Annotated in this window: 46 protein-coding genes and 3 pseudogenes (1 of these 49 running past the window's edge); 27 read left to right on the top strand and 22 right to left on the bottom strand. The window is 71.3% G+C overall.

Translation table 11 applies throughout. The features are described from left to right. Positions 1 to 70, bottom strand: the beginning of a protein-coding gene (locus ACZ4XX_RS23865; RefSeq protein WP_468509890.1) for a gas vesicle protein GvpO. 293 nt of this gene lie to the left of the window's left edge; 70 of the gene's 363 nt are visible here — the first part of the coding sequence; the start codon lies at positions 68 to 70; the stop codon falls past the left edge of the window. A 206-nt stretch (positions 71 to 276) separates the two neighbouring features. Between ACZ4XX_RS23865 and ACZ4XX_RS23860 the strand changes: the two genes are divergently transcribed. Together ACZ4XX_RS23860 and ACZ4XX_RS23855 are read left to right on the top strand one after the other, a co-directional pair. Continuing rightward, the gene (locus tag ACZ4XX_RS23860) at positions 277 to 1,581 is read left to right on the top strand and encodes a histone protein (protein WP_468509889.1); all 1,305 of its coding nucleotides are present in this window, start codon (positions 277 to 279) and stop codon (positions 1,579 to 1,581) included. A 3-nt stretch (positions 1,582 to 1,584) separates the two neighbouring features. After that, positions 1,585 to 2,721, top strand: coding sequence for an SRPBCC family protein (locus ACZ4XX_RS23855; RefSeq protein WP_468509888.1), 1,137 nt, complete (start codon positions 1,585 to 1,587; stop codon positions 2,719 to 2,721). 164 nt (positions 2,722 to 2,885) lie between these two features. On the opposite strand, the gene ACZ4XX_RS23850 is transcribed toward ACZ4XX_RS23855, so the two are convergent. Both ACZ4XX_RS23850 and ACZ4XX_RS23845 read right to left on the bottom strand, forming a co-directional pair. After that, on the bottom strand, positions 2,886 to 3,059 hold the full coding sequence (locus ACZ4XX_RS23850) for a CsbD family protein (protein WP_468509887.1): 174 nt from the start codon (positions 3,057 to 3,059) through the stop codon (positions 2,886 to 2,888). A gap of 115 nt (positions 3,060 to 3,174) precedes the next feature. Continuing rightward, the gene (locus ACZ4XX_RS23845; RefSeq protein WP_468509886.1) at positions 3,175 to 3,348 is read right to left on the bottom strand and encodes a hypothetical protein; all 174 of its coding nucleotides are present in this window, start codon (positions 3,346 to 3,348) and stop codon (positions 3,175 to 3,177) included. A 133-nt stretch (positions 3,349 to 3,481) separates the two neighbouring features. Here ACZ4XX_RS23845 and ACZ4XX_RS23840 point away from each other — a divergent pair, with 133 nt between their 5' ends. Then, complete coding sequence (locus ACZ4XX_RS23840; RefSeq protein WP_468509885.1) at positions 3,482 to 4,450, top strand: TIGR03557 family F420-dependent LLM class oxidoreductase; 969 nt, start codon at positions 3,482 to 3,484, stop codon at positions 4,448 to 4,450. On the opposite strand, the gene ACZ4XX_RS23835 is transcribed toward ACZ4XX_RS23840, so the two are convergent. Continuing rightward, positions 4,435 to 5,220: a VOC family protein gene (locus ACZ4XX_RS23835; protein ID WP_468509884.1), complete on the bottom strand. Its 786-nt coding sequence runs from the start codon at positions 5,218 to 5,220 to the stop codon at positions 4,435 to 4,437. The genes ACZ4XX_RS23840 and ACZ4XX_RS23835 overlap by 16 nt on opposite strands. Before the next feature lie 127 nt (positions 5,221 to 5,347). Between ACZ4XX_RS23835 and ACZ4XX_RS23830 the strand changes: the two genes are divergently transcribed. Together ACZ4XX_RS23830 and ACZ4XX_RS23825 are read left to right on the top strand one after the other, a co-directional pair. Further along, positions 5,348 to 5,524: a CsbD family protein gene (locus ACZ4XX_RS23830; protein WP_468509883.1), complete on the top strand. Its 177-nt coding sequence runs from the start codon at positions 5,348 to 5,350 to the stop codon at positions 5,522 to 5,524. Positions 5,525 to 5,746: 222 nt separating this feature from the next. Next, entirely contained in the window at positions 5,747 to 7,207 is a 1,461-nt protein-coding gene (locus ACZ4XX_RS23825; protein WP_468509882.1) for a catalase, read from the top strand. Positions 7,208 to 7,224: 17 nt separating this feature from the next. Here ACZ4XX_RS23825 and ACZ4XX_RS23820 read toward each other — a convergent pair whose 3' ends face one another. Genes ACZ4XX_RS23820 through ACZ4XX_RS23810 form a run of 3 tightly spaced genes read right to left on the bottom strand, consistent with a single transcriptional unit; the run spans position 7,225 to position 10,747 of the window. Continuing rightward, positions 7,225 to 8,265, bottom strand: a complete 1,041-nt coding sequence (locus tag ACZ4XX_RS23820) for an MBL fold metallo-hydrolase (protein WP_468509881.1) — start codon at positions 8,263 to 8,265, stop codon at positions 7,225 to 7,227. Next, positions 8,265 to 9,572, bottom strand: a complete 1,308-nt coding sequence (locus tag ACZ4XX_RS23815; RefSeq protein WP_468509880.1) for a hypothetical protein — start codon at positions 9,570 to 9,572, stop codon at positions 8,265 to 8,267. Before ACZ4XX_RS23815 ends, ACZ4XX_RS23820 begins: the two co-directional genes overlap by 1 nt. Next, the gene (locus ACZ4XX_RS23810) at positions 9,569 to 10,747 is read right to left on the bottom strand and encodes a caspase family protein (RefSeq protein WP_468509879.1); all 1,179 of its coding nucleotides are present in this window, start codon (positions 10,745 to 10,747) and stop codon (positions 9,569 to 9,571) included. The genes ACZ4XX_RS23815 and ACZ4XX_RS23810 overlap by 4 nt, the downstream gene beginning before the upstream one ends. Positions 10,748 to 10,836: 89 nt before the next feature. Here ACZ4XX_RS23810 and ACZ4XX_RS23805 point away from each other — a divergent pair, with 89 nt between their 5' ends. After that, positions 10,837 to 11,949, top strand: coding sequence for a DUF2235 domain-containing protein (locus tag ACZ4XX_RS23805; protein WP_468509878.1), 1,113 nt, complete (start codon positions 10,837 to 10,839; stop codon positions 11,947 to 11,949). Between the two features lie 18 nt (positions 11,950 to 11,967). On the opposite strand, the gene ACZ4XX_RS23800 is transcribed toward ACZ4XX_RS23805, so the two are convergent. The 3 genes from ACZ4XX_RS23800 to ACZ4XX_RS23790 all read right to left on the bottom strand — a co-directional run bounded on the left by ACZ4XX_RS23800 (position 11,968) and on the right by ACZ4XX_RS23790 (position 14,559). Beyond that, positions 11,968 to 12,429: a carboxypeptidase regulatory-like domain-containing protein gene (locus ACZ4XX_RS23800; RefSeq protein ID WP_468509877.1), complete on the bottom strand. Its 462-nt coding sequence runs from the start codon at positions 12,427 to 12,429 to the stop codon at positions 11,968 to 11,970. Positions 12,430 to 12,607: 178 nt separating this feature from the next. Further along, positions 12,608 to 13,360, bottom strand: a complete 753-nt coding sequence (locus ACZ4XX_RS23795; protein ID WP_468509876.1) for a hypothetical protein — start codon at positions 13,358 to 13,360, stop codon at positions 12,608 to 12,610. A gap of 149 nt (positions 13,361 to 13,509) precedes the next feature. Then, entirely contained in the window at positions 13,510 to 14,559 is a 1,050-nt protein-coding gene (locus ACZ4XX_RS23790) for a PucR family transcriptional regulator (protein WP_468509919.1), read from the bottom strand. Positions 14,560 to 14,801: 242 nt separating this feature from the next. Between ACZ4XX_RS23790 and ACZ4XX_RS23785 the strand changes: the two genes are divergently transcribed. From ACZ4XX_RS23785 to ACZ4XX_RS23775, 3 genes are all read left to right on the top strand, one after another. Then, positions 14,802 to 15,104, top strand: a complete 303-nt coding sequence (locus ACZ4XX_RS23785) for a hypothetical protein (protein WP_468509875.1) — start codon at positions 14,802 to 14,804, stop codon at positions 15,102 to 15,104. A gap of 271 nt (positions 15,105 to 15,375) precedes the next feature. Beyond that, positions 15,376 to 17,400 carry a flotillin family protein gene (locus tag ACZ4XX_RS23780; RefSeq protein ID WP_468509874.1) on the top strand — a complete coding sequence of 675 codons (2,025 nt, stop codon included), beginning with the start codon at positions 15,376 to 15,378 and terminating at the stop codon, positions 17,398 to 17,400. 97 nt (positions 17,401 to 17,497) lie between these two features. Next, a complete protein-coding gene (locus ACZ4XX_RS23775; protein ID WP_468509873.1) occupies positions 17,498 to 22,369 on the top strand; it encodes a DNA repair ATPase in 4,872 nt (1,623 codons plus the stop codon). A gap of 37 nt (positions 22,370 to 22,406) precedes the next feature. On the opposite strand, the gene ACZ4XX_RS23770 is transcribed toward ACZ4XX_RS23775, so the two are convergent. After that, positions 22,407 to 23,012 (bottom strand): HPP family protein, encoded by a 606-nt coding sequence (locus ACZ4XX_RS23770; protein ID WP_468509872.1) that lies wholly within the window; start codon positions 23,010 to 23,012, stop codon positions 22,407 to 22,409. 205 nt (positions 23,013 to 23,217) lie between these two features. Here ACZ4XX_RS23770 and ACZ4XX_RS23765 point away from each other — a divergent pair, with 205 nt between their 5' ends. Continuing rightward, entirely contained in the window at positions 23,218 to 23,490 is a 273-nt protein-coding gene (locus ACZ4XX_RS23765) for a DUF6296 family protein (protein ID WP_468509871.1), read from the top strand. Between the two features lie 193 nt (positions 23,491 to 23,683). Here the strand turns inward: ACZ4XX_RS23765 and ACZ4XX_RS23760 are convergent, their stop codons facing one another. Further along, complete coding sequence (locus ACZ4XX_RS23760) at positions 23,684 to 25,048, bottom strand: glutamate decarboxylase (protein ID WP_468509870.1); 1,365 nt, start codon at positions 25,046 to 25,048, stop codon at positions 23,684 to 23,686. A 247-nt stretch (positions 25,049 to 25,295) separates the two neighbouring features. Between ACZ4XX_RS23760 and ACZ4XX_RS23755 the strand changes: the two genes are divergently transcribed. Further along, positions 25,296 to 27,188 carry an N-acetylmuramoyl-L-alanine amidase gene (locus ACZ4XX_RS23755; RefSeq protein WP_468509869.1) on the top strand — a complete coding sequence of 631 codons (1,893 nt, stop codon included), beginning with the start codon at positions 25,296 to 25,298 and terminating at the stop codon, positions 27,186 to 27,188. 100 nt (positions 27,189 to 27,288) lie between these two features. Here ACZ4XX_RS23755 and ACZ4XX_RS23750 read toward each other — a convergent pair whose 3' ends face one another. Further along, positions 27,289 to 27,522: a hypothetical protein gene (locus tag ACZ4XX_RS23750; RefSeq protein WP_468509868.1), complete on the bottom strand. Its 234-nt coding sequence runs from the start codon at positions 27,520 to 27,522 to the stop codon at positions 27,289 to 27,291. 395 nt (positions 27,523 to 27,917) lie between these two features. Between ACZ4XX_RS23750 and ACZ4XX_RS23745 the strand changes: the two genes are divergently transcribed. After that, positions 27,918 to 28,736 (top strand): SDR family NAD(P)-dependent oxidoreductase, encoded by an 819-nt coding sequence (locus ACZ4XX_RS23745; RefSeq protein ID WP_468509867.1) that lies wholly within the window; start codon positions 27,918 to 27,920, stop codon positions 28,734 to 28,736. A gap of 28 nt (positions 28,737 to 28,764) precedes the next feature. Here the strand turns inward: ACZ4XX_RS23745 and ACZ4XX_RS23740 are convergent, their stop codons facing one another. Further along, a complete protein-coding gene (locus ACZ4XX_RS23740; protein WP_468509866.1) occupies positions 28,765 to 29,412 on the bottom strand; it encodes a TetR/AcrR family transcriptional regulator in 648 nt (215 codons plus the stop codon). A gap of 186 nt (positions 29,413 to 29,598) precedes the next feature. Between ACZ4XX_RS23740 and ACZ4XX_RS23735 the strand changes: the two genes are divergently transcribed. From ACZ4XX_RS23735 to ACZ4XX_RS23720, 4 genes are all read left to right on the top strand, one after another. After that, complete coding sequence (locus ACZ4XX_RS23735) at positions 29,599 to 31,053, top strand: lipase family protein (RefSeq protein WP_468509865.1); 1,455 nt, start codon at positions 29,599 to 29,601, stop codon at positions 31,051 to 31,053. 247 nt (positions 31,054 to 31,300) lie between these two features. Further along, complete coding sequence (gene rhaI, locus ACZ4XX_RS23730) at positions 31,301 to 32,470, top strand: L-rhamnose isomerase (protein ID WP_468509864.1); 1,170 nt, start codon at positions 31,301 to 31,303, stop codon at positions 32,468 to 32,470. A 106-nt stretch (positions 32,471 to 32,576) separates the two neighbouring features. Then, positions 32,577 to 34,616 carry a bifunctional aldolase/short-chain dehydrogenase gene (locus ACZ4XX_RS23725; RefSeq protein ID WP_468509863.1) on the top strand — a complete coding sequence of 680 codons (2,040 nt, stop codon included), beginning with the start codon at positions 32,577 to 32,579 and terminating at the stop codon, positions 34,614 to 34,616. Positions 34,617 to 34,802: 186 nt separating this feature from the next. Further along, positions 34,803 to 36,302: a rhamnulokinase gene (locus tag ACZ4XX_RS23720; protein WP_468509862.1), complete on the top strand. Its 1,500-nt coding sequence runs from the start codon at positions 34,803 to 34,805 to the stop codon at positions 36,300 to 36,302. A gap of 48 nt (positions 36,303 to 36,350) precedes the next feature. On the opposite strand, the pseudogene ACZ4XX_RS23715 reads toward ACZ4XX_RS23720, so the two are convergent. Continuing rightward, positions 36,351 to 36,572: pseudogene (locus ACZ4XX_RS23715) on the bottom strand (LysR family transcriptional regulator); the annotation flags it as partial. Between the two features lie 2 nt (positions 36,573 to 36,574). Between ACZ4XX_RS23715 and ACZ4XX_RS23710 the strand changes: the two are divergent. Then, positions 36,575 to 36,937, top strand: a pseudogene (locus ACZ4XX_RS23710) (SDR family NAD(P)-dependent oxidoreductase); the annotation flags it as partial. Positions 36,938 to 37,053: 116 nt separating this feature from the next. Here ACZ4XX_RS23710 and ACZ4XX_RS23705 read toward each other — a convergent pair. Beyond that, a complete protein-coding gene (locus ACZ4XX_RS23705) occupies positions 37,054 to 37,668 on the bottom strand; it encodes a TIGR03086 family metal-binding protein (RefSeq protein WP_468509861.1) in 615 nt (204 codons plus the stop codon). 62 nt (positions 37,669 to 37,730) lie between these two features. On the opposite strand from ACZ4XX_RS23705, the gene ACZ4XX_RS23700 reads away from it, so the two are divergent. Beyond that, positions 37,731 to 38,690, top strand: a complete 960-nt coding sequence (locus tag ACZ4XX_RS23700; RefSeq protein ID WP_468509860.1) for a helix-turn-helix transcriptional regulator — start codon at positions 37,731 to 37,733, stop codon at positions 38,688 to 38,690. Between the two features lie 83 nt (positions 38,691 to 38,773). Here ACZ4XX_RS23700 and ACZ4XX_RS23695 read toward each other — a convergent pair whose 3' ends face one another. From ACZ4XX_RS23695 to ACZ4XX_RS23685, 3 genes are all read right to left on the bottom strand, one after another. Further along, positions 38,774 to 39,109, bottom strand: coding sequence for a hypothetical protein (locus ACZ4XX_RS23695; protein ID WP_468509859.1), 336 nt, complete (start codon positions 39,107 to 39,109; stop codon positions 38,774 to 38,776). A 62-nt stretch (positions 39,110 to 39,171) separates the two neighbouring features. Continuing rightward, entirely contained in the window at positions 39,172 to 40,362 is a 1,191-nt protein-coding gene (locus ACZ4XX_RS23690; RefSeq protein WP_468509858.1) for a serine hydrolase domain-containing protein, read from the bottom strand. A 186-nt stretch (positions 40,363 to 40,548) separates the two neighbouring features. Then, positions 40,549 to 41,490, bottom strand: coding sequence for a lysostaphin resistance A-like protein (locus tag ACZ4XX_RS23685; RefSeq protein ID WP_468509857.1), 942 nt, complete (start codon positions 41,488 to 41,490; stop codon positions 40,549 to 40,551). Between the two features lie 647 nt (positions 41,491 to 42,137). On the opposite strand from ACZ4XX_RS23685, the gene ACZ4XX_RS23680 reads away from it, so the two are divergent. Next, on the top strand, positions 42,138 to 42,719 hold the full coding sequence (locus ACZ4XX_RS23680) for a TetR/AcrR family transcriptional regulator (RefSeq protein ID WP_468509856.1): 582 nt from the start codon (positions 42,138 to 42,140) through the stop codon (positions 42,717 to 42,719). 95 nt (positions 42,720 to 42,814) lie between these two features. Here the strand turns inward: ACZ4XX_RS23680 and ACZ4XX_RS23675 are convergent, their stop codons facing one another. Further along, positions 42,815 to 43,099: an AMP-binding enzyme gene (locus ACZ4XX_RS23675; RefSeq protein WP_468509855.1), complete on the bottom strand. Its 285-nt coding sequence runs from the start codon at positions 43,097 to 43,099 to the stop codon at positions 42,815 to 42,817. Between the two features lie 438 nt (positions 43,100 to 43,537). On the opposite strand from ACZ4XX_RS23675, the gene ACZ4XX_RS23670 reads away from it, so the two are divergent. The 3 genes from ACZ4XX_RS23670 to ACZ4XX_RS23660 all read left to right on the top strand — a co-directional run bounded on the left by ACZ4XX_RS23670 (position 43,538) and on the right by ACZ4XX_RS23660 (position 46,994). Then, on the top strand, positions 43,538 to 45,064 hold the full coding sequence (locus ACZ4XX_RS23670; RefSeq protein ID WP_468509854.1) for a Re/Si-specific NAD(P)(+) transhydrogenase subunit alpha: 1,527 nt from the start codon (positions 43,538 to 43,540) through the stop codon (positions 45,062 to 45,064). A gap of 1 nt (position 45,065) precedes the next feature. Further along, positions 45,066 to 46,484, top strand: a complete 1,419-nt coding sequence (gene pntB / locus ACZ4XX_RS23665; protein WP_468509853.1) for a Re/Si-specific NAD(P)(+) transhydrogenase subunit beta — start codon at positions 45,066 to 45,068, stop codon at positions 46,482 to 46,484. A gap of 117 nt (positions 46,485 to 46,601) precedes the next feature. Then, positions 46,602 to 46,994 carry a hypothetical protein gene (locus tag ACZ4XX_RS23660; protein ID WP_468509852.1) on the top strand — a complete coding sequence of 131 codons (393 nt, stop codon included), beginning with the start codon at positions 46,602 to 46,604 and terminating at the stop codon, positions 46,992 to 46,994. Positions 46,995 to 47,134: 140 nt separating this feature from the next. Here ACZ4XX_RS23660 and ACZ4XX_RS23655 read toward each other — a convergent pair whose 3' ends face one another. Together ACZ4XX_RS23655 and ACZ4XX_RS23650 are read right to left on the bottom strand one after the other, a co-directional pair. Next, complete coding sequence (locus tag ACZ4XX_RS23655) at positions 47,135 to 48,400, bottom strand: PucR family transcriptional regulator (protein WP_468509851.1); 1,266 nt, start codon at positions 48,398 to 48,400, stop codon at positions 47,135 to 47,137. Between the two features lie 8 nt (positions 48,401 to 48,408). Continuing rightward, positions 48,409 to 48,591, bottom strand: coding sequence for a hypothetical protein (locus tag ACZ4XX_RS23650; RefSeq protein WP_468509850.1), 183 nt, complete (start codon positions 48,589 to 48,591; stop codon positions 48,409 to 48,411). A 237-nt stretch (positions 48,592 to 48,828) separates the two neighbouring features. Between ACZ4XX_RS23650 and pgfA the strand changes: the two genes are divergently transcribed. The 5 genes and pseudogenes from pgfA to ACZ4XX_RS23625 all read left to right on the top strand — a co-directional run. Continuing rightward, positions 48,829 to 49,788: a cell envelope lipid trafficking protein PgfA gene (pgfA, locus tag ACZ4XX_RS23645; protein WP_468509849.1), complete on the top strand. Its 960-nt coding sequence runs from the start codon at positions 48,829 to 48,831 to the stop codon at positions 49,786 to 49,788. 311 nt (positions 49,789 to 50,099) lie between these two features. Beyond that, entirely contained in the window at positions 50,100 to 51,326 is a 1,227-nt protein-coding gene (locus ACZ4XX_RS23640) for a glycosyltransferase family 4 protein (RefSeq protein WP_468509848.1), read from the top strand. Beyond that, positions 51,319 to 52,140: a class I SAM-dependent methyltransferase gene (locus ACZ4XX_RS23635; RefSeq protein WP_468509847.1), complete on the top strand. Its 822-nt coding sequence runs from the start codon at positions 51,319 to 51,321 to the stop codon at positions 52,138 to 52,140. The genes ACZ4XX_RS23640 and ACZ4XX_RS23635 overlap by 8 nt, the downstream gene beginning before the upstream one ends. 22 nt (positions 52,141 to 52,162) lie before the next feature. Beyond that, the gene (locus ACZ4XX_RS23630; protein ID WP_468509846.1) at positions 52,163 to 56,464 is read left to right on the top strand and encodes an alpha-(1->3)-arabinofuranosyltransferase domain-containing protein; all 4,302 of its coding nucleotides are present in this window, start codon (positions 52,163 to 52,165) and stop codon (positions 56,462 to 56,464) included. Positions 56,465 to 56,556: 92 nt separating this feature from the next. Beyond that, a pseudogene (locus tag ACZ4XX_RS23625) lies at positions 56,557 to 56,820 on the top strand (condensation protein); the annotation flags it as partial. Between the last annotated feature and the right edge of the window lie 116 nt (positions 56,821 to 56,936).

Here is a 56,936-nt window from a genome sequence, read left to right as displayed (position 1 = left end):
CAGACGGCCGCTTCCCGCCCGCGGTGTGCGACGTACCGCGTCGGGGGCGATCGGGATCCTCTGTGGCCATAGATCACTTCCACAAGACGTCCAGCAACTTAAGGCTAGAATTTCATGATATCGGGACATATGCCATGTCCGGGAGAGCAGGCTCGTTCCCACCGCCCCCGACGGGGCGTCGTCACACGCTCTCCAGCAGACGCGCGGGACCTGACCAAGGACACTCCACGGCGCGACGGAACGGGCCCGCAGTCACCCGGTGAAGGGACAGGGGTCATGGAGGACACGACCAAGGTCGCCCTGGCAGCCGCCGTGGCAGGCGGCTACCTTCTGGGACGGACGAAAAAGGCTCGCCTCGCGTTCACCGTGGCCACCTATCTCGCGGGCCGCCGCTTCGGACTCGAGCCGGGACAGCTCGTGACGCAGGGGCTCACCAAGCTCAAGGACGTGCCCCAGATCGCCGAGATGGGCGAGCAGTTGAGGGGGGAGGCACTGGACGCCGGCCGGCAGGCGTTCACCGCGGCGGCCAACCGCAAGCTCGCCGACCTGGCCGACTCCCTCCACGAGCGGACACTGTCCATCAGCAGCGGCAAGGATCAGGAGGAGGCCGAGGAGGCGGAGGAGACCGACGAGGCCGAGGAGGCGGAGGAGACCGACGAGGCCGACGAGGCCGAGGAGACGGCGGAAGACGACGAGGCGGACGGGCCGTACGACGAGGACGAGGAGTGGGAGGAGGAAGAGGAACCCGAGGGCGAGTACGACGAGGACGAGGATGAAGAGGAGCCGCGAGAGGAGGAAGAGGAACCTGAGGAAGAGGAACCCGCGAAGGAGGAACCCGAGGAAGAGGAACCCGAGGAGGGGGAAGAAGAACCTGAGGAGGAGCCCGAAGCCGAGCCGAAGCCACGGGCACGCCGGTCCGCCGGTACGCAGTCCCGTTCACGGTCGGGCGGAGGCACCGCATCGCGCTCCCGGCAGGGAACCACCGGATCCCGCTCCCGCAAGGCGTCCGAAGGACGCGCCGCGTCCACGCCCGCCAAGAAGACCGCCCCAGCCAAGAAGACCGCGCCTGCCAAGAAGACCGCCCCCGCCAAAAAGTCGGCACCCCCCAAGAAGTCAGCGCCCGCCAAGAAGACCGCCCCTACCAAGAAATCGGCGCCCGCCAAGAAGACGGCCCCCGCCAAGAAGACCGCGCCCGCCAAGAAGACCGCGCCCGCCAAGAAGTCGGCGTCGTCGAGAACGACGAAGACCGAGGCCGCGCCCACGAAGCGGTCGGCGTCGAGCCGCAGCGCGGCGAAGAAGACCGCGCCCGCGAAGAAGACCGCGCCCGCGAAGAAGGCGGCTCCCGCAAAGAAGGCGGCTCCCGCGAAGAAGACCACGGCAGCGAAGAAGACGTCAGCCGGGCCCGCGAAGAAGACGACGGCCAAGAAGACGGCCGCGAAGAAGACGGCCGCGAAGAAGACGGCCGCGAAGAAGACGGCCGCGAAGAAGACCACGGCCCGCAAGCCGCCCGCGAAGAAGGCGCCGGCGCGCAAGCCGGCGGCCAAGAAGACGACATCGCGCAAGCCGGCGACGCGGAGGTAGGTCATGGCACGCGAAGACCGAGACCGCGACCAGGAACGCTCCGAGAAGCCCGAATCCGGGCTTGACCGACTGCTCGGCGAACTGGGTGACTTCCTCAGCGCGCAGACCGGACAACTGGCCGAGAAGGCCACGGACAAACTCGAGGACGTCACCGACCAGCTGTACGACGTGGCCGACAACGGCGGCAAGATCACCGACATCGGCGGTCGATTGCTGAAGGGGGATTCCCCCGTCAAGGCCACGCTGGGCCATGCACTGGGGGGGCTCAAGGACAAGGTCACCGACACCGCGTCGAACCTGTTCGGCTCCGGCAAGGGAAAGCGCAAGAGCGGTACTCAGAAGGTCACCAACATCGTCGAGACGATCGACGTGGGTGCTCCACTCCGCAGGGTCTACAACCACTGGACCCAGTACGAGGATTTCAGCGACTTCACCAAGGGTGTCCGTAACGTCTCCCAGGGCGACGAGACGACCAGCGACTGGAAGGTCAAAGTCGGTCCGTCCACCCGCAGTTGGAAAGCGACGGTCCAGGAACAGGTCCCGGACGACTGCATCGTCTGGACCTCCGAGGGCGCCAAGGGGTCCGTCCGGGGCTGCGTCAGCTTCCACGAACTGGGCCCTACGCTCACCCGGATCCTGCTCACCGTCGAGTACTACCCCTCCGGCCTCTTCGAGAAGACCGGCAACCTCTGGAGGGCTCAAGGCCGCCGTCTCCGGTTGGACCTGAAGCACTTCCGCCGCCACGTCACCCTCACCGACGACGAGCCGGATGGCTGGCGCGGCGAGATCCGTGACGGCGAGGTCGTCCGCTCGCACGAGGAGGCACTCGAGGAAGAGGAGGCCGAACTCGACGAGGACGAGGACGAGGACGAGGCAGGCGAAGGAGGAGAAGAGGCCGAACAGCCCGAAGAGGAAGAGGAGGAGGACGAGGAAGAGGGAAGCAGCCCCGACGAGGAGTACGACGAGGGCGAACCGGACGAGGAGTACGAGCCGGAGGAAGAGGAAGAGCAGTACGACGAGGACGAGATCGACGAGGAGGGCCCCGCCGACACCGTGGACGAGGAGGCGCAGGAGGACGAGGAGGATGAGGAGGACGCTTACGAGACAGCGGGGCGCGGGCGGCGCCGACGCGGGCGCTGAGCGCCACGCCCCCCGCCCGGGCGACGGGGCGGAGCCGACCCGCACATGCGGAGGGGGGGGGGGGGGGGGGGGGGGGGGGGGGGGCCGCCCCCCCCCCCCCCCCCCCCCCCCCCCCCCCCCCCCCCATGCCCGGCGGCCGCGGCCCGTGAATCCGGCCGGCGGGGTCAGTGCCTGAACGTGTCCTTGACCTTCTCCGCCGCCTGCTTGGCGTCGCCTTCGACCTGCTCGGCACGGCCCTTCATCTCTAGGCTCTCGTTGCCGACGGCCTTGCCCGTCGTCTCCTTCACCCTGCCCTTGGCGGTCTTTGCGACGTTCTTGGCTTTCTTGCCTCCGGCCATGACATTCACCTTCCCGCACGTCTCATTCACACGTCTGGTAACGCGTCGTGTCTCTGCCACTGCCCGCGATGTCGGCATGCATGCACGGCCCACGGCGACCGATCCCGGAAAAGGGTCAACCCTTGAAGGAGTCTTTTCCCTTCTCCTTGCGCTCCCGGGCCTTTCCGCGAAGCCCCAGAGCAGCCCCCTTGGCCTCTGTGCTCTTCTTCCCCAGCACGTGTGCCGATTTCTGAACCGCCTTGCCGACAATCTGCTCGGCCTTGGCCTTGGCCTTCTCCTTGGCGCTCATGACAGACCTTCCTCCCGCACTCATGAGGAGCGCCTACCCGCGGCCGTGCGCAGGAACCGGCGAGTCCTGCGGGCATTCGGGGGGCCTGGCGGGGTAGCCGGACCCAGGGGGGCCGATACGAAAGGGAACACGCATGACGTCCTTCGGCTACTTCCTGTCCTGTGAGGAGTTCACCCCCGACCAGCTCCTGCGCCAGGCACGCCTGGCCGCGGACGCGGGATTCACCCGCCTGGCCATCTCCGACCACTTCCACCCGTGGACCAACGCGCAGGGGAGCAGCCCCTTCGTGTGGTCGATGATCGGCGCCCTGTCCCAGACGGTGGAACTGCCGGTCACCACGCTCGTCACCTGCCCCACGGTGCGGATGCACCCGGCGGTGACCGCCCAGGCGGCGGCGACCTCCAGCGTGCTCCTGGGTGGTCGGTTCACTCTGGGCGTGGGGACCGGTGAGGCGCTCAACGAGCACGTCCTCGGTGACCGGTGGCCCGCGTTCGACGAGCGGGCGGACATGCTGGAAGAGGCGGTGGAGGTGATGCGGAAGCTGTTCACCGGCCGCGAGACCAGCCACCGGGGCCGGCACTACACGGTCGACAACGCCCGCCTCTACACCGTTCCGGAGGCACCGCCCGGAATCCTGGTCTCCGGCTTCGGCCCGAAGGCCGCCGCACTCGCGGGGCGCATCGGGGACGGCTTCGTCACCATGGGCCCCGACGAGGAGGCCATCGCGTCGTTCCGCGAGGCGGGTGGGGCCGGCAAGCCCGTCGTCGGCGGCCTGAAGGTCTGCTGGGACCAGGACCGGGAGGCGGCCGTCGACACGGCACACCGCATGTGGCCGACCGAGCAGCTGCCCGGAGAACTGAACCAGATCCTCCCCACACCGGCGCACTTCGAGCAGGCCACCGAGCTCGTCACCCGGCAGCAGACGGCCGACTCCGTACCGTGCGGGTCGGACGTCGAGGAGCACGTGGCCGCAGTCCGCGCGTATGTGGACGCCGGGTTCGACGAGGTGTACGTCGGCCAGATCGGACAGGAGCAGGAGAACTTCTTCACGGCCTACCGCGAGAAGGTTCTCCCCGCTCTCGCTTCTCAGAAGGCGTCCTGAGCTGCGACCACCGTGAAGCGCGCCCCGTCGGGGTCGGTCAGGCCGACCCAGCGGCTCGTCCGGGACGTCCCCACGGGGCCGGCGGTCGCGCCTCCCATCCTGCGCGTGGCCTCGATCGCCTTCTCCAGGTCCGGTACGGGGAAGCTGACGTGCCAGCGCGGGCGGATCCCCGGGTCCGGTGCCTCGCCGACCACACCGCCGCTGATGCGTGCGACGGTGTCGTGGCCCTGCCGCAGGACGACATGATCATGTTCGTACGACGCCACGCAGCAGGCCGACCCTCCCCCGGCCCAGTCCAGAACCGCTCCGTAGAACGTCGCGGCTTCGACGGCGTCGCGCGTGTGCAGCTCCAGCCGGGCCGGGGCGCTGCCACGCCCCGTCGACCAGTCCGGTACGACCGTCCCTTCCCAGAACCCGAAGACCGCCCCGGCGGGATCGGCGGCCAGGCCGGCCCGTCCGGTGACGAAGGCGAGGGGGCCCACGGCCATCGTCGCCCCGCGTTCACGGATCCGCCCGGCCGTGAGGTCGGCGTCCGCGACGGCGAAGTACGGCGTCCAGGCCACCGGCATGTCGGGACGCTCGGCCGGCGCACCGATCCCCGCGACGGGCAGTCCCTCGTGGAGCGCGACCGAGAAACCTTCACCGAGGCCACTGGACCGGAACTCCCATCCGAGGACACCGGCGTAGAAGTGCTGCGCGGCAGCCAGGTCCCGGGCCAGCAGACTGACCCAGCACGGGGCACCCGCGATCTCTCGGCTCGACGTCGACACGGTGGTCACCCTCGGATCGGTCCTGCGGGACGAGACAATTCCACCCTAAACCGCTCGACAGGCGGAATGACTCTGTTCGTCCTAGTTTGTCAACGTCACTGTTTTCCCCACCCGAGAAGGACTGGTCATGGCTGACAAGGGCCGCACGGACAAGATCAAGGGCAAGGCGAAGGAAGCGGTCGGCAAGGTGACCGGCGACGAGCGCATGAAGACCGAGGGCCGGATGGACCAGGCGGAAGGCAAGGCGAAGGAAGCCATGTCCGACGCCAAGGACGCCCTCCGCGACAAGCGCGACAAGCGCTGAACCTCGGCCGGGAGAAGGGTCCACCCTCGAGGGGTGGACCCTTTCTCGCGCTCACTCCCCGTGCACGACCCCCACGCGCTCACTCCCCGTGCACGACCCCCACACGCTCCCTCCCGGTACACGTGCCTCGTGACGGCGGTCGCCTCGCGGCGGACCCCCGGTGGCGGCTTTCACCGAGGCGGACGAGGGTAGGCGTGCGAGACGACGAAAGGCAGCAGAGTCATGACCGAGAGCCGACCCGCGACGACGACCGACTCCGGAGCCCCGGTGGAGAGCGACGAGCACTCGCTCACCGTGGGTCCAGGAGGGCCGGTCCTCCTGCAGGACGCCTACCTGATCGAGCAGATGGCGCAGTTCAACCGTGAGCGCATCCCGGAGCGCCAGCCGCACGCCAAGGGCAGCGGCGCGTTCGGCCGCTTCGAGGTCACCCACGACGTCAGCCGCTACACCAAGGCCGCGCTGTTCCAGCCGGGGACCCGCACCGACCTGGTCGCCCGCTTCTCCACGGTGGCCGGCGAGCGCGGCAGCCCGGACACCTGGCGCGACCCGCGCGGCTTCGCGGTGAAGTTCTACACCTCCCAGGGCAACTACGACATGGTCGGCAACAACACTCCGGTGTTCTTCGTGAAGGACCCGATGAAGTTCCAGCACTTCATCCGGTCCCAGAAGCGCCGCGCCGACAGCAACCTGCGTGACCATGACATGCAGTGGGACTTCTGGACCCTCTCCCCCGAGTCCGCGCACCAGGTCACCTGGCTGATGGGCGACCGTGGCATCCCGCGCACCTGGCGCCATATGAACGGGTACACCTCCCACACCTACATGTGGATCAACGCGTCCGGTGAGCGCTTCTGGGTGAAGTACCACTTCAAGACCGACCAGGGCATCGACTTCCTCACCCAGGCCGACGCCGACCGGCTGGCGGGCGTCGACCCGGACTTCCACATGCGGGACCTCTTCGAGCACATCAGGGACGGGGACCTCCCCTCGTGGACGCTGCACGTCCAGGTGATGCCGTACGAGGACGCGGCCGGGTACCGGTTCAACCCGTTCGACCTCACCAAGGTCTGGCCGCACGGCGACTACCCGCTCCTCCCCGTCGGCCGGATGACCCTGGACCGCAACCCCACCGACAACCACGCCGAGATCGAACAGGCGGCCTTCCAGCCGAACAACTTCGTTCCCGGCATCGGGCCCAGCCCCGACCGGATGCTGCTGGGCCGGCTCTTCTCCTACGCGGACGCCCACCGGGCCCGTATCGGCGTCAACTACCAGCAGCTTCCGGTGAACGCGCCCGTCGTCGACGTCCACACGTACTCGAAGGACGGGGCGATGGCGTACCGGAAGACGTCCGATCCGGTCTACGCGCCGAACTCCAAGGGCGGGCCCGCCGCCGACACCGAGCAGTACGGGAGCCCGCCGAGCTGGACCGCCGACGGCGAGATCACCCGGGCGGCCTACGTCTCGCATGCCGAGGACGACGACTGGGGGCAGCCCGGCACCCTCGTGCGCGAGGTCCTGGACGACGCGGCCCGCGACCGGCTCGTGGACAACGTGGTCGGCCATCTCCTCGACGGCGTGAGCGAGCCGGTCCTGGAGCGTGCCTTCACGTACTGGTCGAACATCGACCAGACCCTCGGCAAGCGCATCTCCGAGGGCGTCCGCGCCAAGCAGGCCTCGTAGGTCCGACCCGGTCGTGTTCAGAACTCCACCGTGATGAAGCCGTCCGCGCCGTCCTCCGACGGCGCGTGCACGGTGTAGCCGAACCGGTCCTCGAGGTCGGGCACGTCCCAGTTCGCCGCCCGTTCGCGGTAGTTGAAGAAGAGGTCCTTCGTCGCCCCGCCGTTCTTCAGGATCCGGGCGATCGCGATGTCGTCGGGGTGGCCGTGGACCCGTCCGTTGGTGGAGATCAGGTAGCGGCCGCAGTCGAGGAGACCGAGGAGGTTGTTCGAGAGGTTCTTGGCACTGCCGTGATGGGCGACCTTCAGGGCGTCGACCCGCAGCCGGCCGTTCTCCGCCTCGGCGCGCGGGCGGAGCGAGGCCACCAGGCGCGGGTCGTCCGCGTCCCCGGTGAGGATGATGCGGGTGCCCTCGAACTCGAAGAGCAGACCGATGCTGGTCGGGTTCGTCGGGGAGCCGTCCCGCTTGAAGGGCGCTGCGGCCAGCTCGTCGACGTCGATCGCCCCGAAGCGTTCGATCCCCTCCTCCGGCTGCCTCTCCTCGGGGTCGACCCCCGGAATCAGGCCGGCTGCCTCGCACTTCGTCCTCCAGGTCGCGATCAGCGACTCCAGGAGCCGGCGGTCCGGGGCGAGCACCTCCATGGTGGAGCCGTCGTCGAACCAGGTCGGCGGGTGGTCGACCTCGATGCTGCGGCCGGCGAACGCGGCGTTCCAGGGGAGGCTCTGCTTCATGAGCTCGGTGGTGAGCAGCTCCCCGTCGACGGCGCCGAAGACCTCGCGGTCGTGCAGGTGGTCGAAGCCGTTGAACCACACGTCGCCGAGTTCCACCGGCCGCTCGGGGTCGCCGAGCAGCGCCAGCACCCCGAGGATGTGGTCTTGGTCGACATGGGTCACGACGAGCACGTCGATCGGGCCGTCCAGTCCGGCCAGGAGCGGCCTGATCCGCGCGTAGGTGCCCCGGCGCCCGCCGTCGACGAGGATCCGACGGACGAAGTCGTCGTTGCCGTATTCGAGGAGCAGACAGTCGCCGTCCTCTGCGGGCAGCATGCTGAGGCGGATCATCACGCGCTCCCTTGACGCAGGTCGAGGATGAGGAACGGCTCGCGCATGTCGGCCAGCCACGAGAGCCGGCGGACCTGGTCGAGCCGGGACGCGCACTCGGGGTCGTCGGGGAAGGCGGCGAGTCCGTCGGCGAGCCAGGTGAGACCGAGGGTGTAGAAGGGGATCCCCCGGTCGAAGGCGTCGATCAGCCCGTCCCTGGCCTCCTTCCGGTCGGCCCCGGGCCGGCGCAGCAGCCGTACGGCCCGCAGGATCGCGCCGTCACCGAGCCAGGGGCAGCGGTCGGTCAGCAGCCGCAGCCAGGGGTCCCAGTACGTCTCCTCGGTCCTGTGGTCGGTGCCGAGCAGCACGTACGATGCGGCGGTCGCCGCGAGCGGAATACCGGCATCGGTGGGCGGGCTCCCGGGACCGGAGGGGAGCGTCTTCTCCACGTCGGTGAAGAGCTGCGCCGCGGTGTCCAGGGCGCCCTGGGCCATGTACGCGAGCCCGGCGCCGAACAGCGGGTCGCGTACGGCCACGGCGACGGCGCTGCCGGTGGGGCTCTGCCGCAGGTTGACCAGGACCTCGACCTCGCTGGTCCCCCAGGGCAGGGGGAGGGTGACGAGCCGTACGGCTCCCGCCGCCTCCACGACGAGGAACTGCCGCTCGCCGACCGGGCCGCCGGGGGCGAGGGCGGGGCCGTCGGGGCCGAACCGGTAGAGCGGGGTGACGTCGGCCCCGCGTTCGGTGGGTGTCGGCAGCGGGCGGGGGGCGCTTCGGGCGATGAGCGGAGCGACCGACGGCCTCGCGGGGTCCTCTTCGAGGGCCAGCATCGACGCGTAGGACCAGGCGGCCGGCAGGGAGTCGCCGACCCAGGTGGCGAGCGCCGAGACCTCGCCGACGGACTCGGGCAGGAATCCGTCCTCTCCGACGGCGGGCGCGACCATGGACCGCGAGGCGACCGACTCGGGAAGCGGGACCACGGTGGCACCGTGGTAGACGCGCTCGGGCTCGATGTTGCCCATGAGGTACTGCCAGGCGTGCGTCCCGTACGGCGAGTCGGTCATGTCGAAGTCCACCGCGGCCGACCGGCCCTCCACCGCCTCGGCGTCCTTCGTCAGCACCATCCCCGAGGGCAGGGTCGCGGACACGATGTAGCGTCCGGGCGCGACCGGGTACGCGGTGGGCCGGGGCGAACGCCCGCAGGGGATGAGGATGTTGCGCAGCGAGGGGCCGTCGAGGTCGACCGAGCGGATGGCGCCGACGATCACCGCCTCGTTGAACTCCCCGGCGGGAGAGAGGAGGAGCCGGACGGCGAGCGTGGCGTTCATGGTCGGGCCAGGACGACGCGGAACATCGGAGGGCGGGCGTCGAACATCTCTCGGCGGGTGTCCCCGGGCCCGAGGAGGGCCTCGACCTCGTACTGTCCGAACGGCAGGTACAGGGGCCACTCTCCGTCGTCGGCCTCGTCGTCGGCGGGCGGTGGGCGCCGCCGCTCCTGCTGGGCCGGATGCCGGCAGACGAACTCCGCGCGGGCGTTGTCCTCGGCGGGGTCGCAGCCGACGTACACGGGGACGATCGGGGCTCCCGTCAGTTCGTGGAAGTCGAAGTCGAACGACTCCGGGCTCACCGGGACGGCGGCCCCGGCGAGGGTGCCCGCGAAGGGGATGGCCCGCATGAACTGACTGATCGCGTGCATGAGGGTCTGGGTCGTCACCCGCCACACCCGGCCCTGGGTGTTCTCGCTTCCGGCGCCGTCGAAGCTCCGCAGCAGGGCGTCGGTGAACAGGCTGACGCGGCCGGCGCGGGCGAAGGACTCCTGACCGTGCAGGGTCGCGAAGTAGACGGCGTGCTTCCGTGGCACGAGGCCGTCGGGGCGCAGGGTACTGCCGCTGAGCGGGACCCGTCCGAGGTTGTCCGTTCCCACGCGTCTGACGAGCGTGTCGGAACCCGCCCGGCAGGCGTCCACGAAGAACACCTGCTGTGCGGCACGGCAGTTGTTGAGCCCGTTCTTCAGCGCCTCGAACTGCAGAGCGCCGTTCATCGGGCTGTTGCGGTCGGCGAAGACGTCCGACGCGAGGAGGGACGTGGTGATGCCCAGGGAGACGCCGTGACCGCAGAAGTAGAAGACCAGCCTGGCGTCGTCGTGGTCTCCCCGGTCCTTCCACTCCGTGACGGCGGCGACGATGTTGTCGATGGTTGCCTCTTCCACGACCTGCTCCACCCCCGTGCCCGGGTGGACGAAGGGGGTGGGGGCGGCCTCGCTCAACAGCAGCGCGAGGCTCCCCAGGGGTCTGCTCCTGTCGTGGTACCCGCCGATCATCCAGGTCGCGAACTCGCGTGCCGAGACGGGTGGCGAGGAGAGCTGCCGCATGGCCAGGGCGCCGGGATGGTCCGTCGGCGACCGGCCGCCCTGCAGATGCGTGTACGCACCGACGCCGATGACGAGTGCGTGTGTTGCCGCGACGCCCACGTCCTCGGAGACGTGAACGGTGAATCCGGCCATGGAACCTCCACGTGACGCACGGACAGGCCGGTGGGAGGCTTTGCTTCTAGCATAGGAGGAAGAGCGGCTTATGTCCCTCGGAGGCCGTGATGGGAAAGAACATCGTGGTGTGCCTGGACGGGACGGGCAACCAGCTCAAGGCCCGCGGCAACACCAATGTCGTCCACCTCTACGAGATGCTCGACCTCAGTGACCCGACGGCGCAGATCGCCTACTACGACCCGGGCGTCGGTACGTTCTCCGCCGCCGGCGCCTGGACCGTGCCGGCCCGGAAGCTCTCCCGGCTCCTCGGCCTCGCCTTCGGCGCCGGGCTCAAGGAGAACCTGGCCGAGGCGTACACCTATCTGATGCATCATTACGAACCCGGCGACCGGATCTACCTCTTCGGTTTCAGCCGCGGCGCGTACACCGCACGGGCCCTCGCGGGCCTGCTCAAGGCGGTCGGTCTGCTGCGACCCGGGTCGGAGAACCTCGTGCCGTACGCGATCTCCGTGTACGCCAAGAACCGGACCTGGACCGACGACGACTGGAGGCAACTGCACCAGTTCGCCGGTGCGTTCAGCAGGAAGGTGGACGACCGTACCGGAATCCCCGTTCATTTCATGGGGCTCTGGGACTCGGTCAAGGCGGCCGGACTGCTGCGTTGGAACCTGCGCTGGCTCTTCACACGACAAATCCCCAACGTGGGCCGCGTGCGCCACGCCGTCTCCATCGACGAGAAGCGCCGACCGTACGAGGAGTACCTCGTCCTGCCGCCGGAGAAGCCGGGGGCACCGGGCCCGCTCATCGAGGAGGCCTGGTTCGCCGGAGTCCACTCCGACGTGGGCGGCACCTTCGACGACGACCCGAAGCTCCCCACCGTCGCGCTCAAGTGGATCGTGGACGGCGCCCTCGACGCGGACCTCCTGCTCAGGAGGAAGGCGTACGGCAGGCACCTCACGCTCGACGCCGGCCACGCGCTGGGCACCGTGCACCGGATGGGCGCCGTGTGGGCCCTGCTCACCTACCGACCGCGCCGGGTCCCCTCCGGTGCGCGGGTGCACGAGAGCGTACGGCTGCGGATCGAGACGGACACGGGGTACGGGAGGCGGATCCCGGACGGGGTGATCTGGACGGACAAGGACTGGTTGACACCGCATCCGCGTGCGGGGGCGGGAGCCGGTTCCGGGGCGACGGCGGTGACAGGAACGAGGACCGGGTGAGCGGCCCGGTCCTCCGTGTCACGTCTGTTGCTCGAAGTGCTCCAGAAGCCTCTGCTGGAGCGACTGAAGGATGAGCGCGTGCTGCTTGAGCATCGACAGGCGGTTCGCCGCGGTGGCGGCGTACTCCGCGTCCGTCTCCGCCTGAGTCGTCGCCGCGGTGAGGAGGTAGCCGCTGAGGGCGTCCACGGCCGATGCCTCGTCGAAGACCTGTCCCCTTCGCATCAGACAGCGGTCCAGGGGCGTCTCGTCACCGGCGATCACGTTGGCGACGACGGACGGCTGCCAGTCGTCCGCGTTGGTCAACGAGTGATGCGTGTCGAACCCCACGGTGACCACTTCGCCTTCGGGGATCTCCACATCGTACCGGCCGTCCTCATCGGTGTAGGCCCGGTCGATCAGTGACAGATCGCCGCGGTAGACGCTGACCTTGATCATGAAGATCGGCTTCTTGTCGTCGATCGCTCGTACGTACCCGAACATGAGAGTCTCCTCTCGGCCGGAACCTCGGGTTCGGTCGGAGTGCCGGAGCGGGCGAGGGCGCCGGGCACCCGCTTCTCCCTCCAGTCTGTCCGCACCCAACACCCGCCGCCATTCGGCGTGTTTCGCGCGTGGGCGTCTCGGAGCACCGGTCTCGGCGATGCCCCGGCACGGGCCGGGGTCAGGGACGTCCTGCCGCCGCGAGTGCGGTGAGGACCCGGTGGGTCTTGCTCTCGGGGAGTTCGGAGGGCGTCACCCCGAGCTCACGCATCGCCTCCTCCAGCTTCCGTTGTCTGCGCTCGGCCCGAGCCGTCAACTCCGCGGCGGCCTCACCGGCCTTGGGCTTCACCCGGGTCGAGGCCTCCAGGAATTCCAGGCCTGCGACCCGCCAGGCCTCCAGGTCGACCTCCACGTCGCCGAGCGCGACGTCGGTGGCCTTCGTGGAGAGCACCGGCCCCAGTGCGACCATCCCGTCGAGCGGGACGGTGGGTGCGCAGACGTCAAGGAACTGGTCCTGCACGTCGTCGATCGACGCAGCGGAGTCGGCCCCCGGCTGGACCACGCCCAGCAACGCGCCCGGAGGGTGATCGACGGTCAGGGAGGCGGCCAGCATCCGGCGGTCCGCCGACCAGTCCGCCTCGATCCGGTACGTGAACGGCGTGGCGTCGAACGGGTCCGTGAACCGGCCGATCAGCTGTTCCCGCGTGCAGGGCCGCAACTTCACGGTCAGCTCGTCTCGACCGGCACCGATCCTGAACCGTACGATCACGCCCGCGTCCAGCAGCGGCACCCGGCCCTCGGCGACACCGTCCCGGTCCTCCGCGAACCAGATCCGGCGCGTGGTCTGCGCGGCGTTCGCACCGCCCAACGCCGACATCGCCGCTGCGACCTCACCCTCGATGTTGACCTTGATCTCGATCGGCAGCAGGTTCATGACATCGCTCCCGCATCATTGCCGGGTGAATCAGGAAGATACGCCTGTTCCATGGTATTCACCGCGCCGCATGCGCGTCGCCTCGTCGGGATGCGTCCGGTGTCGGCCGCCCGCCCGGGAGGCGCGGAGCGGGCCGGCCGACGTCGTGATCACAGCGGCTGTTCCGGCCAGTCCAGGAGGCGGGCGCCGATGACGGCGGTCTGGAGGGTGTAGCGCTGGACGGGATCGCCGGGGTCCGCGCCGGTCAGGCGGTGGACCCGGTCGAGACGGTAGGTCATGGCCCGCACGCTGAGGTTGAGACGGCGGGCCGCCTGCGCGGTGACACAGCCGGTGTCGAAGTACGCGGTGAGGGTGTCCAGGAGCGGCTTCGCGCCGCCGCGTGCCTGCTGGAGGGGGCCGAGGACGGTACTCACGAGGTCGGCCATGGCCTGTCGGTCACGGGTGAGGACGGGGTAGACGAGGAGGTCGACCGCGTACAGGACCGGTTCGTCCAGGTCCATGCGGGCGGCGAGGTCGAGGGCGTTGAGTGCTTCCTCGTACGAGTGGACCACGCCGCCCGCACCCGGGTGCGGGCGGCCGACGGCGACCTGGCCGCCGTCGGTCGCGGCGTGCGCCTGCTTGGCGAAGTGGGTGAGCACCTCGGGTTCGTCGGCCGGCGCGACGCAGATCAGCCGGCCGTCCTTGGTGGTGAGCAGGATGCGGCGGTTCCCGAAGCGGGCGAGGAGCGAGGACTCGACGGTACGGGCGACCTCGTACCCGTCGCCGTACGGCTCCCGCCCCTGGGCCACGGCCACGGCGTGGGCGTGGGCGAGGAGCAGCCCGAAGCGTTCGGCGCGCTCCGCCAGGCGGCCGAGGTCGCTCCGGCCGTACAGCAGGTCGTCGACGAACTCGCGCCGTGCAGCCTCCTCCTGACGCATCGCCAGACGCTGTGCCCGCTCGTGACCCTCGGCGAAGGCGTCGACGGCCTGCTCCACGGCGCTGAGGAGATGGTCGGCGACGGCTCCCGGCAGTCCCGCGAGCACCCGCTGCGCGGCGGAGTGGTGGGCGCGCACGAGTGACCGCAGCCCGACACCTGCCTCCGCGGCCCGCTCCCCCCGGGAGCGGAGCGTCTCGCGTTCCTCCCGGGTCAGCCTGCGACGGGTGGCGCACACGCTGGCCAGGATCTCGGCGTACCCGTCCAGATACTCCTCGCCCGGCATTCTCTCCGTCACGTTCCCTCCCCCATCACCGACGCGTCCCCGACGAGTTCCTGACGCGCGATGATCAAGACTGGCATGCCGTCGGCGCGGGTTCGCGACCGGCATCATGAACGCGTCAAAGACTGCCGGGTCCCGGCAATGTGGGCGAGGTCCATGGTGCGCCAGGATGGCCGCAGGGGAACGCACGGGCGTGAGTCCGATGCCGGGACACGGAAGCCGTGAAGGTTCGGGGGGAGAGTGCCATGGGGGAGTTCCTGAACGCTGCCTGGGCCTTCCCCTCCCTGTCGTTCGGCACGACTCTCGTCGCCGTGGCCGCCTTCTGGCTCCTGGCGCTGCTCGCTGCCGCGGAGCGCGACGGCTTCGCCGCCGCCGCCGACCGGGAGGCGCCGCGTCCCGGCCCCGTGCGGCCGCCGGTGAAGCCGTTCCCCGATGAACCCGGGCCGTCCCGGCAGGACCGCGCCGGGGTGTCGGCGCGGCGCGGACGCCACCGGTCCGTCGCCTTCGGGCCGTACGACTCCTCCGCGCGCACCCGGCGACGCGGGTAACGGTCGCTCCGGGAGCACCCGAGGTCGGGTGCCCGCGCTCGCCGGGAGCACTCGGCACCGGGTCCTCGCCGGCTCCGGGAGCACCCCGGCACCGGTACTCGCCCTCGCCCTCGCCAGGAGTACCGGGCAGGGGGCCACGCCCTCCCCCGGAAGCGCCGTCACGGGGCGCCCGCCCTCCCCCGGCACACCCGACTCGGGCTGCTCGCCCGCCACTTCTGTCCCGCCGTCCCAGTCGGCGGCTCCCCTATCCTCCATCGACACGGGGTTTCTCATGGATGCCTTCACCATGGGCATCGGCGCACTCGTCGCCGTTGCCCTGCTCATCACCGTTGTTCTGCTCTTCGCGGTCGGTCGGCTGTTCCGCAAGGTGGAGCAGGGCAAGGCGCTGATCGTCTCCAGGATGCGGAAGGTCGACGTCACGTTCACCGGGCAGGTGGTTCTGCCCGTCCTGCACAAGGCCGAGGTCATGGACATCTCGGTGAAGACCATCGAGATCTCCCGGACCGGCCGGGACGGCCTGATCTGCCGGGACAACATCCGCGCCGACATCCGGATCTCCTTCTTCGTCCGGGTCAACAAGACCGTCGACGACGTCATCAAGGTCGCCCAGGCCATCGGCACCGCCCGCGCCAGCGACAAGGAGACCCTGCAGGAGCTCTTCAACGCCAAGTTCTCCGAGGCGCTGAAGACGGTCGGCAAGCAGCTGGACTTCACCGACCTCTACACCAAGCGCGAGGAACTCCGTTACCGGATCATCGAGATCATCGGCATCGACCTCAACGGCTACAGCCTGGAGGACGCGGCGATCGACTACCTGGAGCAGACCCCGCTCACCCAGCTCGACCCCGGCAACATCCTCGACGCCCAGGGCATCCGGAAGATCACCGAACTGACCGCCCTCGAGAACGTCCGTACGAACGAGTTCCGCCGGCACGAGCAGAAGGAGATCACCCGGCAGAACGTCGACGCCCGCGAGGCCATCCTGGAGCTGGAGCGGCGCCAGGCCGACGCCGAGATCAAGCAGAAGCGCGAGATCGACACCGTACGGGCCCGTGAGGAGGCCGAGACCGCCCGGGTGGTGGAGGAGGAGCGGCTGCGGGCGCAGAGCGCGTTCCTGAAGACCGAGGAGCAGCTCGGCATCCAGCGCGAGAACCAGGCCCGCGAGGTGGCCGTGGCCCAGAAGAACCGCGAGCGCGTCATCGCCGTCGAGAACGAGCGGATCGAGAAGGACCGCCTCCTCGAAGTCATCGCCCGGGACCGGGAGACCGAACTGACCCGCATCTCCGCCGAGAAGGAGGTGGAGTCGGAGCGCAGGGACATCGCCGAGGTGATCCGCGAGCGGATCGCGGTGGACCGTACGGTCGCCGAGCAGGAGGAGTCCATCAAGCGGCTGCGTACGGTCGAGGAGGCCGAGCGCACCCGGCAGGCGGTCGTGATCGCGGCCGAGGCCGAGGCACAGGAGAAGCTGGTCAAGGACATCAAGGCGGCGGAGGCGGCCGAGCAGGCCGCCGTGCACCGGGCCGCGGAGGAGCTCACCCTGGCCGAGGCCCGCAACAAGGCGGCCGACATGGACGCCCGCGCCAAGATCCGCCTCGCCGAGGGCGTACAGGCCGAGGCCGCCGCCGAGGGGCTCGCGGCGGTCCAGGTACGGGAGCAGGAAGCCGGCGCGATCGAGAAGACCGGCCGCGCCGAGGCCGAGGCCACGGAGGCGCGTCTGCGTGCCGAGGCGGAGGGCCTGCGGGCCAAGGCGCTCTCCGAGGCCACGGCGATCGGCGAGAAGCTCAAGGCGGAGGCGGAGGGCCTGAACCAGAAGGCGATCGCCGTCGCCGCGTTCGACGAGGCGTCCCGTACCCACGAGGAGTACCGGCTGCGGCTGGAGGCGGAGAAGGAGATCCGGCTCGCCGGTCTCGACGTGCAGCGGCAGGTCGCCGAGGCGCAGGCCACCGTTCTCGCCACCGGTCTGGAGAACGCCGACATCAACATCGTCGGCGGGGAGTCCGTCTTCCTGGACCGTCTCGTCCAGTCGGTCGCCCTCGGCGCGTCCGTCGACGGCTTCATGGACCACTCCCGGACCGCCCGTGCTCTCACCGGCCCCTGGCTGAACGGCGAGGGCTCGTTCACCGAGGACCTGACGAAGGTGCTCGGCTCGCTGTCCAGCGCCGACGTGCAGAACCTCAGCGTCTCCGCGCTGCTCGCGAAGGTCATGAAGTCCGGTGTGCTCGACGCGCCCTCCCCCGGTCCGGGCCCGGTGGCCCCGGCCGAGACCGTCGCGCTGAACGGCGCGGCCGCGAACTGACCGCCCCGGGGGGAGCGGTCACAGCGGGTCCGGCGCCGGTGTACGGGGGTCCTCGGCGCCGGGCCCGTATCCACCACGGCACAAGGAGCGGATCGAGATGAGCGCCGGGATCGACCAGGACACGTACGGGGTGCTGCGTGGCCGGCTCGCCGCGCAGGCGGCCGAGCTGGCCGAGCGCGCCCGGGCCCTCAACGAGGCCCGGATCGCGGCCTTCGGGTCCGGCGAGCTCGCCCTCACCGGCACCGGCCACCTCCGCACCGAGCGCCCCCGCACACCCCGGGACGTCGTCACCGTCGGTGACGGCATGCTGCTCCTCGGCTCTCACACGTCGTCCCCGGGGCCGGCGGGGACCTCGGTCGCCGATGTCTTCACCCTCTACGACCGCGACCTGGACCCGCTGCCCGAGGGAGCCGTGCCCGGGTTACTCGACGACCCCGGTTTCGTACGGGAGTTCGCCGCGCTGCACCGCTATTTCCGGGGCGCGCGGCTGCTTCGGCTGCGGCGGCTGGAGGACCGGCTCCTCGCCGTCTTCCGGACCGGGGAGCAGGCCGACGACCTCCGTGTCCTGCGCTGGTCCGTCGATCCGTCCGGAGCGACGCGGTTCCTCGACGCCCGGGGCGAACGCGACCATGTCGCTCCGCCCTCCCAGGACGTCGACTGGGTGGAGACGAGCCGCGACGACCAGGTGCCGGGCCGCCACCCGCACCTCTCGCTCGGCGGCCGCCTCTTCGTCTCCACGGTCGGTGGTGCCCTGACGCTCAAGACGGAGAACGACACCGAGGCGGCCGGAGGCGTCCACACGGAACCCGTCGACGAGCCGCTGCAGTCCCTGGCCGACGCAGAGGTCGCGTACGCGGTCGTGGGCGCCCTGATCCTGGTGCGCGTCCGCCCGTACAAGGAGGAGGTCCGGCGGCACCTCGTCTTCAACACCCTCACGGGCGCGACCGTCAGGGTGGACGGCATCGGCCAGGCGTGTCTGCGGCTGCCCGAGGACGAGGGGATCGTGTTCCCCGGCGGCTACTGTCTGGCCTCCGGCGCGGTGAGGACCTTCGAGACCGACACGTCGGGGCTGGTCCTCGACCGGGCGATCCGTTCGCCCGACGGGGAGAACCTCCTCTTCGCGTTCCACGCACAGGCGGAGAGCCGCGGCCTGCTCCTCCCGTACAACCTGATCCGCAAGGAGATCGCCACTCCGGTGTCCTGCCGCGGGTACGCGCTGTTCGACGACGGGACGCTGGCCGTTCTGCGCGGCGAGTCCGGGGAGCCGGGCCGCGTCCACCCGGTGCAGATCTGGCGGACGCCGTACGTCGCCGACACCCGCACCGCACCGGCGGGGGACGGCCCGCTGGCCCGCATCGGCAACGCCGATCTCGTCCGGGGCATCGCCGACTGTCTGTCGATCGCCCGGCAGGCCGCCGAACCGACACCCGCCGCAGAGGCGTACGAGGCGCTCGTCGCCGCCTGCGTCCGGGCGGGCGACGTCCACCACTGGCTGGGAGACCCGGAAGCCGGCGATCTGGGCGCGCCGCTGACCGGGCTCCGGGACACCGCCGCGCAGGTCCTCGACGCGTTCGCGACGGTGACGACCCTCACCCGGCAGGCCGCCGAAGCGCTCGCGGAGTCCGCCCAGGGCATCGCACGACTGGTCCGGCGCGTCCGCGGCGAGGCGCCCGCCACGGCCGAGGAATGGATCTCCCGGATCACCGAACTCCGGCGGGCACAGGGCCACCTGGTCACCCTGAAGGAGATGCGGTACGCCGACACGGACGGCATCGACGCCCTCGCCCGGGACGTCGAGGCCGACATCGTCACGGCCGCCCGGCGGGCCGTCGCCTTCCTCCGGCGCGAGGACGCCTTCACCGCCCACCACACTGAGGCGGACCGGCTGGCGGGCGAGGCAGAGGCCCTCACCACCGTCGCCGGGGCGGGCCCGGTCGCCGAACGACTCGACGCGCACACCGCCGGTCTGCGGATTCTCGGCGAGATCGTCGCCGGTCTCGACATCGGCGACGCCACCGCACGGACCTCGATCCTGGCGCGCATCGCCGACGTCCTCGGCACGCTGAACCGCGCCCGGGCCGTTCTCACCGCCCGCCGCGCCGACCTTCTGGACCAGGAGGGCCGGGCCGAGTTCGCCGCCGAGTTCGCGCTGCTCGGGCAGGCCGTCACCGGAGCCCTCGCCGCCGCCGACACCCCCGACCGCTGCGACGACCAGCTCGGGCTGCTCCTGCTGCAGCTGGAGAACCTGGAGTCCCGCTTCGCCGAACACGACGGCTTCCTCGCCGACATCGCCGAGAAGCGCACGGGGATCCACGACGCCTTCACCGCCCGCCGGCAGTCCCTCCAGGACGCCCGGGCCCGCCGCGCCGAGCAGCTCGCCGGCTCGGCCGGCCGGGTGCTGGACGCGATCGCCCGCCGGTCCGCGGCCCTCGCCGACCTGGACGGGGTCCACACGTACTTCGCCACCGACCCCATGGTCGCCAAGGTCCGGCGCACCGCCGCCGAACTGCGGGAACTCGGCGACCAGGTACGGGCGGAGGAGCTGGAGAGCCGCCTCGGCGCGGCCCGCCAGGAGGCCGGACGCGCACTGCGGGACCGCACCGAGCTGTTCTCCGACGGCGGCGACGTGATCCGGCTCGGCCGGCACCGGTTCGCCGTCAACCGGCAGGCTCCCGAGCTGACCCTCGTACCGTACGAGGACACCCTCGCCCTCGCCCTGACCGGAACCGACCACCGGACGCCGGTCACCGACCCGGACTTCGCCGCGACCCGCCCGTTCTGGCACCGGACCCTGCCCTCCGAGTCGCCGGAGGTCTACCGCGCCGAACACCTGGCGGCACGACTCCTGGCGGAACACGGCACGGACGGCCTGGCGGGCGCCGACCTGGCCGCTCTCGTACGGGGCGCGGCGGAGGCCGCCCACGACGAGGGCTACGAACGAGGTGTCCACGACCACGACGCCGCGTCGATCCTGGAAGCGGTGCTGGCGATGGCGGAGGGGGCCGGGCTCCTGAGGTTCCCGGGGGCGGCACGCGCGGCCGCCCAGATCTTCTGGGCGCACTCCACCACGCCCGACGCCCGCGACCAGTGGACCCGCCGGGCCGTCGCGCTGAACCAGGCCCGTGACCTCTTCGACGCGGACACGGCCCTCGACGGCCTGCGGCGGGAGCTGGCCGCGGAGACCGGCGACCCGGCGGCCGCCGCGTACCTGATCGCCGAACTCGCCTCCACACCAGAGGGGTTCGCCCTCTCCGACGCGGCGCGGACCTTCCTCGACACGTTCCGCCGTGCCGTCGGCAGCTCCGTGTACGACGACGCCCTCGCCGCCCTCACCGGGCCGGCCGCCCGACGGCAGTTCGTCGAGGCCTGGCTCACCTCCTACGCGTCCGCGTCCGGGGAGCAGCTCGACGAGGGCGTGCTCGCCGAGGCCGTCGCCGTCGAACTCTGCCCCGGACTCGACCGCTACGAGGTCGCCGCCCCCACCACGGCGACGGTCACCGGTCTCCTCGGCAGCCACCCCCGCGTGGTGGGAGGCGCGCTGGAACTGCGCCTCGACGAGTTCCTGACCAGGACGAGGGAGTTCGCCGCCACCGAGGTGCCCGCCTTCCGTGCGTACCAGGACCGCAGGGCGCGGCTCGTCGCCACCGAGCGCGCCCGGATCCGGGTGGACGCGTACCGGCCGCGGGTCATGGCCTCGTTCGTCCGCAACAGGCTCGTCGACGAGGTCTACCTCCCGCTGATCGGGGACAGCCTCGCCAAGCAGCTCGGCGCGGCCGGGGACGCCAGGCGCAGCGACTCCCACGGCCTGCTGCTGCTCCTGTCCCCGCCCGGCTACGGGAAGACGACGCTGGTCGAGTACGTCGCCGAACGCCTCGGCCTGCTCCTCGTCAAGGTCGACGGACCGGCCCTCGGCCGGAGCACGACCTCCCTCGACCCCGCCGAGGCCCCCGACGCGACCGCCCGCAGGGAGCTGGAGAAGATCGGCTTCGCACTGGCCGCGGCCAACAACGTCCTGCTGTACGTGGACGACATCCAGCACACCTCGGCCGAGCTCCTGCAGAAGTTCATCCCCCTCTGCGACGCCACCCGGTCCCTGAACGGCCACGACCTGCGGGGAAAACGCTTCGCCGTCTGCATGGCCGGAAACCCCTACACCGAGTCGGGGCACGCCTTCCGCGTCCCGGACATGCTCGCCGACCGCGCCGACGTGTGGAACCTCGGCGACGTGCTGACCGGCAAGGAGGAGGTCTTCGCACTCAGCTTCGTCGAGAACGCCCTCACCTCCCACCCGGTCCTCGCGCCGCTGGCCGGCCGCGAGCGCGCCGACCTGGAACTCCTGACCCGGCTGGCGGCCGGAGACCAGACCGCGCGACGCGACGGACTCACCCACCCCTACGCCCCGGCCGAACTCGACCAGGTCCTCGCGGTCCTCCGTCACCTCCTGACGGCCCGCGAGACCGTGCTCGCCGTCAACCGGGAGTACATCGCCTCCGCGGCCGTCGCCGACGAGGCCCGCACCGAACCGCCGTTCCGGCTCCAGGGCTCGTACCGCACCATGAACAAGATCGTGGCCCGTATCTCGCCCGCCATGGACGCGGCCGAACTCGCCGCCGTGATCGACGACCACTACACCGCGGAGGCCCAGACCCTCACCACCGAAGCCGAGGCCAACCTCCTCGACCTGGCGGCCCTCCGCGGCCTCCTCACCCCCGCGCAGGACGTACGCCGGCGCGAGGTGGCCGCCGCCTACACACGCGGCCGGGCGCTCGGCGGCTCGGCCGACACCCCTCTCGCCCGCGCCGTCGCCGCCCTCGGCCTGCTCGCCGACCGCATCGCCGCCGTCGAGACCGCGATCACCCGGGCGACGGGCCCCCGCCACCTCCTCGCACGCCCACCCGTCCGGCACTCACCCCGCCCGGACGCACCCGCCCCCGAGCGGGGCCAGCACGGAGAGACGGCGCCGGAGTGACGGTGCCGGAGTGCCGACAAGCCCGGTCCGGGGCGGCTCACCACCAGTAGGCGGGGTACCTCGGCGCTGCGCGCCGGACGCGGGACGCGGCGTACGCGGTCAGGACGAGCAGGACCGTGGACCCGAACAGCAGAGGGACGAACCGGCCCGCTGCGGGTTCCTGGAGGGCGATGACGACGGCGGTGGCACAGGCGGGCGAGTGCGGGGTCCGGGCCAGTGTCGTCAGGGCGAGGGTGACGCCGGCGGCGAGGGCGGCGGCCCATGCGCTGCCGTGCGCCGCGAGGGCCACCGCGTATCCGGCGGCGGCACCGAGGAGGTGGCCGACGACCACGCTCCGCGGCTGGGCCAGCGGCAGCGCGGGGGCGCAGTGGACCAGTGCGGCGCTGGCCGCGAGCGGGGGTATGAGCACCGGCTCGTGGAGGGCGGCTCCGATCGCGACGAGCGCGAGGAGGGCCGCTGTGGCGGCGCTGACGTTGTGGGCGGCGGCCGCGGGCGTCGGTCGCGCCGGGGCACGGCCGGCCATGCGGGCCAGGCGCGGGCGCCGGCCGCGGGGGACGGCGGCGGGGCCGGTCGCACCCGGGACGGGGTCGGGGCCGGTCGCACCCGGGGCGGGGTCGGGATGCACAGCGATGTCGGTACTCATGTGATGCGGGGTTTCCGGGACAGGCGGCCGTGGGCCGGACGAGACGGAGCGGGGGCGGTCGGTCGCCCGGGACTCTGTGGTCGACAGCCGGCCCGGTCCCGCGCTCGGCCCTGGTGCGGCGGCGCGGCCTCGCACCACTCTAACCAGCGGGTTCTCGGCCGCTCGGCCGGGGGCGCAACCGGGCGTTCGGCGTAATATGGGGGGAATGAGCCCAGTCCGTTACGAGCTGGTGTTCTCCGACGACACGGGTTCGGCCCAGGACGTCGTGGTCGTCGAGCGCACCTCTTCCAAGGGTCCCGGCGGCCATCCGGTCTACGCCGACCCCACCGGCATCATCCGGGCGGAGATCAGCGATCAGGACGAGGTGCGCGTCCTCGCCTCGGGCGGGCACCAGGCCCCGGCCCAGAACGTCCTGGCCCGCCGGCGCGACGACGCCGATCCGAGGGATCCCGCCGGCCCCTCCACCTCCGCCACCTGACCGGTACGCCACCCGGCGGAGCCGTCGCGCGGAGGAACGTACCGCGCTGCGCGCACGGCGGCGGGAACTGCGGGCGGGAAACCGCCTGCCGGCGCCCCTCAGGAAGCGCAGGCGGGCGGCGCCACTCACCCGTGACCGGGGCGACGGGCCGCGGCGGGGTCGGCCCTGCTCCCGCGCGGGCGGCGGCCGCGGTTCAGTATCCGGTGCCGCGCTTGACCTGGGCCCGCTCGGCGTCATGGGTCGCGCCCTTGTCGTCCAGGGTGCGACACGCGTCGGCGATGTCCTGGCTCAGGCGATCGATCTGTTCGCGGCTCAGGGTCTCCTTGACCAGGGCACGCAGGATCTTCACCCGCTCCGCGTCGGGCGGGAGCGTGTACGCCGGCACCATCCAGCCGCGTTCGGCGGAGAGTTGCCAGGCGATGTCGGACTCGTCGTAGGAGTGCTTGCCGAGAAGACGGAAGGCGACCAGAGGCAGTTGCTCCTCGTCGGCTCCGATCAGTTCGAAGCGCCCGCTGCTTCGCAGGTTGTCCGCCAGCACGCGGGCGTTCTCCTGCATCATCCTCATCACGTAGGTGTAGCCCTGACGGCCGAGCCGTACGAAGTTGTAGTACTGCGCGAGCACCATCGACGCACCGGTGGAGAAGTTCAAGGTGAACGTCGAGTCGGTCTTGCCCAGGTAGTTCTCGTAGAACACGAGGTCCTTGGACAGGTCCGACTCCTCGCGGAAGATCAGCCAGCCGATGCCCGGGTAGACCAGGCCGTACTTGTGGCCCGAGACGTTGATCGAACGGACCTGCTCGAGCCGGAAGTCCCACTTCGAGTCCGGGTAGAGGAAGGGCCAGACGAACGCACCGCTGGCGCCGTCCACGTGGATGGGAATGTCGAGGTCCCGCTCCTTGCGGACGTCTCGCAAGAGCTTGTCGATCCCGACGACATCGTCCTTGTGGCCCGTGAAGGTGGTGCCGAGGACGGCGACGACGCCGATCGTGTTCTCGTCGAGGTGGGGCTCCACGTCCTCGGGGCCGATCGTGTACTTGCCCTCGGCGAGCGGCACGATCCTCGGCTCGACGTCGAAGTAGCGGCAGAACTTCTCCCAGACGACGTGGACGTCGCCGCCGAAGACCAGATTGGGCCGATCGATCGACAGGCCGGCCGCCTGCCGCCGCTCGCGCCACTTCCACTTCAGTGACAGCCCTCCGAGCATGATCGCCTCGGACGAGCCCTGGGTCCGGCATCCGGTCGTGTTGCCCGGCGCGTTGAAGAGATCGGCGAGCATGCGGACGCAACGCTGCTCGATCTCGGCGGAGATGGGGTACTCCGCATGGTCGATGAAGTTGCGGTGGAGGTTCTCGGCGATGAGCCGCTGCGCCTCCGGCTCCATCCACGTGGTGACGAACGTGGCGAGATTGCGTTGCGGGTCGCCCTCCATGGCGAGATCCACATCCACGAGCCTCATCGCGTCCGTCGCGGCCATGCCCTCCGCCGGGAAGGTCTCCGAGGGAGCGGGCACGGTCAGGAATCGATTACCGAACAGAGACGCGTCGTCACGCTTGGTCATACGAGGATTCAAACAGCCCGGATGTCCGCCTTCTCGGGGGACACGCCGAGGTGAGACATTCGCGAGGACACCGTGTGCATCGCGGACGGCACCCTGCTCCGCGCTCGTGGGATCGCTGCTCCGCTGCGGTGACGGGGCTGCGTGTGTCGGGCGTGTCGGTGGGACCGGGAGGCCCCTCCACAGGATGGTGACGGCCGCAACACCGGCCCTGGACCGGACCACGACCGCCACAGCGAATGGACATGGTGTGACCAGAAGACACAGGCGGCACCGGGGTGTCGGCGCTGCGGGCGTGGCGCTGGCCCTCATCTGGGGGTGCGCCACCGCCGGGAACGCCCGGCCCACCGACGCGACACCCGGCGACTTCGAGCGGGCGGCCGAGCAGGCGGCAGCGGAATTCGGTGTGCCGAAGGAGGTACTTCTCGGCGTCAGCCACGAGTCCTCGTGGTGGGAGTCCCATGACGGCCGCCCGAGCACCAAGGGCGGCTACGGGCCGATGCACCTCACGGACACGACGTCCGGGGGAACGTACGACCATCGCCCGGGCGAAGGACCGGTGGACGCGACGGGTACCGACGACCCGTCCGAGCACACGTTGCAGGCCGCCGCCGCGATGATCGGCGTCGCGCCCCCGACCCTCCAGCGGGACGAACTGCAGAACCTTCGAGGCGGCGCCGCACTCCTCGCCTCGTACCAACGGCGGATCACCCGTGCGCTGCCGACCGACGCGGGTGACTGGTACGGAGCCGTGGCGCACTACAGCCAGGCCGCCGACACCGCCACGGCCGGACGGTTCGCCGATGGCGTGTTCGCGGTGATCCGTGCCGGCAAGGAGCGGGTGCGCAAGGACGGCCAGCGGGTTTCCCTGACGAAGGCGCCGTCCGTCCGACCCACGAGGTCACAACTCGCGTCCCTGGGGCTGCGGACGACGGCCGCTGCGGCAGTGGAGTGTCCCGGCGAGCTGAATTGCCGGTTCGTTCCCGCAGCCGCCTCGAACTACCAGGTTTCCAGCCGGAGTTCGAACGGCATGGATATCGACTTCATCGTCATTCATGACCTCGAGGGGTCCTACGACGGAGGCGTCAGCTGGTTCCAGGATCCCGTGAGCGGGGCTTCCGCGCACTACGTGATGAAGGCCGACGGCACTGCGGCCACGCAGATGGTCGCCACCAAGGACATCGCCTTCCACGCCGGAAACTACTGGACCAACCTGCACGGCGTCGGCATCGAACTGGAGGGATACGCCGCCCAGGGGCCCACCTGGTTCACGCCGGCCCAGTACCAGGCGACCGCCGCGCTGGTGGCCTACCTGGCACGGCGCTTCGACGTCCCACTGGACCGCACGCACATCATCGGGCACGACAACGTCCTGCCGCCGAGGCCGGCCCGCGTGCCGGACGCCCACTGGGATCCCGGCCCCTACTGGGACTGGGAGACGTTCATGGCTCTCCTCGGCACCGACCAGCGCCGGGCACGCGAGGCCGAGGGCGGCGAGGCGGGCGGGAACGTCGAGGTCGGTCAGGCGGTCACGATCGCCCCGGCCTACGCCCGGAACGAGCAGACGGTCACGGTGTGCGCCCCGACGTGCCGGTCCCGGACACAGCCCTCGAACTTCCTCTACGTGCGCACGGAGCCCGGCGCCGACGCTCCGCTCGTCTCCGACCTCGCCCTTCGCCCCGACGGGTCGGCGGGAAGCAACCGCATCGACGACTGGGGATCCACCGTGATGTGGGGCCAGGAATTCGTGGTCGCCGACATGCGAGGGGACTGGACGGCCATCTGGTTCGGTGGCCGGAAGGGATGGATCCACAACCCGGCGGGCGTGAACACCCGCCCCGCCCCGAACGCGCGGATCGTCCGTCCCGCCGGCGGGACGAAGTCGGTCTCCGTCTACACGACGGCCTACCCTCGTGCCGACGAGTACCCCCAGGGAGTGCCCGCATCGGAACAGACGCGGTTCGACATGTACGCGTTCCCTCAGGGGCAGGCGTACGTGGCCGCTCCCGCGTCAGTGGGCGCCGACGACTTCTTCCCTGCCACACCCACGCGCCCGGAGATCGTGGTCACCGGTGACCAGACGTACGACGTGATCCAGTACAACCGGCGCCTGGCCACCGTGAACACCACGGAGACGGGCTGACCGCGAGGAGCACCGGCAGGACCAGGAGCCTCCTGTTCATCGGCGGCGTCCGCATGTCCTTCCCCTCGATGGCCACGATGCCGTTCCGGCACTGTCGCCGTCACGGCACGGCTGAGGGGAAGGGCCACGGATCCTGCGACCGGGGCGGGTTCCAGGTGGGAGAGGGGGCCGGCGGTGCGAACGGGCCCGCGCGGTTCTCCATGAGGACGAGCATGACGATGGCGAAGACCCCGGAGGCGACGATCAGGGCGAGACCGATCGGGTTCCTGGCGTTGTAGACGTAGCGGCTGGTGCCCCACCTGCTCTTCTTGAACACGGGCTCGTCATGGTTCATCGCGAGGGGACTCCTTGTTCGCCTTTGTTCGCCGCTGCGCTTCCCGGCGCTCCGCGACCGACCGTACGACGTCCGTACGCGGGGTCGGCAGGTCCAGGACGGGCACCAGGGACCTGCGCAGACTGCCGGAGTCCGGCAACGCCGATCGGCCGCGGCGACCGGCGGACCGGCGCCGGGCACCGACGCCTCCGCCGGCGTTCGGCGCCTTCAGGAGGGAGCGACCACGGACCGCGTCGCCGAACCGCCCGGCCGGCCGGCAGGGTCTGGCAGTGGCCTCGACGTGTTCCCGCATGCCGGGAACGACCACGATCGTCGGCACCGCGGCCCCGGAGCGTCGCACGCCTAAGATCACCGAGAGGGGAGCCGACGGACGAAACACGGGAGAGGCGGCGAACATGGCGGACGAGCGCGTGTACCTGGTGACCGGCGGCGGAACGGGGATCGGGGCGGCGACCGCGCAGTCGTTGGCCCGGGCCGGACACAAGGTGGCGGTCTCCGGGCGCCGCCCCGAGCCGCTGCGGCTGGTGGCCGAGGAGACCGGCGCCCTGCCCGTACCGTCGGACATCGGGGACCCCGCCGCGGTGGCCTCGCTCGTCGAGACGGTGGTCGGCACGTACGGGCGGCTCGACGGCCTGGTGCTCAACGCCGGCATCGGGCGGGGCGGCGGGGTGGGAGAGGTGACCCTGGAGGACTGGGACGAGGTCATGCGGACCAACCTCACCGGTCCGTTCCTGCTGCTGCGCGCCGCACTCCCCCACCTGCTCGACGCCCGCGGCGCAGTGGTCGCGGTGGCCTCGGTGTCCGCCCTGCGCAACGGCGTGGGGAACGCCGCCTATGCCACCTCCAAAGCGGCGCTGCTCCAGCTGTGCCGCTCGCTCGCGGTCGACTACGGGAGCGCAGGACTGCGCGCCAACACCGTGTGCCCGAGCTGGGTGCGCACCGACATGGCCGACCGCCGCATGAACCGGTTCGCCGAAGAGGCGGGCCTGGGCGGGGACGGTCTGGAAGCGGCGTACGAGGAGGTGACCCGGATCCTGCCCGCCGGGCGGCCCGGTGAACCACGAGAGGTCGCGGAGGCCATCGCCTGGCTGCTGTCGCCCGCCGCCTCGTTCGTGAACGGCGCGGTGCTCACCGTCGACGGCGGCGCGACCGCCCTCGACCCGGGCACCCTCGGCTTCGAGTTCCGGCTGGAACCACGCGCCCCGAGGGCCTGACCGACAGTCACGACCCCGGGAGCGGAACTCAGTAGGGAAGGCCCTCGGATGCCGCACGGAGAGCGGCCAGGAGGCAGGTGGCGATCTCGCCGCCCGCCGCCTCGGGCTCTTCTGCGTACCGGTGGGCGAAGTCCTCTGCCGCCGCTCGCAGTGCCCCGTTGACGGTGGCCGCATGCACCTTGATCCGTAGGTCGTCGGCGCTGCCTCCGGACCGCTCTGCGAGGAGTTGGGCGAGGACCGGCAGGGCTTCGTCGTGCGCGTGGAGCCAGACGGCGCGCAGCGCCGGGTCGGTGGTGGTCATGCGGATCAGATCGAGGATGGCGGGGGCCTCGGCAGGCAGTTCACCGAGCCGCATCGATCGCGTGACGAACTCCAGCAGGCCCACATCGGCGGGCCAGTGCCGCAGTTGGGCGACGGCGAAATCGAGCCCGGCGGAGAGCAACGGAAGGACGCAGCTCTCCTTGGTGGGGAAGTGACGCCACAGGGTGCGCGAGGAGATGCCGACGGCGCGGGCGATCTGTTCTCCCGTGGTGCCGGTGACGCCGTGCGTGGCGAACAGGCGGACGGCCTCGGCGGCGATCTCGAAGCGGAGCGTCTCTTTGCGCCGCTCGGCGAGCGACGGTCTGGCGTCGGCCCGCACTGCCCTCGCCCGGTACGCCGTCGGCGTCTCGTGCACCTTCGCCCCCTCCGGCCTCCGTCTGTCGTCGCAGCATAGCGAGCCCTTCAGAAATGACACATGCAGACGCCTTGTCACTGACTGACACACAGACCTACGCTGCCGTAAGTGACCAGCGAGTAACTATGCTGTCTCGCGACGGGACTTGGCATGCGCAGGCCACAGAATGCGAGCTCGGGCGACGGCATGAGCCACCGGACACCCACCCCGCCCGAGCCGCTCGCACAGTCGACCGATGGACGGCGCCCCACCCCACCCAAGGAGCCGCACGTGTCCCGTTCCACCCTCCCCACCCCCGCCGACCGCAGCGACAAGGCCGGTCGGCGCCTGCTGGCCGGCTTCGTCGTCGCCGGCACCGTCTGCGCCGGCCTGTCCGCCACGCCGGCCTCCGCGGCCGCACCGGAGCCCGTCGTCTCCCGCGGAGTCACCATCCCCGCCTTCTACACCCCGCCCACCGAACTCCCCACGAAGAACGGCGCGTTGATCCGCACCGAGGCCCTGCCGCTCGGGCTCCGCATCCCCGGCCTTGACGGACGCCCGATGCCCGGCACCGCGACCCGTCTGATGTACCGGTCGACCGACTCCGCCGGACTGCCCGTCGCCGTGACCGGTGCGTACATCGAGCCCTCGGCGACCTGGAAGGGCACCGGACCGCGCCCCCTGGTCGCGGTGGCCTCGGGAACCATGGGCCAGGGCGACCAGTGCGCTCCCTCCTTCGCCCTGCAGAACCCGCTCACCCTCACCGGCGACACGGTGTCCGTGGGCTACGAAGCCCTGGCGATCTACCGCCTCCTCTCCACCGGGGTGGCCGTCGTCGTCACCGACTACGTCGGCCTCGGCACCACCGACCGACTCCACACCTACGTCAACCGCGTCGACCAGGCGCACGCCCTGCTCGACGCGGCCCGCGCCGCCCACGCCGTACCCGGAGCATCGATCACCGCGGCATCCCCCACCGGCCTGTACGGATACAGCCAGGGCGGCGGAGCCGGCGCGGCCGCCGCGGAACTCCAGCCCTCGTACGCACCCGACGTCCCGCTGGCCGGCACCTACGCGGGCGCGCCTCCAGCCGATCTGAACTCGGTCATGAAGGGCATCGACGGCAGCGCCCTCGCCGGTGCGCTGGCCTGGTCGATCAGCGGCTTCGCCCAGTCCGACCCCGACCTGCGCGCGGTCGTCGACGCGAACATCAGCCCGACAGGCAAGGCCGCCCTGGCGGACGCCTCGACCATGTGCGTCGGCGACGCCCTCTTCGGTTACGGCTTCACCAAGAGCAGCGGCTGGACCACCAGCGGCAAGCCCATCGGCGACATCATCGCCGCCGACCCCCGGGCGAAGGCGGCCCTGGACAGGCAGCGCATCGGCACGCTCAGGCCGGCCGGACCCGTGAGGCTGGCCACCGGCGTCCAGGACGACATCGTCCCCCACTCCCAGGTCCGAAAGCTCGCCGTCGACTGGTGCAACAAGGGCGCCGACGTCACCTACGACGCCATCGCGCTGCCGAACCTCGGCAACAAGATCCTCACCAACCACCTCGTGCCGCTCATCACCGACCAGGGCGACGCCATCTCCTGGCTGACCGACCGTCTCTCCGGCAAACCGGCCGCCTCCAACTGCTGGACGATGCCCTTCCAGCTCTGAACCCGCCCATACCCACGACGGCATGCCGCGCCGGCCGGAGCGACCCCCGGCGGGCGCGGCATGAGCGCGGTCGGGCCTGCCCGCCTCCGAATGAGTCCCGTCATCCGGAGTGAATCCTTTCACGTCGATTCACGGACCGGCATCTTGACCCTTTCATCGAATCGTGTTTCCGTAGCGATGAAACGATTCATAGGTCAGATTCACAAGCCGACGCGAACAGGCGCGGCCCAGGTTCCGAGGTTGCCCCATGACTGTCGTACCGGACACCGTCAAGGCCGCGCTCAAGGCCCAGACCATCGAGACCCCCTCCTGGGGCTACGGAAACTCCGGCACCCGCTTCAAGGTGTTCGCACAGTCCGGAGTGCCCCGGAACCCGTGGGAGAAGCTCGACGACGCATCGAAGGTTCACGAGTTCACCGGAGTCGCCCCCAAGGTGTCCCTGCACATCCCGTGGGACAAGGTCGACGACTACGCCGCCCTCGGCACGTACGCGAAGGAGCGCGGCCTCGAACTCGGCGCGATCAACTCCAACACCTTCCAGGACGACGACTACCGCCTCGGCAGCGTCTGCCACCCCGCCGCGAAGGTGCGCCGTCAGGCCGTCGACCATCTTCTGGAGTGCGTCGACATCATGGACGCCACGGGTTCGCGCGATCTGAAACTGTGGTTCGCCGACGGCACGAACTACCCCGGCCAGGACGACATCGTGGCGCGCCAGGACCGGCTGGCGGAGGCGCTGTCCGAGGTGTACGGGCGGCTCGGGGACGACCAGCGGATGCTGCTGGAGTACAAGTTCTTCGAGCCGGCCTTCTACACGACGGACGTCCCGGACTGGGGCACCTCGTACGCCCACTGCCTCACGCTGGGCCCCAAGGCGCAGGTCGTCGTGGACACCGGGCACCACGCCCCCGGCACCAACATCGAGTTCATCGTGGCCTTCCTCCTGCGGGAGGGAAGGCTCGGCGGCTTCGACTTCAACTCGCGCTTCTACGCCGACGACGACCTGATGGTCGGCTCCGCCGACCCGTTCCAGCTCTTCCGGATCATGCACGAGGTCGCCAGGAACGGCGGTCTGGACACGGCCGCGAACGTGGCCTTCATGCTCGACCAGTGCCACAACGTCGAGGCTAAGATCCCCGCGGTCATCCGCTCGGTGATGAACGTCCAGGAGGCCACCGCCAAGGCCCTCCTCGTGGACCTCGACGCACTCGCCGCCGCGCAGCGCGCCGGTGACGTCCTCGCCGCCAACGCGGTCCTGATGGACGCCTACAACACCGACGTACGGCCTCTGCTGCGCGAACTCCGCGAGGACCAGGGCCTCCACCCCGACCCCGTCGCCGCGTACGCCGCCTCCGGGTGGCAGGAGCAGACGGCGGCGGATCGCGTGGGCGGCGAGCAGGCCGGCTGGGGAGCCTGACCGACCCGGCCTGCCGGAAGCCGCCCCGGCCGGCCGGGTGGACCGCCGCAAGGAAGCTCCGCCCCCTCCCTCCCCCGCACGTTCGACTCCGAAGGACAGATCGCTCATGGCCACCCACCCCGAAGTCGCCGCCCTCCTCGGCCGCGCGCGCCGGCTCGGCTCCGACCCCCGCAACACCAACTACGCCGGAGGCAACGCGTCCGCCAAGGGCACCGTCACGGACCCGGTCACCGGCTCGGACGCTGAGCTGATGTGGGTGAAGGGTTCGGGCGGCGACCTCGGCACGCTCACCGAGGACGGCCTCGCCGTCCTGCGGCTCGACCGGCTGCGGGCGCTCAAGGACGTGTACCCCGGGGTGGAGCGCGAGGACGAGATGGTCGCCGCGTTCGACTACTGCCTCCACGGCAAGGGCGGCGCCGCGCCGTCCATCGACACCGCCATGCACGGCCTGGTGGACGCCGCCCACGTCGACCACCTCCACCCCGACTCCGGCATCGCACTCGCCTGCGCGGCGGACGGCGAGGCCCTGACCGAGGAGTGCTACGGCGGGAAGGCGGCGTGGGTGCCGTGGCGACGCCCCGGCTTCCAGCTGGGCCTGGACATCGCGGCGATCAAGGAGGCCAGCCCCGAGGCGGTCGGCGTGGTCCTGGGCGGGCACGGCATCACCGCCTGGGGCGCGAGCGCCGAGGAGTGCGAGACCAACGCCCTCTGGATGATCCGCACGGCGGAGACCTTCCTCGCCGAGCGGGGCAGGGAGCAGCCCTTCGGTGCGCCTCTGGAGGGTTACGGTGCGCTGGACGAGGAGCGGCGCCGTGAGCGGGCCGCAGCGCTCGCGCCCGTGATCCGGGCGCTGGCCTCCCAGGACCGGCCGCAGGTCGGCCACTTCACCGACTCCGAGGTCGTCCTCGACTTCCTCTCCCACGACCGGCACCCGCGCCTCGCGGCCCTGGGCACCTCGTGCCCGGACCACTTCCTGCGCACCAAGGTCCGTCCGCTGGTCCTGGACCTGCCGCCCACCGTCGAGCTCGGTGCGGCGGTCGCCCGGCTGGAGGAGCTGCACGCGGAGTACCGCGAGGAGTACGCCGCCTACTACGCGCGGCACGCCACTGCCGAGTCCCCCGCGATGCGCGGCGCCGACCCGGCGATCGTCCTGATCCCCGGGGTGGGCATGTTCTCCTTCGGCAAGGACAAGCAGACCGCCCGGGTGGCCGCCGAGTTCTACGTGAACGCCGTCAATGTGATGCGCGGCGCGGAGGCGGTCTCCTCGTACGCGCCGATCGAGGAGTCGGAGAAGTTCCGCATCGAGTACTGGGAGCTGGAGGAGGCCAAGCTGCGGCGCATGCCGAAGGCGAAGCCGCTCGCCACCCGCGTCGCCCTGGTGACGGGCGCGGGCTCGGGCATCGGCAAGGCCATCGCACAGCGGCTGGTGGCCGAGGGCGCGTGTGTCGTGGTCGCCGACCTGAACGGCGAGAACGCGACCGTCGTCGCCGAGGAGCTGGGCGGTCCGGACAGGGCGGTGGCGGTCACCGTGGACGTCACCTCCGAGGAACAGATCGCCGCCGCGTTCCGTGAGGCCGTCCTCGCCTTCGGCGGAGTCGACCTCGTCGTCAACAACGCGGGGATCTCCATTTCCAGGCCGCTGCTGGAGACCACCGCCCGCGACTGGGACCTCCAGCACGCCGTCATGGCCCGCGGCTCCTTCCTCGTCTCCCGCGAGGCCGCCCGGATCATGATCCGGCAGCGGCTCGGCGGCGACATCGTCAACATCGCCTCCAAGAACGCCGTCTTCGCCGGTCCGAACAACATCGCGTACTCGGCCACCAAGGCCGACCAGGCCCACCAGGTCCGGCTCCTCGCCGCCGAACTCGGCGAGCACGGCATCCGCGTCAACGGCGTCAACCCCGACGGCGTCGTCCGCGGCTCCGGCATCTTCGCCGCCGGCTGGGGTGCCCAGCGGGCCGCCACCTACGGCATCGCGGAGGAGAAGCTCGGCGAGTTCTACGCCCAGCGCACCCTCCTCAAGCGCGAAGTCCTCCCGGAACACGTCGCGAACGCCGTCTTCGCCCTCACCGGCGGGGACCTCACCCACACCACCGGCCTGCACATCCCCGTCGACGCCGGTGTCGCCGCGGCCTTCCTCCGCTGACGGGGCACCCCGATCACCCGGGGGCGATCACCTGACGGCGGGATCCGCCCCGGGCACACAGCGGACCGGCGGCGGCTCCGTGCGGTCACCCGGCCCTGACACCGCGCCCGCGCGGCACCGCCGGTCCGCTTCTCCGTCAGCCCTTCGTTCCTCGACGAGCCACGCGCACCCCCAGAGGTACCCCACGTGACCACCGCTCCACCGTCTTCCGCCGTCACCTCCGTCTTCGCCGCGGTCGACCTCGGCGCCACCAGCGGCCGCGTGATCCTCGGCCGGGTCGGCCCGGACACTCTCGACCTCACCGAAGCCCACCGCTTCCCCAACACCCCCGTGCGTCTTCCCGACGGGCTGCGCTGGGACGTCCTCGCCCTCTTCCGAGGCGTCCTCGACGGACTGCGCGAGGCCGCCCGCTCCGGCGGAGTCGCCTCCATCGGCGTGGACACCTGGGCCGTCGACTACGGACTCCTCGACGCCGACGGCGCCCTGCTCGGCCTGCCGTACCACTACCGCGACGACCGGACCGACGGAGCCGCCGCGCGCGTCTGGGCCAAGGTCGGTCGCGAGGAGCTGTACGGCATCACGGGCCTGCAGCACCTGCCGTTCAACACGATCTTCCAGCTGGCCTCGGCCGCGGAGAGCGTCCAACTGGGCGCGGCCCGTACCCTGCTGCTCATGCCGGACCTGCTGATCCACTGGCTGACCGGAACAGTCGGCGCCGAGGAGACCAACGCCTCCACGACCGGCCTTCTCGACTCCCGTACCGGCACCTGGTCCAGGGAGCTGACGAGCCGTCTGTCCGTCGCCCCCGGCCTCCTGCCTCCGCTGCGCTCCCCCGGCGACCCGGCGGGCACCCTGCTCCCGCACGTCGCGGCGTACACGGGGCTCGATCCCCGTACGCCCGTGACGACGGTCGCCTCGCACGACACCGCGTCGGCGGTCGCCGCCGTGCCCGCGAACGGGCCGGACTTCGCCTTCATCTCATGCGGCACGTGGTCGCTGGCCGGTCTCGAACTCGACGGCCCCGTCCTGACGGAGGAGTCCCGGGCGGCGAACTTCACCAACGAACGCGGCATCGACGGCACCGTGCGCTATCTGCGCAACATCATGGGCATGTGGCTGCTCGAGGAGTGCCGGCGCACCTGGGACAGGCAGAACCGGCCCACCCACATCCCCACGCTGCTCGCCGAAGCCGCCCGGTCGGCGCCGTTCGCCTCCGTCGTCGACCCGGACGCCCCGGAGTTCCTCGCCTCCGGCGACATGCCCACCCGCATCCGGGAGTTCTGCGCCCGCACCGGGCAGCGCGCCCCCGAGAGCCAGGGCGCCGTGGTCCGCTGCATCCTGGAGAGCCTGGCCCTCGCCCACCGCCGCGCCCTTCGTCAGGCCGCCGGGCTCGCCCGCCGCGACGTCTCGAGGATCCACCTCGTCGGCGGCGGCTCGCGCAACGACCTGCTCTGCCAACTCACCGCCGACGCCACCGGACTGCCCGTCGTCGCCGGACCCACCGAAGCCACCGCGCTCGGCAACCTCCTCGTCCAGGCCCGGGCCGCAGGTCTGGTCGGCGACCTGGCAGACATGCGCCGGCTCATCGCTTCCACCCAGCGCCTGAGGCACTACACCCCCCGGGGTGACCGTGCCGCCTGGGACGCGGCCGCCGCACGACTCGGCACCGCCCCGGGGAACTCCTGATGCGCGTCGCCCTCTCCGGCCTCCCACGCGGGAGTTCGACGACAGGACCTAGAGGCGTGTCGCGGTGCGGACGAGGCCGGCGACGGCTTCGGATCCGCTGTGTGACGGCCAGGCGATGACGGTCGTGACGGCCGGTGCGTCCGGCACCGGCACCGTCGCGTGATCGTCGCGCAGGTGGGCTCGGAGGGACTCGGGCACGACCGCGCGGGCCCGTCCGAGGGCGATCAACTGGAACAGCTGGGTGTGGTCCCGCACCTGCGGGCCGGCTCCACACCAACGCGATGCTGCCCATGCTGCGCGGCTCGGCATCGCCGCGGATCGTGAACATGTCCAGCAGCGTCGGCTCGCTCGTCCTGCAGACCACGCCCGGCATCGACATGGGGCCGGTTCCCGCTGCGTACGTGGCATCCAAGACCTTCCTCAACGCCGTCACCGTCCAGTACGCCAGGGAACTGTGCGACACCCCCATCCTGGTCAACTCCGGCTGTCCCGGCTTCACCGCCACCGACCTCAACGGCTTCCAGGGCGTCCGCACCCCCCACCAGGGCGCGGCGATCGCGATTCACCTCGCGACACTTCCCGACGACGGGCCGACCGGCGGATTCTTCGACGACGGTGGATCAGTGCCCTGGTGACAGGCTCACTGGGGTCGGGGACGTCGACGAGGAGTTCTGAACGACCGCCGGCGCCGTCCTGCCCGAACGTGCGGCGATCCCCGCCATGGGGCCGCCCCCCGTGTTCCGGATGCCGATCACGGCTTGCGTCCGCACCACGCCACGAGGCGGTCGATGGCCGGCGCGTCCGCGTCGACGTCCACCGCGGCCCCGAACGGCGCGCCGTCGCGCGGACCTGTGGGCAGCCCGCGCCTCATGGCGGCGTACGAGATCGCCACGAGCTCGGGGTCCCACTCGGGGAGCTGGCCGGTCGCGGTGGCCACGTCCCAGGTGTGCACGGTGAACTCCGAGGTCCAGACGGCCGCGGCGGCAGCTCCCGGAAGGCTGCCGAACGGCAGGGTCAGCGTCCGGCCCAGGATCGCGGGATCCGCCCACGCCGACTCGACCTCGCGCACCGCGGCGTCCCATGCCTCTTGCCATGCGGTGTCCGCGAGGTCGTCGGCGACCGTGGGGAGGCTCGTCACGTCGCCGCCGCGGCCGGCGAGGGCGATCCGGCGCAGGACGGCGACGAGGTGTCCGGCCAGCCGCCGGACGGTGAATTCGGTGCAGGGCGTGGGCCCGTCGAACTGCTCGGGCCGGACTGCGGCGACGGTACGTCCGGCCAGCGCGATCGCCTTCAGCAGGTGCCGGCGGGGGTCGTCGGTGGCGTCAGGGGTGACAGGGGACAGCGGGGTGTTCTCGGTGTGAGTCATGACCTCATCCTGGAAGCAGAACAGGTCACCTCCTGGCCACTTTCCGGAAGAGAATGGCCGGCATGAGAGCCGATCGCCTGGTGGCCACCCTGTTGTTCCTCCAGACGCGCACCCGGGTGACCGTGGCCGAGGTCGCCGCCGAACTCGAAGTGTCGCCGCGGACCGCACGCCGCGACCTGGAGGCCCTGTCCACCGCGGGCGTCCCCGTCTACTCGCAGCGGGGCCGCGGCGGCGGCTGGTCACTGGTGGGCGGCGCCCGTACGGACCTCACCGGGCTGACCGCAGAGGAGATCCGGGCGCTGTTCCTGCTCGCGGGCCCCTCGTCGACCACACCCGAGCTCCGCACGGCACTGCGCAAGTTGGTACGTGCGCTGCCCGCACCCCTGCGTTCGGGCGCCGAGGCCGCGTCGCGGGCCGGCCTCACCGACGGCACGAACTGGTCGGGCGCCGACGTCACGGCCACGAGGCCGCACCTCGACACGCTCCGGCGAGCCGTGGTGGACGGGACTCAGGTGCGGCTCGGGTATGCCGGGCCCGGCAAGCCCGTCGGCGTGCGAACCGTCCATCCGCTCGGGCTCGTGGCCAAGGCGGGTCACGACTACCTCGTGGCCGGGACGGAGCGGGGTCTGCGGACCTTCCGGCTCAGCCGGGTCGCCTCGGTCGAGGCGACCGGCGCGCCCGTCGTACGGCCGCACGACTTCGACCTCCCCACGGTCTGGCGTTCGTTCGCCGCCCGCCTGGAGGAGCGGCTCTACGCGGCGACGGTCCGGGCCCGGGCCGAACCGGGCGCCATGGCGATCCTGGAGCGGTTGTTCGACGGACGCCTGCACGTCGGTCCGGAGCTCCCCGACGGGTGGACGGAGATACGGGTCGACGGGCCGACGCCGGAGGTCGTCGCGACCCAGCTGGCCGGGCTGGGGGCACGCATCGAGGTACTGGACCCGCCGGAGGCAAGGGAGCGGCTCGCCCGTCTGGCGGTCGAACTGGCCGGCGTGTACGGACCGCCGGACTCCAGAAGGTAGCGTGCCGGCCCCCGTCACAGGGGGCCGAGCCGGAACCGAACGCCGGCGTTCCGGCTCGATCCCCGCGGCCGCAACGGACCCCGTCATGTGGCCTCGGACGGTACCGGTCCTCGCGTGTGGTCGATTTCGGCGGCGATCACGGCCATCCGGTGCAGATGTGTGAAGTACTCCGTCGCATACGCGTCGTCGCTGATGCAGGGCAGGACTTCCACGAGTACCGGAATGCGGGCCGTCAGCACGTCGCGACGCCAGTCGTCCAGGGGCCCTTCGAGGACCGAGGCGATGCAACCGGACAGCATCGTGTCCATCATCGCCATGCAGTGGCCGCCGGGGTCCCGGCTGGTGAATCCTGCGGGGAATGGCCAGGAGCCGTACTCGGCGTACAGCCGTGACAGCTGATCAAGTCGTGTTTCCGCCATACCTCCATCCTGCCTCACGAACCGGACGGCACCCGGCGTGCTCTTCGGTCCCGCCTGGGCGGTCAGTGCCGCAGCAGGGCGCAGACGAAGTCCTCCTGTACCGCGCGGACCTTGGCGAGGAGTTCCGGCTTGACGCTCTTGCTGGTCTGGGTGTTGATCGAGAACGTGAGGGAACGCCTGCCGTCCGCCGTACCGACCGCGAGCTGGGTGTAGCCGGGGAAGTTTCCGGTGTGGCCGTAGACCGTGCCGCATCGTGTGGTGTAGCGGAAGATCGCCAGCCCGCCGGCGTTGACGCCGGGACCGGCGGGCTCCGAGGCGGCGCCGGGGATGAAGGTCCGCTGCCGGCTGCGCGTCTCCTCCGACAGGAAGCCGCGGCCGCCGGCCCAGGCGCGGACGAAGGCGTTGAGGTCCTTCGGTGTCGAGACGATTCCGCCGGAGGCCCAGACGCCTGACGCACCGAGGACCTCGCTGATGTCCTCCGGCGGGGCGGGCGGCGTGACGTCGTAGCCGTGCAGGTACGGCCTCGGCAGCCGGTAGCCCTGGGGCAGGCTGGTCTGCCGCAGGTCCAGGGGCCGGTACACGAGCTGGGCGAGCAGCCGCTCGTACGGCTGTCCCGTGGCCGCCTCGGCCATCAGCGCGACGGCGATGTTGTCGGAGTTCGAGTACTCGTACCTCGATCCCGGCGGGAACAGCAGGTCCCGGTCGGCGACGAAGTCGAGCAGTCGGCGGGAGTCGAAGTGGTGCCTGGGGTCTTCCTGCAGGATCGCGAGGAACGCCGGTGCCGTCGAGAAGTCGGGAAGCCCGCTGGTGTGGTTGAGCAGCTGGCGCAGTGTCACCTGGTGCCACGCGACGGGCAGGGACGGCAGGCGCTCGCCGATCGTGTCGTCCAGGTCCAGCTTCTGCCGGTCCACCAGGCGCAGGGCGACCGCTCCGCTGAAGGCCTTGGCGACGCTCGCGATCCTCATGTGATCGGTCGTACGGGGCGGGCGGCCTGTTCTCGTGTCGGCGACGCCCGCCCGGTAGACCGACGTCCGGTCGCCCTGCCGCATCAGCGCGATCACTCCGGGTGGGCCGCCGGCGGTACGGACGAGGTCGTTCAGCTGCTTCTGCAGGGCCCTGTCCGGGGCCGGCGGCGTGCCGGTGGCCTGCGCGGGCTGGACCAGGGCGGCGAGGGCGGCGGACGCGGCCAGGCCGGCGAGGGACAGCCGCAGACGTGCGCGCGGACGGGGACGGACTTCAGAGCGTGACGACACCGGGGCTCCTTCTCGGTCCTGCCGGACGGACGGACACGCCCGGTTCAGAGGTTTCGCCCCAGCTTCGGGCGCCTCGCAGGAGGCTGCCTGTCCGGTGATCCATTCGGCCCAGGCAGCGGCCCGTCACCTGCAGGACCGGCGCCTCCGTGAGGTGACCGCGTCTCGCCCGCGCCCTCCGGGACGGGGTCAGGCCTTGAGGTTCGGCGTGTGCGCGGTGATTCCCCGCCTGTCGGCGAGCCGAGCGGCTATCAGACAGAACGCCGGTGCGAAGACCAGCTCGGTCACGAGCGCCTCCCAGGGCGCATCCGCTGCGGTGCTCTCATCGGCCAGCTCTCCGAAGACCGCAGAGAGTGAGAAGGCGATCAGATTGTTCACCGTGTGAACGGCGATGACCGCCTCCAAGCCGCCCGTGCGGATGGTGAGCCAGCCCCACCAGGCTGCCGAGTAGCACAACAGCAGGAACCCGGAAAGCTGTCCGTAGCCGTGGGCGAAGGCGAACAGCACCGAGGCCACGGCCACTCCGGGCCACGGCGAGCGGAGGAATCCGCCGAACAGCTGGACCAGCCAGCCGCGGAAGACGAACTCCTCAGCGGCTGCCTGGAACGGCACGAGCGCCCACAGCACCAACAGGCTCAGCAGAAGTTCGGACACGCCGGGGGTCTCCCCCGTCGTGGTCTCAGAACCGTCCTGGATCATGCTCCAGACGAACAGCACGAGGTTCTGGAGGACCAGGACGACCGCGGCCAGCCCGAGGCACCATCCCAGCCACGCCCACCGTAGCCGTCCGGTGACGGACGCGAGGCTGCCGGCGGGCCGCTTCCCGCACACGCGGACGGCTACCAGCACGGCCGGGATCCACACGGCGAGGCCCACCAGGAGAACGGCGTTGTCGAGCAGCGGATCGGCGAAGATCTCGTCGCTGTCGTACGGAGCCCACTCCAGGTCCAGCAGCGCACCGACGACGGCGGCGACGATGAACACACAGATCATCCCGGCCACCATCAGCGCGAGGGCGAGGAAGAACTCTCCGACCCGCCCCCAGGCACGCTGGCGCCCGTTGCGCCCCTGCTCGTGGTACGCGGACCCTGGCGGCGCGGCCACCGGCCCGTACGCACGCGGGGGCGGCACGGGAGCCGGGTGCCCCCACCCGACGGGTGGAACGGGCCAGGGCTGCGCATCCTGCGAAGGGGGCGTCCGAGGATCGTGGGCGTGGTGGTGAGGTCCTGGTATCGGGTCGGACATCGTCTGCTTTCTGGAGCATGGCCGGTGGGTCGGTTCGGTCATCCGCCCCGGCGGGGCGGTGCGGTTCGCCGAACCCGTCGTCAGGCAGCGGTCCGAGCTCGGCAGTCGGACGCTGCTGTACGGGAGCGGGCCCCGCACAGCTGACCATTCTCGCTGCTGGACGTGACCCGTACGCCGCGCGAGGTCGTGGACGGCGGTCGTCGTGGCCTGCGCAGGGTGCAGCGCTTCGTCGGGGCCCACACAGGGCCCCGCGAGCAAGTCCGCTGACCGGCAGGGCCGGTGGAGCAGGGGTCACGAGAACGATGTCACGAGCCGAGCCACGCCAAGGGCCGGGCGACGCCGGGAACAAGGAGAAGATGCCGCCGGAGGGCTCCTTGCTAGACTGTCGAATCATGATCGACTTCGCTCGTCCGGCCGGGGGCCGCGTGGTTGAGGAGCGTACCGGCGAGCCGAGACGCGGACGCTCGGCCACCGCCACGGCGGGGGCTCCTCAGGCGCCTGCGCGGCCGGAAGCGGCACTGCAGCGTCGTGGGGTGGCCCGGGTCAAGGCCATCATGGACGCCGCGGAGGAGATCCTGGCGGAGGGTGGTTACGACGCAGCCACCCTCAAGGCGATCGGAGAACGGGCGGGGATCCCGACACCGTCCGTCTACCACTACTTCAAGGACCGCTACCAGGTGGACGCGGCCCTCATCAGGCGTCACAGCGACGCGCTGCTCGGCGTGCTCGACGGCGTCGACGGTGTGGAGTTCCGATCGATCTCCGACGCCGTGGGCCTGGTGTTCGACCCGATCGTCGAGTACTTCCGGGCGCACCCGAGCTGTGTCCAGCTCTGGTTCTCCGGTCGTCATGAGGCGCTGCACTCCCAGTTCAAGGAGTTCGACGACCAGGTCGCGGAACGACTGTGGCGCCTGGGGACCGGTCGCGGACTGCTGCGCGTCGACACGCCGCTCCTCGTGATGAGGCTGGCGTTCGAAGCCGGCGGGCGCCTCTTCGGCGTGGCGTTCCAGCAGGACCGGAACGGCGACGGGACGACGACGACCGAGGCGAAGCGGATGGTGACCGCCTATCTCGAGACCTATGCGGTGAAGGGCACGGCCGACCGGGCCGACTGATGCCTCCGGGGACCGGGCGGTGCCCGCGCCCTTCCGCGGCGCCGGACGCAGAGGGCGGTGTGTCACCGACGGCCCGCCCCGCCCTCGGCGGTGTGTCACCGTAGTGCGGCGCCCCACCCCGCCCCGTCCCGGACCCGGCCCTTGAGGAGCTTGCCCCCGGCGTTTCGCGGGAGAGTCTCGGTGACGACGATGGCGTACTGGGGGGCCTTGAAGTCGGCGAGCCTGGCCCGGCAGTGCACGAGGACGCGGCGAGGTCGATCTCGCCCCGGTCGCCGTAGAGGACGGCCCCGGCCTGCTCCCCCCATCACGTCGTCGGGCACACCGAGGACCGGGGCGTCCGTGACCCCGGGAGCGGAGAGCAGGACCGTCCCGACCTCCACGCTGGAGACGTCTTCACCGCCCCGGTCGATGACGTCCTTGATCCGGTCGACGATGTGGACCCGTTCACAGCAGCGTGGGAGACGGGCACGAGCGCGTGACCGCCTGCCGCCCGCGGGAAGAGCTTCCCCGCGCTCATCCCGGCAGGCCTCCACGATGCCGCCGTCCTGCGACGACCGGCTTGGTACGCCCGCTCCCTGGGCACTGGCCCGCACGTCAAGGCCGCCTACCGGAACGGTTCTCTCCGGGCTTTTCGCCCTCTGGTGATGATTCTTCTCGGCCGCCCGACGCAGGTGCGGCAGGGTATGGCATTAATCACCGCCGACGCGCTTCCGAACGAGGCGCCGGCGGGCCGATTCTGAGGGACGACGGGAATAACTCGATTCAGAGTCGAGATTAATGACGGTCTGACGGCTTCTGGTAGTGAACGGAGAACACGCGTGATTGTCGGAGTCCTCAAGGAAGCGCGGGCAGGTGAGAGTCGCGTTTCGGCCACGCCGGCCACGGTCGAACAGATCCGCGCACTGGGGTACGGCGTGGTCGTCGACCCGGACGCGGGTATCGCGGCCGGCTTCACCGACGGCGCCTACGAGGCCGCCGGTGCGACCGTCGGCGACGCGGTGGCGTCGGACGTGGTGCTCGGGGTCAACGCCCCGGCCCCGTCGCAGCTGGACCGGATCCGGCCGGAGGCGACGGTGATCGCCCTGTTCGCACCGGCCTTCGACCCGGTGATGGTCGAGGATCTGGGCCGGCGTCCCTTCACCGCGCTTTCGATGGACGCCGTGCCCCGCATCAGCCGGGCGCAGTCGATGGACGTCCTGTCGTCGATGGCGAACATCGCCGGCTACCGGGCCGTCATCGAAGCCGCGCACGAGTTCGGCCGGTTCTTCACCGGCCAGGTGACGGCGGCGGGCAAGGTGCCCCCGGCGAAGGTGCTCGTGGCGGGCGCCGGCGTCGCCGGTCTGGCGGCGATCGGCGCGGCGGGCTCGCTCGGCGCGATCGTGCGCGCCACCGATCCCCGGCCGGAGGTGGCCGACCAGGTCCGCTCGCTGGGAGGCGAGTACCTGTCGATCGAGTCCCCCGAGACCGAGGTCTCCAAGACCGGTTACGCCAAGGAGATGGGCGACGACTACAAGGCGCGCGAGGCCGACCTGTACGCCGCCCAGTGCCGCGAGGCCGACATCGTCGTCACCACCGCGCTGATCCCCGGCCGCCCCGCGCCGACGCTGATCACCGCGGAGATGGTGGCGAGCATGAAGCCGGGCTCGGTGATCGTCGACATGGCGGCGGCCAACGGCGGCAACGTCGAGGGCACCGTGAAGGGCGAGAAGACCGTCACGGCGAACGGCGTGACGATCATCGGCTACACCGACCTCGCGGGCCGGCTGCCCGCGCAGGCCTCGCAGTTGTACGGCACGAACCTGGTGAACCTGCTGAAGCTGATGACGCCGGACAAGGACGCCCGCCTCGTCCTCGACTGGGAGGACCCGGTACAGCGCTCGATCACCGTCGTACGCAAGGGCGAGTCGGCCTGGCCGCCCCCGCCGGTGCAGGTCTCGGCGGCCCCGGCCGTCACGCCCGCGGCGACCGTACGGGAGCCGGCGCCGAAGAAGCCGCCGATGACGGCGAAGCGGAGGTTCGGCGGCGTGGCCCTCGGCGCTTCGGCGCTCTTCCTCACCGCCGGGTTCGCGCCGGCGGCGCTGCTGCCCCATGTGACCGTCTTCGTCCTGGCGATCGTGATCGGCTACTACGTGATCGGCCATGTGCACCACGCGCTGCACACGCCGCTGATGTCGGTGACGAACGCGATCTCCGGGATCATCGTCGTCGGCGCGCTGCTGCAGATCGGGCACACGAGCACGGCGGTCACGGTGCTGTCGGCCGTGGCGATCCTGCTGGCAAGTATCAATGTCTTCGGCGGCTTCGCGGTGACGCGTCGCATGCTCGCCATGTTCAACCGGAGCTGACATGTCTGCGACCATTGCCGCCCAGGCGGCCTACCTTGTTGCCGCGCTGCTGTTCATCCTCGCGCTGGCAGGACTCTCCAAGCACGAGACGGCCCGGCTCGGCAACGCGTTCGGCATGCTCGGCATGGGAGTCGCGCTCGTCGCGACGGTCGTGCTCGCGGTCGACGGCGACGTCAGCACCGCCGGCCTCGCCCTGATGGGCCTCGCGATGCTGACCGGCGCGCTGATCGGCCTCCAGCGGGCCCGCGGCGTCGAGATGACCGGCATGCCCGAACTGATCGCGCTGCTGCACTCCTTCGTCGGTCTCGCGGCCGTGCTGGTCAGTTGGAACGGCTTCCTGGAGGTCGAGAACCACCCGGACGGCCACGAGGCGCAGGCCCTGGACGCGCTCGGCACCCTGGGCATCCACCACGGCGAGGTGTTCATCGGCCTGTTCATCGGCGCCGTGACCTTCACCGGCTCCATCGTGGCCTACCTGAAGCTCTCCGCGAAGATCAGCTCCAAGCCGCTGATGCTGCCGGGCAAGAACGTCCTGAACCTCGGTGCGCTGGGCCTGTTCGTCGCCCTGACGGTGTGGTTCGTGATCACGCCGGAGCTGTGGCTGCTGGTCACCGTGACCGTCCTCGCGCTCGCGCTGGGCTGGCACCTGGTCGCCTCGATCGGCGGCGGCGACATGCCGGTCGTGGTCTCGATGCTCAACAGCTACTCCGGCTGGGCCGCAGCGGCCTCCGGCTTCCTGCTCGGCAACGACCTGCTGATCATCACCGGAGCGCTCGTCGGCTCCTCCGGCGCGTACCTGTCGTACATCATGTGCAAGGCCATGAACCGCTCGTTCCTCTCCGTGATCGCGGGCGGCTTCGGCATCGAGGCGCCGTCGGGCTCGGAGGTCGACTACGGAGAGCATCACGAGATCACCGCCCAGGGTGCCGCCGAACTGCTCGGCTCCGCCCGGTCGGTGGTCATCACACCCGGCTACGGCATGGCCGTGGCGCAGGCCCAGTACCCGGTCGCGGAGCTCACCTCGAAGCTGCGTGCCAAGGGTGTCCACGTACGGTTCGGCATCCACCCGGTCGCCGGCCGCCTGCCCGGCCACATGAACGTCCTGCTCGCCGAGGCCAAGGTGCCGTACGACATCGTCCTGGAGATGGACGAGATCAACGAGGACTTCGCCGAGACCGACGTCGTCCTCGTGATCGGCGCCAACGACACGGTCAACCCGGCCGGAGCCGAGGACCCCAGCAGCCCGATCGCCGGCATGCCGGTCCTCACCGTCTGGGAGGCCGGCAAGGTCATCGTGTTCAAGCGCTCGATGGCCTCCGGATACGCGGGCGTGCAGAACCCCCTGTTCTTCAAGGAGAACACCTCGATGCTCTTCGGCGACGCGAAGGCCCGGGTCGAGGACATCGTCGGCGCCCTCTGACCCACCACGACGTCGAGAGCGACGCCATGACATCCTGCCGACCGCCCTCCACCCGGAGGGCGGTCCGTCCCTGAAACCCCGTGTGGCCGGCACGAGCACGGCGACCCCGTCGACAAGGTGCCCGAACTCTCTCGGCGCGGCAGAGCGTTCACCGTGTGGGCCGCCCTCAGGTCCCTCGGCCGGTCAGGCGTCTCCGACCTCGTCGAGCGGCTGTGCCGCCACGCCTCCGCGTTCGCCGCCGGCATCGACGGGATCGACGGGATCGACGGGATCGACGGCGCCACCGTTCTCAACGAGGTCGCGTTCACACAGGTCTGCGCCGAGTTCGGCAGCGACGGACGCACCGACCGGGTACTCGCCCGGCTGCTCGACGACGGCACCGCGTGGATCAGCGGCTCCACCTGGCACGGCAGACGCGTCATGCGCATCTCGGTGAGCAACCGGTCCACCACCGACGACGACGTGGCCCGCACACTCGACGCGATCCGGCACGCGGCCGCCGACACCTGACACCCGTCGAACCGCCCGTCGCAACGCCCCCGAGCGCGCGAAGTGCGGCCGGCCCGCACCCGTCAGGAAGGAGTGCGCCGCCTCGGAGCTCCTCGCGCGGGGGATCCCGGGCACCCCGCTTCGCCTGCGCCGTCCCGAGTTCAGTCGGGCGGTGGGGCCAGGTCCCCGCGCAACCGCCGCGTGCGGAGCGCCAGCTCCAGCTCGAAGCGGCGGTCCGGGTCGTCCAGGTCGTCGCCCCACAACTCGCGGAGCTGCCTCAGGCGGTAGCGCACGGTCTGCGGGTGGACTCCGAGCCGGGCGGCCACCTCGGGAGCACCGCCCCGCGTCTCCAGCCATGCCAGCAACGTCTCGGCGAGTCGTTGGGCATGCGCCGGGCCACCGGCCTCGTCCAGGTGCGCCAGCCGCAGTCGCGCCAGATCGTCGATCAGCTCGCCCGCGGGCAGCAGCACCAGGGCTTCGACGTGCTCTCCGCAGCGCAGGAGCCGCCCTCGTGGCAGCAGACCCTGCTCGATCATCCCGACGGCGGCCTCCGCCCAGCGCAATGACGTGACGGCCTCCGCCAGCGGGACCGCCGGGCCGATCGCACCGGACCAGCCGGTCACCGCCCGGTCCAGCAGCTCCGCGCGTCCCGGGGCGTCCGGGTCCGGTACGACCAGACGCGGCTGCGCGCCCTCCATGTCGAGCAGCATCTCGTCGCCCACGGCAGGGGCGACGGCCTCCTGGGCAGGGCGGAGCAGCACCGCAACCGCCACCTTCCTGGGCAGCTGCCAGCCCAGGACGGCCGCGCGGTCGGCGAGCAGGGCGGCCGGATCCGTGCGGTGCTCGGTGAGCAGGAGATCGACGAGCAGCCGTTGCAGGCGCAGGCGCTCCCCCGCCTGGCGGGCGACGGCTTCGGCGTAGCCGCGTACCGACTGGGCCACCATGACGTCCAGGTACTCGAACGCCGACTCGGCCAGCTCGTACATGGCCGAAGGCGGGATGTCGACCTGCTGGCCGACCTCCGCCATGCGCCGCCAGGAGAGGCGGACGCCCAGCCGGTAGATCCCCTGCAAGGAGTCAAGGCTGCGCCCTTGGGAGACCTCGCCGCGCCCGAAGTCACGGAAGAGCTCCGGGAGGGCGCGCGGCCGGTCCGACCCCGTGGTCATCTGTTCCACGAAGAGCTCGAGGGCGTGCCGGATGGCCACCAGGGCCTTCGGTTCTCCGGACTCGTCGGGGAGGAACACCAGGCCCGGGTACTCCCGCCGGATCTCGGCGAGGATGTCCTGGGCCAGTTCGGGGACCTGCTCCAGGGCTCGGTCGGCGAACAGCTGAATCCGTTCTCGTGGCACGTCGTGCCACGCTGACGACGTTTCCACCACACCGCTCCTGAGCGTCCGGGCTGTACGCGCTCGGTCTGCGGACCGCATGTTCCAACCTAGCCCGCGCCGGAGCCGGCCGTGCTGGATGTGTCGTCCGTGGGCGGTTCGGGGAACGTGACGAGCGGCACATTCTGCTGCTCGGGTGTGGCGTCGAGAGCGGTGACGATTCCGAAGGCGGCGCCCGCGGCCAGGAGGGCGGCGGCGACGCAGGTCAGGAAGGCGGCAAGCAGTCTGAACATGGGGATGATCGGCCTCTCGGTCATCGAGGTCTGTCACCCAGCGCGCCGGCCCGGTCCGGCGCCGCCAGTATGAGAGGCGCATTGACAGGTGGTCAAGAGCCGCCTAATTTCGCCGCCACAGGACTGTTACTCCCGGGTACGCATCTCGCCCCGCTCAGGCTGCACCCCATGTGTGCGCCTCCTTCCCGCACGGCCCACGAGCCCTCTCGCACGTCGCGCCCGTATTGGAGTACCCGTATGCGTCGTTCAATATCACCTTTGTCCCTGATTCTGCTGGGTGTCGGAGTCTTCCTGCTCGTGCTCACCCAGCTGCTGGTCTGGTACGTGGAGCCGCGCGCCAAGCGCACGCCGACCGATGTGGACTCCACGACGGTCTTCAGCGGTCAGGGCAGCTACTTCGACACCGGGTCCGTGTCCGCGGTGGACGGCCAGACGCTCACGATCACCCGTCGCGTCCTCGGGGACGTCGCTGCCGGTGAGCGCAGCGGAAACGCGATCTGGGACGTGTCGACGCAGATCGACTCGCCGAAGACGCTCGCGCTGGGCGACCCGCGCAGATCCCTGCAGTGGACCACCGAACGCTGGGTGACCGACCGCCGGACGAACCTGCCGGTGCGCTGCTGCGAGGAGAAGCCCGAGTTCGAGGGCGAGGCCTATCTGAAGTTCCCGTTCGACGTCGAGAAGCGCGCCTACTCCTGGTGGGACAGCACCTTGGGTGCCACCGTGCCGCTGGAGTTCGAGAAGGTCGCGAAGGTCGGCGGACGCGAGGGCTACCGCTTCGTCGGCAAGGTCGACGCCACCCCGACCGGCACCCGTCTGGTGCCCGGCGTGCTGGTGGGCAGCTCGAAGGGGGGCCAGATCCTGGCGGAGGAGTGGTACTCCAACGCGAGGATCGAGCTGACCGTGGACCAGCGCACGGGCCGGATCATGAACGCGCTGATCGCACCGAAGAAGACGCTGCGGGCCCCGGGTTCGAAGAAGGACGCGGTCACCCTGCTGGCCAGTGAGGGGCTGGAGTTCACGGACGCGACCCGGCGCGAGCAGGTCGCGCTGGCCTCCGACGACAGCGGCCGGCTGGAGCTGCTCGGCGAGACCGCGCCGCTCGTGGGCGGCGTGGCGGGCGGTCTGCTGGCGGTCGCCGGCGCCGTGCTGGTGGTCCGCGGTCCCCGGCGGGGCGGCACTCACCAGAGTGAGTAGAACGGGCCTGCCCAAAGTCCCGAAATTGTCATCGGTGTGAGTAGCCGGAACGAATGCTTGAACGAACACTGATGTTACCCCGCGGTAAGGCCAACGTGTCCGCCTGAACCGGCCGCCACCCTCGGCTGTCTGCCACCGCGGTGTCCGCAGTCCCGTACCCCGCAGTACCCGTCCTGTACCTGTACCCGCAGCACCCGTACCCGCAGCACCCCGTACGAGCCAGCCCAGCGCTTCATCCCCGGAAGCCCGGCACACCCTCCTGCGCATTCCCATGCGCATCCCACCCACAGCCGCCGAGTTGGAGCACCTCTATGCCCCAGCGCTCGTCCGCTCTGGCCCCCGGCCAGAAGGACTCCCGTTCCGTCCCCCCTCACGCACGCACCGGCAGCCGCGTCACCGACCCGCTCGCCCTCGACCCGCACGCCGCGTCCCCCGGGGCGCCCGTACCGCGTCGTATCACCTTCCTCGCCCGCCGCGACCTGGCCAACCGGGCCGCCGGCGGATCGGAACTGCTCATCGACCGGATCGCCGGCGGCCTGACCGCCGACGGCCACGACGTCACGCTCGTATGCGGAGGTCCTGCCGCCGCACGCGACTACCGCGTGGTCTCCGCGGGAGGCGACGCAAGTCACTTCCTGCACGCCAGGTCGACCCTCGCCCGCGAGGTCGGCACCTGCGACCTGCTGGTCGAAGTGTGCAACGGCATGCCGTACCTGGCGCCGCTGTGGCACCGCGGGCCCACATTGTGCCTGGTCAACCACGTACACACCGATCTCTGGCAGATGCGTTACCCGGGCCCGGCGGCACGGCTCGGACGCAGACTGGAGCACTGGGCACTGGCGGGCACCCACCGCGACAACCTGATGGTGGCCGTCTCCGAGTCGACCGCCGCCGAGTTGCGCGCCATCGGTGTGGCACCGGACCGCATCCGGATCGTCAACAACGGCGTCGAAGAGCCCGCCCCCCTGCTGCCCGAGGCGAAGGAACCGCTGTTCCTGGCCGTCGGCCGGCTGGTGGAGTACAAGCGCGTCGACCTGCTCCTACGTCTGTGGGAGCGGGTACGCCCCGTCACCGGCGGCCGGCTCGTCATCGTGGGGGACGGCCCCGAACGGGAGCGGCTCGAAGCCATGGCCGGCCCCTCCGTGACGTTCGCCGGCCGGGTGTCGGAAGTCGAGAAGCACCGGCTGATGTGCGAGGCGTGGCTGCTGCTGCACCCCTCCCTCGTCGAGGGCTGGGGCCTGGTCGTCACCGAGGCGGCCGCGCGGGCGACCCCCGCGATCGGATTCGACATACCCGGCCTGCGCGACTCCGTGGAGGATGGGGAGACCGGTGTGCTCGCCCGGGGCGAGAGCTCGTTCGCCGCCGCGTGGTGCGCCCTGTCCCTCAGTGCCGACCGGCGCGCGGCCATGGGGCGTGCCGCGGTGCTGCGTGCAGAGCGTTTCCGCTGGAGCGCGACGGTCCGTCAGTTCCAGGCGGTCGCCTCCGAGGCCGTGGCCCGGACCACGTCCCCCGGACGCGGCGGGAGCGTCCATGGCTGAGACCACCGAACGCGAGCCCGGAGCCCCATCGGCCGACCACACCGCACACGGCTTCGAGGACCCGTCGGCGGGCACCGCCGAACACGGCTTCAAGGACCCGTCGTTGAGGCGGTCGGCCGCCCTCTTCCGAGCCTTCCTGCGCGAACCCGTCGATCCCCAGCGGTGTTACACCCTGCTCGCCCGCGACTCGGTCGCCCAGGTGGCACGCCATGTCGACCTGGCCGGCAAGATCGTCGTCGACGTCGGCGGCGGCAGCGGCCACTTCACCGAGGAGTTCCGCCGCCGGGGCGCACAGAGCTACCTCTTCGAGCCCGACCCGCGGGAGCTGAACGCCCGCGGCCGTACCACCGAGGACGCGGTCCTCGCCGACGGATACCTGCTGCCGCTTGCCGACGGCGTCGCGGACGTGTGCTTCTCGTCCAACGTGCTCGAGCACGTGTCGGATCCGCAGACGTTCATCAGCGAGATGGCGCGGGTCACCCGCCCCGGCGGGCTGATCTACCTGTCGTTCACCAACTGGCTCTCGCCCTGGGGAGGTCACGAGACCGCGCCGTGGCACTACCTCGGGGCGGAGCGGGCCCGCGCGCGCTACGAACGCCGCACCGGCCGCGCGGCCAAGCACACGCTCGGGGAGAACCTCTTCCCCGTCCACATCGGTTCCACCCTGCGGCACGTCCGCGGTCGCGACGACGTGCAGGTCGTGACAGCGCGATCACGCTACTGGCCGTTCCTCGCGAGCACGATCACCCGGGTGCCGGGACTCCGCGAGATCGCCACCTGGAATCTGCTGCTGATTCTCAGGCGAAGCCCATGAGCATGCGAAGCGAGGAACGGTCATGACCACTACGGTCCAGGCGCCCACCTGGGTGCCGCAGCCCGGCCCGACGCCGGCGGAGGCGTCCGGCGAACCGCGCGGACGCCGCCTGCTGTTCGGCTTCTGGGCCCTCGTCCTCGTGGCGTTCCTCTCGGTGTCACCGGGGAGGATGACGTTCGAGACCAAACTCGGCGTCGCCCTCGACCCCTGGCGCTTCCTCGGCGACCTCGGGTCGCTGTGGAACGGGAACGTCGGCCTCGGCGGCATAGCGAACCAGTACGTCGGCTACGCCTTCCCCGCACTCCCCTACTACGGGCTCATGGACCTGCTGCAGGTGCCGGTCTGGCTGGCCGAACGGCTCTGGCTCTCGGTCATCGTGACCGCCGCGTTCTGGGGCGCGCTCCGGCTCGCCGAGCGGCTACGCGTGGGGACGCCCGGGTCCCGGCTCCTCGGCGCCGTGGCCTACGCGCTGTGGCCCACCTTCACGATCGTCATCGGCTCGACCTCCGCCGCCGCGCTGCCCGGTGCCCTGCTGCCCTGGGTGCTGCTGCCGCTGACCTCCGCGGCGCACAGTCCCCGGAAGGCCGCCGCACGGTCGGCCCTGCTGATCCCCTTCATGGGGGGCGTGAACGCCGCCTCGACACTGGCCGCGCTGCTGCCCGTGGGCCTGTACCTCCTCAGCCGCCCGGCCGGCCGGCGCCGGCGCGCGCTGCTCGGCTGGTGGATACCGGGCGTCGTCCTCGCCACCCTGTGGTGGCTGGTGCCGCTGCTCCTGCTCGGCGCGTACGGCGAGAACTTCATGCCGTACGTCGAGCAGGCCGACACCACCACCGCCACCATGTCCGCGACCGAGCTGCTGCGCGGCGCCGGCAACTGGGTGGCCTATCTGAACTTCGGTGAGGCATGGCTGCCCGCCGGCTGGACCGTCGCCACCTCCGTGGTCACCGTCCTCGGCTCGGCGTTCGCCGCGGCGCTCGGCCTCGCCGGCCTGGCACGGCGGGACCTGCCGGAGCGCCGCTGGCTGCTCCTGACCGTCCTGGCCGTCGTCCTGATCGCGCTCGCCGGGTACGCCGGATCCTTCGGCGGTCCCTTCCACGGCGCCGTCCAGGACTGGCTGAACGGACCGTTGAAGCCGTTCCGCAACATCTACAAGTTCCAGCCCGGACTGGCTCTCGCGCTCGTCCTCGGACTCGCCCATCTGACGGCCGTGCTGCCCGAGAGCAGAGGCTCGCGGGCACTCCGCGGCCGCCGCTGGGTGCCCGCGACCGCGGCCGTGCTCGTCCTGCCCGGTCTGGCGCTCCCGTACGTCAACGGCTCGATCCTCCAGCCCGGGTCGTTCACCAAGCTGCCCACCCACTGGGAGAAGGCCGCCAGCTGGCTGAAGGACAATGCCCGGGACAGCAGGGCCCTGGTCGTCCCCGCGACGGCGCACGGCATCTACACCTGGGGTTCCCCCATCGACCAGCCGTTCGACGTACTGGCCGAGACCCCCTGGGCACAGCGTGACTTCGTCCCCTTCGGCACCCCCGGAGCACGCCGTATGACGGACGCCGTCGAGCAGGCGCTGCTGTCCGGAGCCGAGGTCCCGGGCCTCCAGGCGTACCTCGCCAGGGCCGGCATGCACGAGGTGGTCGTCCGCAACGACCTCGACCCCGACCAGATCGGCTACGTTCCGCCGCAGACGGTGAAGCGGACCCTGGAGTCGTCCGGCTACCGCAAGGTCACCGGATTCGGCCCGCTGGTGACCGGCGGACGCATCGCCGCCGGCACCCCGCTCCAGGTGCAGGGGCTCTACCCGCGGCTCCAGGCCGTGGAGATCTACCAGCCGCAGGACGCCGGGCGGCCCGGCAGGGTCGGTGTCTCGGCCGTGGCCGACACGGCCGTGGTCAGTGGCGGGCCCGAGGCCCTGCTCCAGCTGTCCGCCGATCCCTCGATGACCGGCCGTCCGGCCGTACTGGCCGGGGACACGCTTCCCAAGGGCGTCGTCGCACCGGTGAAGGCGGTCGCGGACGGGCTGCGCCGGGCCGACACCCGGTTCGGCCTGGTCAACAACAACACCTCTTACACCTACACCGCGGACGAGCGCAATCACTCCGGCAGCCTGCAGAACCCGGGCGAGAAGCCCAAGCAGATCCTGCCGTCGGAGGGCACCGGTCACCAGACGACGGCGGTGCTGCGCGGCGCCCGGGCCGTGACGGCCTCCAGCAGCGGCAACTGGCTGTTCCACCTGCCGCAGTACGACCCGGTGAACGCCTTCGACGGCAACCCGGACACCGCGTGGGCCGAGGGCAGCCCGGGCGAGCCGGTCGGGCAGTGGCTCCGGGTGGACTTCTCCCGGCCGACGGACATCCCGGCCTCCCTCAGGATCACGCCCCTGCCGGGCGACGCCATGCGCGCGGCGCCCACCCAGGTGCGCATCGAGACCGACCGCGGTTCGGCCGACAGCCCCCTGCGGACGGACGGCCTGCCGCAGACCGTCAAGGCTCCCACCGGCGAGGCCTCCTGGATGAAGATCACCGTCCTGGCCGCGCAGCAGGCGCGCCCCGGACTCTCCGGCGCCGGATTCACCGAGGTGTCGATCCCGGACGTGCAGGTGACGCGCCTGCTGGAACTGCCGGCCGACGCGGAGAACACCGACGCGGAGGCGACCGTGTACTCCCTGCATCGCGGTACCGACGCGGGCGGCCTGTCGCCCGCCACGGCCGAGGTGGGACTGCACCGGCAGTTCGGCACCAAGGAGTCGGGCGAGTACCGGGTGTCCGCGCGAGCCGTCGCCGTACCCGGCGGCGCGCTGGACGAGCTGCTCGACCGCTCGGCCCCCGGATCGAAGAACCGGCTGACGGCCGCCGTGGACTCCACCAGCCGCAACGGCGCGTCACTCGGCGCCCGCAACCTGGTCGACGGCGATCTGACGACCGCGTGGATCGCGGGCGACCGGCCGGTCGTCCACCTGAGCTGGCCCGCGATGAAGAAGATCGACGAGATCATCCTCGCGCCGGCGGGCGGGGTGTCCACCCGGCCCGAGCAGGTGATGATCAGCTCCCCGCACGGCGCCGCGGTGGCCGACGTGGACCAGAACGGGCGGGTCCGCTTCCCGGCGATCGAGACGAACCGGCTCGACATCACCATCACCGGGGTCGCGCCGCTCACCGTCCACAACCCGGTGGCGGACGCGCAGTTGCAGCTCCCGGTCGGGCTGAGCGAGGTGCACGTTCCCGCGCTGGCCGACCTGCGGGTGCCGCGGCCGAAGCCGTCCGCCCGCTTCTCGCTGCCGTGCGGTGAGGGCCCGGACCTCGCCGTGGGCGGCGTCCTGCACAAGACGAAGGCCTCCGGGCTCGTCCGGGACCTCACCGAGCGACGCCCCGTCACCGTCACCCTCTGCGCGGGCGAGGAGAAGGACGGCACCCTGGAGCTTCCGTCCGGCGATCACGAGGTGGAGGCGAGTGACGCGGGCCCGCTGGCGATCACCGACGTCACGCTGACCCGCGGCACCCCGCGGGCCATGGACGGAGCGGCGGACCGTGAGGCCACCGTCACCAGGTGGGCCGACGACAGCCGGACCGTCTCGGTGTCGGCGGGCGCGGGCGAGGCCCTCTACCTGCGGACCTACGAGAACGCCAACGACGGCTGGAAGGCCACCCTGGACGGCACGGAACTCGAGCCGGTGCGCCTCGACGGCTGGCAGCAGGCCTGGGTGATCCCGGCCGGCGCCTCCGGCACGGTGACCATGGAGTTCGAGCCCTCCGGTCCGTACCGGACAGCCCTGGTCGGCGGTGCGCTCGCGCTCGTCGCCCTGGCCGCCCTGGCCTTCGTGGGCCGTCGGCGCGACGAGGGTGGCACCGACGAGGAGCTGCCCGAACCGGCGGCCCCGGGAATGCTGCTCGGAACGCTGTTGCTGACCGCGGTCGTCGCGGTGGCGGCGGGGCCGCTGGCCCTGGTCGTGCCCGTGCTCGCCGTGGCGGCGCGGTTCCGGCCGGGTGTGCTGGTGCCGACGGCGGCGGTGGCGATGGGAGGCGCTGGCGTCGTCGCGGCCCTGGGCGCCGGGGATCCGGTCGCCGACGGGGCCGGCGCGTTCAGCGGCATGGCGCAGGTGCTCACGCTGGTGGCCCTGTCCGCCGCGCTGGTGACGGCGGTGCGGCCGACGGCGTCGGCCGACGGGCGCGGGCACGACGACGGGCGCGGAGGGCGCGACGGGCATGAAGGCGACGGCGGTTCCGCCGCGCCGGAAGTCGGTCCGGTGGTCACGGCCAGGCCGCGAAGCAACGGCGACGGGCACCGGCCCGAGCAGCCCCTCTGGCGGCCGGAGAGCGGTGGCCCCTCGTGACCGATCCCTGCACCGCGGCCGGGGCGGGGACCGCCCCCGAGAAGGAGACCGCCGTCGGGTGGGGAACCGCTCCCCCTCCCGGCACGGTCCGGATTCCCTTTCCGACCGTCGACGAGGTGTCGCGGCACTGCCTCAGCGACGACGAACCGGAGAGCGTACACATCGAGGTCCATCTGCCCGGCAGGCTGGACCCGGTACGCCTGCGGGCCGCGTTTCAGCATGCCCTCCTCACACATCCCCGGGTGCTGGCACGAGAAGTGCCCGGGCGTGGGCACCGGCGGTCCTTCGCATGGGAGCTGTCCGGTCGGCCGGACAGCGACCCGGTGAGTTTCGCGGGGCCGGGACCCGACGCCTTGGGGGGGGGGGGGGGGGGGGGGGGCTGGGGGGGGGGGAGGGGGGGGCTGTGTGTTCTGGGGCGGCTTTGAGGGGTGGGGGGGGGGGGGAGGGGGGAGGGGCTAATTGTGCCCCTGTC

The organism is Streptomyces sp. NPDC029956 (assembly GCF_055574655.1).
The sequence above is the reverse complement of the archived record's forward strand: the minus strand, read 5'-3'. Positions and strand labels throughout refer to the sequence as shown.

Coding starts and splice junctions, on each gene's coding strand:
- ACZ4XX_RS23805 (WP_468509878.1), top strand. CDS start 10,837: ATGGGAAAGAACATCGTGGTGTGCCTGGACGGGACGGGCAACCAGCTC.
- ACZ4XX_RS23815 (WP_468509880.1), bottom strand. CDS start 9,572: ATGAACGCCACGCTCGCCGTCCGGCTCCTCCTCTCTCCCGCCGGGGAG.
- ACZ4XX_RS23775 (WP_468509873.1), top strand. CDS start 17,498: ATGAGCGCCGGGATCGACCAGGACACGTACGGGGTGCTGCGTGGCCGG.
- ACZ4XX_RS23850 (WP_468509887.1), bottom strand. CDS start 3,059: ATGGCCGGAGGCAAGAAAGCCAAGAACGTCGCAAAGACCGCCAAGGGC.
- ACZ4XX_RS23800 (WP_468509877.1), bottom strand. CDS start 12,429: ATGTTCGGGTACGTACGAGCGATCGACGACAAGAAGCCGATCTTCATG.
- pntB (WP_468509853.1), top strand. CDS start 45,066: ATGTCTGCGACCATTGCCGCCCAGGCGGCCTACCTTGTTGCCGCGCTG.
- ACZ4XX_RS23790 (WP_468509919.1), bottom strand. CDS start 14,559: ATGCCGGGCGAGGAGTATCTGGACGGGTACGCCGAGATCCTGGCCAGC.
- ACZ4XX_RS23725 (WP_468509863.1), top strand. CDS start 32,577: ATGGCCACCCACCCCGAAGTCGCCGCCCTCCTCGGCCGCGCGCGCCGG.
- ACZ4XX_RS23635 (WP_468509847.1), top strand. CDS start 51,319: ATGGCTGAGACCACCGAACGCGAGCCCGGAGCCCCATCGGCCGACCAC.
- ACZ4XX_RS23640 (WP_468509848.1), top strand. CDS start 50,100: ATGCCCCAGCGCTCGTCCGCTCTGGCCCCCGGCCAGAAGGACTCCCGT.
- pgfA (WP_468509849.1), top strand. CDS start 48,829: ATGCGTCGTTCAATATCACCTTTGTCCCTGATTCTGCTGGGTGTCGGA.
- ACZ4XX_RS23630 (WP_468509846.1), top strand. CDS start 52,163: ATGACCACTACGGTCCAGGCGCCCACCTGGGTGCCGCAGCCCGGCCCG.
- ACZ4XX_RS23655 (WP_468509851.1), bottom strand. CDS start 48,400: ATGCGGTCCGCAGACCGAGCGCGTACAGCCCGGACGCTCAGGAGCGGT.
- ACZ4XX_RS23780 (WP_468509874.1), top strand. CDS start 15,376: ATGGATGCCTTCACCATGGGCATCGGCGCACTCGTCGCCGTTGCCCTG.
- ACZ4XX_RS23760 (WP_468509870.1), bottom strand. CDS start 25,048: ATGACCAAGCGTGACGACGCGTCTCTGTTCGGTAATCGATTCCTGACC.
- ACZ4XX_RS23860 (WP_468509889.1), top strand. CDS start 277: ATGGAGGACACGACCAAGGTCGCCCTGGCAGCCGCCGTGGCAGGCGGC.
- ACZ4XX_RS23855 (WP_468509888.1), top strand. CDS start 1,585: ATGGCACGCGAAGACCGAGACCGCGACCAGGAACGCTCCGAGAAGCCC.
- ACZ4XX_RS23735 (WP_468509865.1), top strand. CDS start 29,599: ATGAGCCACCGGACACCCACCCCGCCCGAGCCGCTCGCACAGTCGACC.
- rhaI (WP_468509864.1), top strand. CDS start 31,301: ATGACTGTCGTACCGGACACCGTCAAGGCCGCGCTCAAGGCCCAGACC.
- ACZ4XX_RS23845 (WP_468509886.1), bottom strand. CDS start 3,348: ATGAGCGCCAAGGAGAAGGCCAAGGCCAAGGCCGAGCAGATTGTCGGC.
- ACZ4XX_RS23695 (WP_468509859.1), bottom strand. CDS start 39,109: ATGGCGGAAACACGACTTGATCAGCTGTCACGGCTGTACGCCGAGTAC.
- ACZ4XX_RS23745 (WP_468509867.1), top strand. CDS start 27,918: ATGGCGGACGAGCGCGTGTACCTGGTGACCGGCGGCGGAACGGGGATC.
- ACZ4XX_RS23700 (WP_468509860.1), top strand. CDS start 37,731: ATGAGAGCCGATCGCCTGGTGGCCACCCTGTTGTTCCTCCAGACGCGC.
- ACZ4XX_RS23770 (WP_468509872.1), bottom strand. CDS start 23,012: ATGAGTACCGACATCGCTGTGCATCCCGACCCCGCCCCGGGTGCGACC.
- ACZ4XX_RS23785 (WP_468509875.1), top strand. CDS start 14,802: ATGGGGGAGTTCCTGAACGCTGCCTGGGCCTTCCCCTCCCTGTCGTTC.
- ACZ4XX_RS23840 (WP_468509885.1), top strand. CDS start 3,482: ATGACGTCCTTCGGCTACTTCCTGTCCTGTGAGGAGTTCACCCCCGAC.
- ACZ4XX_RS23705 (WP_468509861.1), bottom strand. CDS start 37,668: ATGACTCACACCGAGAACACCCCGCTGTCCCCTGTCACCCCTGACGCC.
- ACZ4XX_RS23765 (WP_468509871.1), top strand. CDS start 23,218: ATGAGCCCAGTCCGTTACGAGCTGGTGTTCTCCGACGACACGGGTTCG.
- ACZ4XX_RS23750 (WP_468509868.1), bottom strand. CDS start 27,522: ATGAACCATGACGAGCCCGTGTTCAAGAAGAGCAGGTGGGGCACCAGC.
- ACZ4XX_RS23650 (WP_468509850.1), bottom strand. CDS start 48,591: ATGTTCAGACTGCTTGCCGCCTTCCTGACCTGCGTCGCCGCCGCCCTC.
- ACZ4XX_RS23825 (WP_468509882.1), top strand. CDS start 5,747: ATGACCGAGAGCCGACCCGCGACGACGACCGACTCCGGAGCCCCGGTG.
- ACZ4XX_RS23830 (WP_468509883.1), top strand. CDS start 5,348: ATGGCTGACAAGGGCCGCACGGACAAGATCAAGGGCAAGGCGAAGGAA.
- ACZ4XX_RS23820 (WP_468509881.1), bottom strand. CDS start 8,265: ATGATCCGCCTCAGCATGCTGCCCGCAGAGGACGGCGACTGTCTGCTC.
- ACZ4XX_RS23810 (WP_468509879.1), bottom strand. CDS start 10,747: ATGGCCGGATTCACCGTTCACGTCTCCGAGGACGTGGGCGTCGCGGCA.
- ACZ4XX_RS23795 (WP_468509876.1), bottom strand. CDS start 13,360: ATGAACCTGCTGCCGATCGAGATCAAGGTCAACATCGAGGGTGAGGTC.